Source organism: Lactiplantibacillus plantarum, assembly GCF_014131735.1.
GTDB classification, from domain to species: Bacteria; Bacillota; Bacilli; order Lactobacillales; family Lactobacillaceae; genus Lactiplantibacillus; species Lactiplantibacillus plantarum.
In genome coordinates this window covers 3,171,928-3,229,598 of the sequence record NZ_CP039121.1, presented here as the reverse complement: position 1 = coordinate 3,229,598, position 57,671 = coordinate 3,171,928, and the positions used below count along the sequence as shown (strand labels likewise).

The following is a 57,671-nucleotide window of genomic DNA, read 5'->3' as shown; positions in this document are numbered from 1 at the left end:
AGATGCTGACATCGTTGCCTTCCTATACCGGGAAGATTATTATGATCGCGAAGGCGGCGACGATGATGATGGCGGTAATTTTGGTGGCGGTGGTGACTTTAATGGCGGCGATCCGCGGGACGAAGATGCTTCTGAGGATGTTGGTGAAGTTGAAGTGATTATCGAAAAGAACCGTGCTGGGGCGCGGGGAACGGTCAAACTATTATTTGTGAAACCATTTAATAAGTTCTCCTCAGTCTCTTATGCGCAGGATCCCCAAGCTTAATTGCAGTCGATCAATAAATTTGTTATCAAATTCCTCTTAAACTAATTAAGAGGAATTTTTTGTTTATCACGTGCCGAGGCCACTTGTTTTCCGCCAATTGGTTGGGCTGATGCACCAATTTGGCCGTGATAATAATGAGTTAGTGAGATAAATGTCCCTGTTATTTTAAATAAACTTTGCTATGATGAAAAGTAGACAGATTTAATAATGGTGGTGATGGCGTGGCACAAAAGCAACTCATTAAAACGCCGTGGCTAATTGCCGGGCAGTTTATGAATAACATTGGTATGAGTTTCATTTGGCCGTTAACGACGATCTACATGCACAATGTGTTAGGTAAGTCGTTGACGGAGACTGGAATTGTCCTGATGCTCAATTCAGTTGCCAACGTTTTGGCAAGTACGATTGGTGGGCGTATATTTGATCGAGGTAATCCTTATCACCTGTTACTGATGGGAATCACGTTGAATGGCCTCGCGAACTTTGCTCTGATCTTTTTTCATGGATGGCCGTGGTATCCGATGTTGTTAGTCGTGACCGGGTTTGCTAGTGGCTGGCTAAATACGATGTTTAATGCTTTGGCTGCCAGTGTCCCCCGCGATAAAGTGCGGCGAACGTTTACGTTGATGTATCTCGCTGCCAATCTCGGAGTTGTCTTCGGCACGATGCTGGTTGGTATCGTGTATAGCATGGGGATGGCCTTGCTATTCTCGATGACCACGAGCCTCTTCGTGATTTTCTTGATTATTGCATTATTTGAATACAATGTGGATTCGTCGAACGTGACCGGGGTTGATCCGCGCCAAGGACAAGATGTGCACTTGCCACGGGCCAATTTTCACATTGTCTGGACCTTCTTTATTAGTTTATTTATTATCTGGTTGCTATACGAACAGTGGGTCAGCAATTTATCCGTCTACATGACGAATTTGGGGATGCCGCTGCGGAATTACAGTTTTCTATGGACAATCAACGCGGGCTTACTGGTCCTTATTCAGAGTATTTTAAGTTTGCTGGGGAATCGGATTAAAAATTTATATAATCAATTTTTCTTCGGCATGCTATTCGTGGGCTTATCATTTCTATCACTTGTGATTGCGCATGATTACCCACACTTTATCTTTGCCATGATTTTATTGACGATTGGTGAAGCAACTTGGTCACCAGCCATGCCAACACTAGTGAGTCAGTTATCACCAGTTAGTGCTAAGGGGCGTTACCAAGGACTAGTACAAGCCTTTTGTGCGTTAGGGCGCTCGCTAGGGCCGTTATTTGGTGGTGTGATTATCGATAATTGGTCTTATAAGGTGCTGTTTTTGTTGGCATTTGTGGTTTTATTGATCGTGTTGGCAGTTAATATCGGTGTCGTTCACTTTAATTTACGCAAGGCCGTTAATTATATGAAGACGGACGTTCAGACCGATGTTTCACGTGAAACAAAATAATTAGAGAAGTTGGTGGCAGTAGTGAAAGTGATACGAAAACTAAAGGCTAAACGAGTCGTGATTAAAGTCGGGACAAGCACGCTAGTTTATCCAGATGGATCGATCAACTTACGGGCAATCGATCAATTAGCCTTTGTCATTAGCGCAATGCGACACCGTGGGCGTGAAGTTGTCTTGGTTTCGTCAGGGGCTATTGGTGTTGGCTTGAATTATATGGGACTCAAGCAACGTCCAAAAGCAATTCCTGAACAACAGGCGATTGCGGCGATTGGGCAAACTGAATTGATTTCGATTTACAAAGAACGTTTCGCCATTTATGAACAAAAAATTGGCCAGTTGTTATTAACACGTGATATCTTTGTTTATCCTAAGAGTCACCATAATGTGTTGAATACATTTGAGGCGCTATTAAAACAAAACGTGGTCCCAATTGTTAATGAAAATGATACGGTCGCGGTCGATGAATTGGATCATGAAACAAAGTTCGGTGATAACGATCAACTATCCGCAATCGTGGCCACGAATATCGGGGCGGATTTGTTAATCATGCTATCCGACATCGATGGCTTTTATGATGGTAATCCCAATGCGGATGCCCGAGCCCAGTTATTAGGGCACATTGAGAAGGTTGATCAACATACTTATAAGCTAGCTGGCGGTAGTGGCAGTCGGTTTGGTACTGGTGGGATGGTCACTAAGCTAAAAGCGGCAGAACGGATGATCGATGCGAATGGTCAAATGATTTTAGCCAATGGTGCGGATCCCACAATTATTTTTCAAATTTTAGCAGGCGAACCAGTCGGAACGCTATTCGGTTAAGTTGGGGAGGTTATCAAAATGGTAGATTTAGAACAGTTGGGTCAGCAGGCTCAACAAGCTAGCTATACGCTGGGGTTACTTTCAACGGCGCAAAAAAATCAAGTGTTGACCGCAATGGCAACGGCGTTAACGAGCCATCAAGATGAGATATTGGCAGCTAATGCGCAGGATTTAGAGAACCCGCAAGTACCAGTTAAGTTTGTTGACCGGCTCCGGCTAACAGCAGACCGCATCCAGGATATGGCGATCGGGCTCAAACAGGTCGTGAGTTTGCCAGATCCAATTGGAAATGTGGACCGCGCGTGGCGCAACGAGGCCGGGTTGATGATTGCCAAGGAACGGGTACCATTAGGTGTTATCGGCATGATTTTTGAAGCGCGCCCCAATGTGACGGTGGATGCATCAGCACTGTGTTTTAAAACCGGAAACGCTGTAATCTTACGCGGTGGTAAGGAAGCCCTTCACTCTAATCAAGCACTTGTCCAAGTCTTACGTGGTGCATTACGGGCCGAAGCGGTCGATGAGAATGCGATTCAACTGATTACGGATACGTCGCATGCGACTGCGGCTAAGTTCATGCAGCTCACTGATTACGTGGACGTCTTAATTCCACGCGGGAGCGCCCGTTTGATTCAAACGGTGTTGGCTAAAGCAACGGTACCCGTTATTGAAACGGGAGCCGGTAATTGTCACGTATACGTGGACAAAGACGCGCAATTGCAAATGGCAACCGATATCGTGATCAATGGGAAAGTTCAGCGGCCATCAGTTTGCAACGCCACTGAAAAGCTTCTAATTCATCGTGAGGTTGCGGCCGATTATTTACCTAGCATGATTCAGGCACTTCGTGAACAAGGCGTAGAAGTACGCGGGGATGCCGCAACTCAAGCCATTGTTCCTGATGTGGTTCCAGCAACGGATGCGGACTGGGGAACGGAATATAATGATTTAATTATTGCAGTGAAAGTTGTTGATTCAGAAGCAGCGGCCATTACGCACATCAATCGTTACAATACCCAACATTCCGAAGCTATTGTGACGGATAATTATCAAGCTGGGAAGCTCTTCCAGCAACGGGTCAACGCAGCGTGTGTTTATATCAATGCTTCCACCCGGTTTACGGATGGCTTTGAATTTGGATTTGGCGCTGAAATCGGGATCTCAACGCAGAAGTTACATGCTCGCGGTCCGATGGGATTAGCGGAATTAACATCTTATAAATACGTCATTGATGGCAATGGTCAGATTCGCCATTGATGGGCAAGTATCGTTATTAGTCAGTATATCGGCTAATAGCGATTTTTTTATTGCCGATTGGGGGGACAAGTGTTTATCCGATTTTTGACTTCTTGATTTAATAACCCACCATAGCCGGTCTAGTTTTAAGCTCGCGTACCATACGTTTGGTTCAAAAGCGCAAGCTAGTTTCGGCCTGAATAGTGAAGGCATAATACCATGGTGACTTAGAATGCTGAGCGAAACTTTTAGTTGACAGATGTAAACTTAAAAGCTAATCTTATCTTAATTAGTTTTTAATCTAAGGGGAGGAATCATGATGATGAACGCAGGATTGCAAAACGTTATTGTAGTCGTGAAAACCAGTAATTACCGGTTTACCACGGATAACGGAGGCTTACCGTTGATGTGTTGTTGTCGGCGCCAATCGAAGTATCGTTGCCAGTAACCGACATCATCGTTAAGTTAGGAGTCATCATTCATGAAAAAAAGAATATGGATCAGCAGTATTGCTATTGTAGCCCTAGGATTAGTGTTAACTGGCTGCGGTAGCCAGCAGAGTAGTCAGCAGAAGACGTTGAACGTAACGGCGACCCAGTCGATTGCGACCGCTGATCCTAATAAGGCCGACGATATCGCTAGTCAGGCCGCTATTGCTCAGTTTATGGAAGGCTTGTACACAACTAATCAAAAGGGGAAAGTCGTGCCGGCAATTGCCAAGAAAGTCGTCAAACCGACTAATAATGGGAAGACTTATACCTTTAATTTGCGGCACAATGCCAAGTGGTCGAATGGAAAAAAGGTCACGGCCGCTGACTTTGTTTATTCCGTGCAACGCCAGGTCGATCCGAATACCAAGTCACAGGAAGTCGGACACGTTGCTGAAATCAAGAATGCAACGGCAATCACGGCTGGTAAGAAGGCGGTGAAGACCTTAGGCGTTAAAGCGTTGGGTAAGTATAAGTTACAAATTACATTGCAACAGCGCGTGCCGTATTTTAATTATCGGCTAGCCACAGAGATCTATCCGTTAAACAAACAATTTACTGAGAAATACGGGAATAAGTATGGGACATCGGCACAGCGAACGCTCTCTAATGGTCCCTATGTCTTGAAGAGTTGGAATGGGACGAATGACACGTGGAAATATGTGAAGAACCCGTATTATTATGACCGTAAACAGGTCCGAATCAAGAATATTAAGGTGCAGACGGTCAAAAATAACAGTACGGCCGAGAACCTCTTCCAAAGCAATGAGGTCCAAGTCACCCAGATTACGGGCACCCAAGTATCGGCAGCTGAGCAAGGGTCACTAAAAAGTCAGATGAAGGTTACGAAGTTAAATCAACTCTACTTCATGTTGTGGAACCAGAAGCGCTCAGCATTGCAGAATACTGACTTGCGGCGTGCTGTGAGTTACGCTTTGAATCGCCAGTCATTGGTTAAGAACGTTCTCAAAGACGGCTCAGTAGCGGCGACGTCATTAGTTCCTGCTGGCAATACCAAGAACCCGACAACAGGGAAAGATTTTAATACGGATACCGGAAATTTGTATCCATACAGTCCAGCAAAGGCTAAACAGTATTGGCAGAAGGCTCAGGCGAGCTTAGGAAAGCAAAAGTTAACACTGCAATTATTGACGAACGATAATGATATTAATAAGTCGGTGGCAGAATATATTCAAGCTGCAATTGAGAAAAATCTTAGTGGTGTCACGGTCAATGTCAAGTCAGTACCACTGACAAATGAGATTTCAACTTTAAGCAAGGGTGATTTTGACTTTGCCACGTTGTCGTGGTCGAGTGATTTCCAAGATCCAGTTGATTTCTTGAATAAGGCTTCGATAACTAATTCTGTCAACTTTGGGAAGTTTAACAATGCGAAATATGAGCAATTAATCTCAACGATTACGGCCGATAAGCAGTCAACTAAGGCCCGATATCAGACGATGCAGCAAGCGGCTAAGCTAGTCGCTCAGCAACAGGGGGTCACACCGATTTATCAAACTGCTGCTGCTCACTTGATCAGTAACAAGGTTGGTGGGGTTCACTTCACATTGTTGCGAGACGCCCTTTATCGCTATGCCTACTGGAAGTAATCAGTCAGATAAATATTATTAATTTGATAGAAATGTAATTGAATAAATCAACTAGCCCGAAAAAACGCGTTTTTTCGGGCTTTTTTTGATGTTTTGGCAAACGGCGCAATAAAACGGATAACCACGGGCTTAACTGTGAATAGTTGTCCTGAATCAGTTTGCAGTGTTCTGGGTGACCAGTCATAATAATCGTTATCTTTTAGGGGTTTGTGCCCTGTTTGACCACTAAGTAAGGCGACCTTATCAAGGATAGGCAAACACCCTGTCACCTTCTTATAATAAGATTAATTTTATAAACTGCTCAGTTAATCACATAGGGGGTGTGATGCTTTGGTTAAACAAACTACGGAAATGAATGATGCAAGTTACTTATTTAATACCGGCGCAGGATTTAATAGTCAGGATTACTTAGGCTGTCATTTGGCCGCATCTGGTCGGGCGGTATTTCGCGTCTGGGCGCCGCATGCTAAGGCGGTCGGGGTTGTTGGCGATTTTAATGACTGGCAACCAAGCGCACTAAAGTTATTAGGGGCGACTGGGATTTGGCAAGGACAAGTTCCGAACGTTCATGCGGGTCAGTTATACAAGTTTCAGATCACAACACCAACTGGCCAAGTGCAACTAAAGATTGACCCGTTTGCACAACAGTTCGAACGAAAACCGGGGGATGCGGCCGTAGTTGTTGAGCCGATGACGATGCGTTGGCACGATAGTTTGTGGCTAGCTCGCCGGAAGAAGTCGCGCGCTGCCAATCGGCCAATTAACATTTATGAGGTGCACTTAGGTTCGTGGCGCCGTCATCTTGATGGTAGCTACTACACTTATGCGGAATTAGCCGCTGAACTGATTCCCTATGTAAAACAACGGGGCTATACCCACATTGAATTAATGCCCGTGATGGAACATTTATTAGATGCGTCTTGGGGTTATCAGCAATTAGGGTATTTTGCGCCAACCAGTCGTTTTGGCAAGCGTGACAGTTTTCTCAGCTTTGTTGACCAGTGTCACCAAGCGAATATCGGGGTATTCGTTGATTGGGTACCGGGTCACTTTATTCGCAATTATGATGCGTTGTACCAGTATGATGGTACGCCGACATTTGAATACGCTGATCCTGAGCGCGCGAATAACCGTCGTTGGGGGGCGTGGAATTTTGATCTCGGTAAAACACAGGTTCAGAGTTTTCTGATTTCAAGCGCCGAATATTGGCTCGACCAGTGTCATCTAGATGGCTTGCGAGTGGATGCTGTCTCTAACATGTTGTATTGCGACTATGATGAAGGGCGCGAAGGGCAGGTTAATCAGTATGGGGATAATCGTAATTTAGAAGGCATCGCCTTTTTACAAAAGTTGAACACCACGGTCTTAACCCACCATCCCGATATCTTGATGATTGCGGAAGAGTCGTCCGCCTATCCGCAGGTTACGGGTTCGGTGGCCAATGGCGGATTGGGATTTAACTATAAGTGGAACATGGGGTGGATGCACGATACCCTGGATTTCTTTATGATGGATCCGTTATATCGGCACGATCACTTTAATCTACTGACATTTGCATTCGTGTACATGTTCGATGAACGGTTTATTCTACCGTTTTCACATGATGAAGTCGTGCACGGCAAGAAATCATTAATGCATAAAATGCCGGGGGACCGCTATAATCAGTTTGCAAATTTGCGGACGATGCTAACTTATATGGCTGCCTTTCCAGGAAAACAACTGAATTTTATGGGTTCAGAGTGGGGGCAGTTTCTAGAGTGGCGGGACTGGAGTGCGTTGGAATGGGTCGACTTAAAGGATGATCTCAACCATCGGATGCAACAGTTCACAACGCAACTGAACGCGGTCTATCGGCACAATCGGCCGTTGTGGGAACAAGACCATGATCCTGCGGGGATTATTTATACACATACCGATGATCCTGACAGTTCGACCATGGGGTTTATCCGGCAGGCCAAACGAAAATACAGTTTTGTGGTCGCTGCTTTCAATTTTGTTCCTGTTGAACGTCAAGATTACCGGATTGGCGTACCGTATCGTGGCCGTTATGAGTTGTTACTCAATACTGAAGCGCAGGCTTTTGGCGGCACGTGGACAAAGCTAGAAACAACGTTTACGGCGGTCGATAAGCCGTATCGGGGGCAACCAGCTAGTTTTACCGTGACCTTGCCGGCGATGGGTGCATTGTTGATTCGACCAGTTAAAGTGATAGGGGGAGTTAAGCATGCAAGATGAAATGTTAGGGATTATTTTAGCGGGCGGTCAGGGCACCCGGCTTGGTAAGTTGACAAAGGATACGGCTAAGCCCGCCGTGCCATTCGGCGGTCGTTACCGAATTATTGATTTTACACTCAGCAACTGTGCTAACTCGGGTGTGAATACTGTTGGGGTTATCACGCAATATCAACCCCTAGAACTGAATGCACATATTGGTAGCGGTGCGAGCTGGGGCTTTGATAGCTTAAATGGTGGGGTGACGGTTTTACAACCATACTCGTCTAGTGAAGGTGAGAAGTTCTTTCAAGGGACGGCGCACGCCATTTATCAAAATATCGAATATATTGATCAACAAGACCCCAAGTACCTGCTCGTCTTATCTGGCGATCATATTTATAAGATGGATTATGACGCTATGCTGAAATATCATCAGGAGAAGAAGGCTTCGTTGACCGTTGGGGTGATCCACGTGACTAACGAAGAAGCCAAACGCTTTGGCATGATGAATACGGATGCGACGGATCGAATCATTGAGTTTGAGGAAAAACCGGAACATCCTAAGAGTGATAAAGCCTCGATGGGTATTTATATCTTCAATTGGCCGACTTTGCGGGATTACTTAGTTAAGAGTTATGCTACCGATAAGTCACTTGAAGACTTTGGTAAAAATGTCATTCCATCATACTTAGCCAATAATGAATCCGTTTACGCTTATGCTTTTAAGGGTTACTGGCGAGATGTTGGAACGATTAAGAGTCTGTGGCAAGCCAATATGGAATTCCTATCGCCCCATAACCGGTTAAATATCGGCGATCGTTACTGGCGGATTTACTCTAAAGCAGAGGTGCTACCACCGATGTTTTTGACGGAAACGAGCCAGGTCAATAATGCCATGGTCGTTGATAGTTGTTACGTTGCGGGCGAAATTGATCATTCAATCTTATCGCAACGCGTGTCAGTTGGGATGGGTAGTCGCGTGGTTGACAGTATGATTATGCCCGGTGCAACGATTGGAAAAAATGTGGTGATTGACCACGCATTGATTGGCGAAGATGCAGTGATTGGTGATGATGCCCAGATTATTGGTACGACTGATAAGATTGCAGTTGTTGGGTATCACGAAACGATGGGGGTGGAACAACCATGAGACGTGAACAAGTGAGTGCCATTATTAATTTACTGGAACCAAGTGACGCGTTACAACCATTGACTGCAGTTCGGCCAGTTGGAATGTTACCCTTTGGTGGTCGTTATCGGTTGGTTGATTTTCAATTATCGAGTGTCATCAATGCGGGGATTCAAAATGTGATGGTGACGGTCCCGCGGTCAGGGCGTTCCGTGGCTGACCATTTGCGTAGCGGGCGTGACTGGAGCCTGAACACAATTCGCGGCGGCCTATTCTTGTCCCCATACAATGACTTGAAATTAGTGGCGCCAGAAAAGAAGGCCGCATTACTGCACCATTACTATGATAATTCGATTCAGTTTCTGAAATGCAGCCAGAGTGAGTACTCGGTAGTGATGAGTACTCGCAATGTTGGTAATATTGATTTAAAGGCGCTACTACGGTATCACGAGGAACGTAACAGTCCCGTGACGGCGGTTTATAAGCGCGTTGATCCAGCTAGTTTGATTCCCGAAAATACAATCTTACAATTGACTGCTAAGGGAGAAGCAACGGCGGTCGTTCCGATGAGCAAGGCCAAGATTAGCCCGAAGACGAAACAAGTTGCCAAGAGCATGGCTATTTACTTGATGAGTACGGTCGATTTAATCGAATTATTGCAGTCGGCCAATCAACGGGGTGACATGATCAGCCTAGAGGAATTGATGCGGCAAGCAGTCATCCAACATAACGCTAATGCTTTTGAATATACGGGCTTTCAGGCGAATATTCATGATATCAACAGCTACTTTGCGGCCAATATGGCCGTTTTGGATGAAGCTAATTTCCGAGCGTTATTCTACAGTTCGCGCCGTATTTACACCAAGGTCAAAAATGAAATCCCGACGTTCTTTGCGACTGGTTCACAGTGTCGTGATAGTTTATGTGGTACTGGGGGCTATATTGAAGGGCAACTTGACCACTCCGTCATCTTTCGGGATGTACTGATTAATCGTGATAGCCAAGTTAAAAATGCCATCATTATGCAGGGGGCCCGGATCGGTGCCGGTTGTAAGTTAGAAAACGTCATTATCGATAAAGACGCCGTAATCGGGCCCAACCTAGTGCTTAAAGGAACTTCAACGACACCGTTAGTCATCAGCAAAGGGCAGCACGTCTTTCAACAAGCGGAGGTGGCTGTGCATGACTAGGGTATTATTCGCGGCGGCAGAAGCGGCCCCTTTTTATAAGACTGGTGGCTTAGGCGATGTTAGTATGGCGTTACCGCGCGCCTTGCAAGCGGAAGGAATCGAGACGCGTGTAGTGATTCCGTATTACCCTCACCAGATGCCGACCGAATATCAGCAGCAGTTAGTGCCAGTGACGCATTTTACTGTTCAAGTGGGTGAACATGCGATGTATTGCGGTATTAAAACTCTGACAGTCGCGCACGTTCAGTATTATCTAATTGATAATTTAGATTATTTTGGTCGTGAAGGATTATATGGTTATTGGGATGATGGTGCACGCTTTGCCTTCTTTCAGATGGCGGTTTGTGAAATGATGGAGCAGATCGATTATATCCCTGATATTTTACAACTCAATGATTGGCATACGGCGTTTATTCCTGTCTTGCTAGCTGAAAAGTACTATTGGATCGAAGCGTATCGTGATATTAAAACGGTGCTGACGATTCATAACTTACAGTTTCAAGGTGTCTACGATCCGATTATTTTGGATAGTCTCTTTCGAATCGGAACTGAGACTTACACCGAAGCCGGCGTGGCGTTTTACGATCAAGTGAACTGGCTGAAGGGCGGTATTAACTTTGCAGATGCCGTTAATACGGTGTCACCGACCTACGCACAAGAGATTCAAACACCAGCTTTTGGGGAACGTCTCGACGGGGTACTGCGGGCCAATCGGTACAAACTGAGTGGGATTCTTAATGGCATTGATATGCAATTATACGATCCCGCAACCGACCTGGCACTAACGGCGAATTATTCGGCTAAGAATTTGAAACCTAAACGTCAGAATAAACGTGCTTTACAGCGCCGATTAGGGTTGCCTGTCAAAAACGTGCCGGTATTGGCAGTCGTTTCTCGGTTAACGAAGCAAAAGGGTATCGACCTCTTGCTGGATGCATTGAATCCATTCTTGCAGCAACAAGATGTGCAACTCATTGTTTTGGGAACGGGTGACCCAGCATTGGAACGCGCGTTACGCACCTATCAGTCGGCGTATCCGCAAAAGGTGGTCGCCGCGATTCAATTTGATACGCAGCTAGCTCAGCAAATCTATGCGGCCAGTGATATCTTTCTTATGCCTTCTGCCTTTGAACCGTGTGGCTTGTCGCAGATGATGGCGATGCATTACGGGACGTTACCGATCGTGCACGCGGTCGGTGGGTTGCGGGACACGGTCATTCCGTACAATCGCTATACCGATCAGGGAACCGGCTTTAGCTTTGACGACTACCAGCCAGCGGTTCTACGTAAAATTATGGTTCTAGCCGTGACCTTATATCGGCAGCATCCACTGGTTTGGCGGCAGCTGCAGCACCAAGCAATGACTTGTGATTTTGGCTGGGAACATTCTGCACAGCAGTACCGTGCGACTTATCAGAAGCTAATGCGTTAGGTTTGATGGGGGTGTGAATTTGAAATTAACGTGTGCGCAATTTAAAAAGGACTTTCTAAGTGAAATTGAGACCTTGTATTCAACATCGCTGAGTGACACCTCGACGATTGGGCAATTTATTGCACTGGGACAGCTAGTTCGGCGCTATAACAGTCAGAGTTGGACACGAACAGCTAAATTTTACCGCGATCATCATCAGAAACAAGTCTATTATTTTTCCATCGAGTTCTTGCCGGGACGCTTACTCGCTTCTAATTTGTTGAATCTCAACTTATTGACGACGGTAAAAAAAGGGCTAACGGAATTAGGCTTAGACTTTGAGACAATCAGTCAGGCTGAACCTGATCCGGCGCTTGGTAACGGAGGATTAGGTCGGTTGGCAGCCTGTTATATGGACGCGATGGCTAGTTTGAAAATTGCCGGCAACGGTAACGGCATCCGCTATCGTTACGGCTTGTTCAAACAAGTTTTCATGGATGGCTATCAAGTAGAATTACCCGATGATTGGCTCCATCATGGCAACGTGTGGGAGACCCGGCGCGATAACAAGAGCTGCATTGTCCAGTTCGGCGGCAATGTGTGGTTACAACCGCAAGCGGATGGTAGTTTACAACCGCAATCTGAAAATACGGAAGACGTGCTAGCGGTTCCTTACGACGTTGGTATCGTCGGGTATCACAACGATATTACGAACACCTTGCGTTTGTGGTCCGCGGAGTTACCACCCAGTGCGACCTATTCTTCGCAGGATCAGCGTGATCGAATCAGTGAGATTACCAAGGTCTTGTATCCTGACGATTCTAACTCGGCCGGGCAACAACTGCGTTTACGCCAAGAATACTTTTTCTCTTCTGCGGGTGTTCAAAGTATCGTGCGTGATTTTTGTGCGACGCACCATGGCATCAAATTGTTAGGCAAAAAGGTCGCGATTCACATTAACGATACGCACCCGACGCTGGTGATCCCTGAGATGATGCGGCTATTAATGGATGAACATCACTGTTCATGGGAAGTTGCGTGGACGTTAACGACGCAAGTCATGAGTTACACGAACCATACGATTTTACAAGAGGCCCTCGAGACTTGGCCAATCGATATGTTTAAAAACCTGCTACCTCGGATTTATCAGATTATTGCGGAAATCGACCGGCGCTACCGGGAACAACAAACGCCGATTTTTGGCAAAGCGCTCGTTGATCAGACGGCGCCTTTAGGCAACGGACAAGTACGGATGGCCTACCTAGCTGTGATTGGGAGTCACAGTGTGAACGGTGTCGCGCCACTGCATACGGAATTACTGAAAACGGATGTGTTACGGGGCCTGTATCAAGTTTATCCGGAGCGGTTTAATAATAAGACGAATGGCATTGCAACCCGGCGGTGGGTTCAATTGGCGAACCAACCACTAGCGCAATTGATTGATCAGACGATTGGTTCGGACTGGCGGCGGCAACCAGATTTATTACAGACGCTACTGCCGTATCAACAAGATGACCACTTTTTGTACCAGTTAGGTCAAGTTAAACTGACTAACAAGCAAGCTTTAGCCGCGTACGTTCAGCGTACTATGGGGATCAAGATTCGCACCGACGCGATTTACGATGTTCAAATCAAACGGTTGCATGCTTATAAGCGGCAACTCCTACACGTCTTTGAAATCTTGCGCGAGTATTTTGCCATTAAGGATCATCCGCAACAGCCAGTCGTGCCGCGAGTACACATTTTCGGTGCCAAGGCGGCTCCTAGTTATCACTATGCCAAGGCGATTATCAAACTCATTAATGTCGTCGCTGACATGGTGAATCAGGACCCGGCGATTGGTGATCGGTTAAAGATCGTCTTTATTCCGAACTACGGGGTCTCCATTGCCGAACTGATCATTCCCGCCGCCGACGTTAGCGAGCAGATTTCAACGGCCTCCAAAGAAGCGTCGGGGACTAGTAACATGAAACTGATGGCCAACGGTGCATTATCATTGGCAACGTATGACGGCGCGAATATCGACATTATGCAAGCGGCGGGTGCTGAAAATGAATATCCGTTTGGGCTTAAGGTCAATGAAGTGTACGACTATTACCATCGCGGCAACTATCACGCCGCTGACTTTTACGATGCTGATCCTGAATTAAAACGGCTCTTAGATAGTTTGATTGATGGCACGATTCCGGGAATTCCAACGGTTGGTCGGGAAATCTATGATTCATTACTGCGGTATAATGATGAATTCTTTGTCTTAGCCGATTACCGGGCTTATGTCACCCAACAACAGCAGATCAGTCGTGATTTTCAAAATCAACCCACTTGGCAACAACGCTCGTTAGCCAATATTGCCGCTTCGGGACACTTTGCCGCGGACTTAGCAGTGGCGCGGTATGCTGACGATATTTGGCAAGTGCCCCACGAACGACTGAATTAAGAAAGGAAGGGTGACGGATGCAGGTAACGTATAACTCATTTTTACCCACGTATAAGACGCCCTTTGGTGCCGTGACCCGCCAGACACCCGTTCAATTCACAATCAGTGTTCAGACAGTAACGCCGGTTAAGCAGATTGATTTATGCGTGGCTCATGATGGTCAGTGGGATGATGAACAGGCCTTACCGTTACATCCAATCAGTCCCACAATGTATACGGCCACGTTTATACCGACCCAGGTTGGCCTGTACTTCTACTATTTTCGGATTGAAACGGCGACCATGACCGCTTATTATGGTTGCGTTGATGGTGGTTATGGTGGCCCGGGCGTTCAATACGTCTTGCGCGAGCATGTTCAAATGTATCAATTGACAATCTTGAAAGCAGTAGAAACATTGCCACAATGGTATCGTGAAGGGGTTGCTTATCAGATCTTTGTTGACCGCTTCAATAATGGCAACGCGGATGGCCACGTTAATGCGCCCAAGCCAAATAGCTTTATTTATGGTCAACTAACGGATCGCCCACTATACGTGCGTGATGAACACCGGGCGATTTTACGCTGGGATTTTTACGGTGGTAATTTGCGCGGTATTAGTGCTAAGATTCCATATTTACAGCGACTCGGTGTGACAATTATTTATCTGACGCCGATCTTTGAGGCCAGCAGTAATCATCGGTATGATACGGGTGACTATCTGAAGATTGATCCGGTCGTCGGCGATTTGACGGACTTTGATAACCTGGTCGCGGCCGTACACCGGGCCGGTATGCGACTGATCTTAGACGGTGTTTTTAACCATGTTGGTGTGGATTCTAAGTATTTCAATCAGGCGGGCCATTACCCGACGGTTGGGGCAACTCAGTCGACCACGAGTCCGTACTACCCGTGGTTCACATTCATTCATTATCCCCACGATTACGATAGCTGGTGGGGCATCCGTGATCTGCCGACAGTTGATAAAGACGATCCAACATACCGCGATTTTATCTTTGGTAAACCCGATTCGGTCATTGATTATTGGACGCAACGCGGTGTGGATGGCTGGCGCCTAGATGTCGCGGATGAGTTGCCAGACGATTTCATTGCTGAAATTCGACGGACCCTTGACCGTTATCCGGATAAGGTTTTGATCGGTGAAGTTTGGGAGGATGCCTCTCATAAATTAGCGTATGGGATGCGCCGGCACTACTTAGAGGGCGGCGGCTTACAGGCTGTCATGAATTATCCGCTCCGCCGCTTGATTATTCACGTTTTAAACGGCACGCTAACACCGGCCGAATGGTGGCGTGAACTAATGACCCTCAAGGAAAATTATCCCGCTACGACGTTTCGCTTTAACTTCAATAACATCGGTAGCCATGATACGCCCAGAATCCTGACTATGTTAGCCGAAGATCGCCAACGCCTACGTTTGGCCGTCCAACTACTCTTGACGCTTCCAGGTGTACCGTGCCTGTATTACGGTGATGAGGCGTTGATGATGGGGGGGAAAGACCCTGATAACCGTGCGTTTTATCCGTGGCAGGACGCAGATCAGGCGCAAGTTCAGTTTGTCGCTGACTGGGCGAATTGGCGTCAACGGCACCCGTGGTTAAACACAGCCCACTTTGTGCCGTTTTACTTGGCAGATTATGGCATTGGCTACCTTTATTGGCAGGCTGATCAGACCGTGATGGTGATTGTCAATGTGACTACTGAGCCGCGAACCATGACGAGTCACGATTTAAAGTTGAGTGGTGTGCCCATAAAATTAGCACAAGCGATTCAACGCTGCCTTGTGACGCAGACGCTGGGTGGTGAACAGTTGCGCCTTATTGAAAACTTTACCTAAATTTTACAGGAACTTGATGATTGTTAGTACGGTTCAGCCGTATAGTATAATTGTACTTTTTAATAGCACCCCGCTATTGATTATGTATTACGAAGTACTCATCGATCCTTAATGAGACGTAGGCACATTAGTGCGTGGCTTTCCTTGATTGGCCACGCATTTTTGTGCGCTTATAAGCAGAATGTCTGCGTTGTTCAGACGAGGTGCTTATAATAAAGGTAAACACTAAAGCACCTTTTCGGATGGTTTTAAATAGACGTCATCACGAAGGTAATTAGTGTATTGGTGGCGCTGGTTATTGGCCAGTGACTGATTAATTAGGGGGTAATTGGTTGTATCAAGCAGTAGTGTTTTTTGATTTGGATGGAACGTTAATGCAGGACGATAAGACGGTTGCGGCCAGCAGTGTGCGGGCAATCCAGCAATTACGAGCTAACCACGTCCTACCCGTCATTGCCACGGGTCGCAATGTATTCGAAGTTCAAGATGTGATGACAACGACGGGGATCGATTCAATCGTCAGTGCGAATGGGAGTTACGTCGCGTATCAAGGGCAGTTTTTGAGTGCGCACGAACTGGATAAGGAGCTTTTGACCGATATTACTCATTTTGCCAATCGCCAACAGAATGCGCTAGCTTATTATAATAACGCCGGTTTTGCGTTAAGCCATCGTGATGCATTGACAACCAGTAATTATCGGGCACTCAGACAGACGGCCCGGGTCGCACCGCACTTTTATGAACATCAACATATTAATTTCTTACTGACGTTTGATCCGTTGAATGCGGCGCAATATCGGCAGCGATATCGAGGCCGACTACATTTTGTTCGTAATAATCCGCGTGCGCTGGACACTATGCAATGGGGCGTCTCCAAGGCGGTTGGAATTCAGGATATCTTAACCAAGGCGCATTTAACTAAGGTACCGACCTATGCGTTTGGTGATCAATTAAATGATATTGAGATGTTCCGAATGATCCAGACACCGATTGCAATGGGCAATGGTCATCCGCAGGTCAAACAACTCGCGCGGTACGTGACCGCTGACAACATGCACGGCGGGATTGCCCAAGGATTGCAACATTTTGATTTGATTTGAGAATTGACAGCTAGTCTGATAATTATAAGCTTCCAGTGAGCAGTCCAACTGGTGAGATTAGCGACTGGCTTAAACAAAACAAACCGGATTTGGTAACCATGACGTGGTCGCCAAATCCGGTTTGTTTTGTGATGAGTTTAATGGAAATACGTTAGTTTAGTTGTGCCTTAATATTGGCGAGTGTGAGCTGAGTCGTATCGGTAAAATTGATATCTGCCGCCGCTAAAACGGTCGGGTCACCAATACCGATGGCAGTTTCGCCAGCGCCTTTGATCGATTGTACGCCAGCCGCCGCGTCCTCGACACCAATACAGTCAGCTGGATTAAGGCCTAAAATCTCAGCACCGCGCCGAAAAATCTCGGGATCAGGTTTACCGTGTTTGAGACTAGCGGGGTCGACGGCCTTCGTAAAGTAGTCACTAAGACCGAGTTTACGTAGCACAAGCGGAGCATTTTTTGATGCTGAAGCGAGTGACAATGCGTAGCCAGCCGTTGTTAATTCAGTCAAAAAGGCGGTGATGCCTGGTAGAATGTTGGCTGGGGTCATTTGGTTAACGAGCTGCAAATAATTGGTGTTCTTTTCCGTAGCTAGCGCTTGTTTTTGGGCCGGTGTGAAGTCATTTTCTCGGTGCCCTTGAGCTAGAATGAGGTTGAGTGAATCCATCCGACTGATACCTTTGAGCGCGTCAGCTAATTGATCATTCCAACTGACCCCGACTTTATCGGCGATCTGGTGCCAAGCTTGGCTATGAAAAGTAGATGTGTCCGTGATAACGCCATCGAGGTCAAAGACAAACCCCTTGATTGCTGCAAATTTAACCATGTTGATTGCCTCCTAGATTAATCGGTATAAGTGACGGAAAGTGGTTTCTTAGCTTGTAATTGGCAATGCTGTTTTCCAATCATAATCGTGCTGGGTTGGTCCGCAGTGACGGTTACCCGTTGATGATCGATAACGAAAACATAGTGAACACCCCGAAAGAGATGCTTGAATTTCAATGTTTGCCAGTGTTCAGGTAGCCGTGGGCTCACCTGTAAGTGGGCACCTAGTGGATTGACCCCGCCAAAGTTCCGTGTCGTCAGGTTTAAGGTCGCACACATGACGCCGAGGTGAATCCCTTCAGCGGTCGTCCCACCTTGAATGTCGTAATAGTCGGATGCGAGGGCCTCTGAGAAAAGCTTCCAGGCGTCATCGTCATTATCGTCAAGCTGATTCAAAACGGCGTAAACGATCCGCGAGAGAGTGGAACCATGCGTTGTGCGCGCTAAATAGTATTGAATGTTATGGGTCAGATACTCTTTAGGAAGTTGATATCCCATTTTTTCAATAATCTTCTGAACAGTTGTGACATCGAAGTTATAAAAGGCCATCAAGGCGTCTGCTTGTTTGGCCACTTGGTAAGCATCGGGTGTCTTAGACTCTGCTTTCAAGATCCGGTCCATCCGGGCGATGTCACCGTACTTTTGCCGGTAAGCTTGAAAGTCAAGCGTCGGTAGGTTGAAGTACCCCTCAAATTGAGCAATGATTCCCCGACGGTTGATTTCAAGTGTTAATTGATGACTGATCGTCGTTAACGCTTGCTCAGCCGTTGAGTCAAATTGTGCGGCCTGAGCTGCCGCTTGAAAAGCAGCTTGGGGCATCTGCGCCCGAAGCGTGGTAATCGTGTCAAAGAGCCACGCAACCATGATATTGGTATAGGCGTTATTCTTCAATCCAGCGGTCGTGCTGTTTGGATAGTTTTCATGGAATTCATCTGGTCCCATGACCCCACTAATGTTATAACGGCCATTAGCTTGGTCATAATCTGCTTTACTGATCCAAAAGGCTGCGATCGATAGCAACATTTCCATACCATAATGAGTTAAGAAATCACGGTCCTGAGTAACGTGGTAGTAAAACCAGACGTTGTAGGCAATATCTAACGAGACGTGTCGCTGGAGCCGGCTATTATCTGGATCCCAGGTTTTAGTAATGGGATTTAAGTGAGTGAATTGAGATTGTTCATCACCCTTGGATGCTGATTGCCAGGGGTACATGGCTCCCGCATAGCCTTCTGCTTCGGCATTTTTACGCGCCATTGGTAGTCGCCGGTAACGATAAGCTAAGAGTTGTTTGGCTAGTTCCGGTCGGTGCAACGTGTAGAATGGTAAAATGAACATTTCGTCCCAAAAGACGTGTCCCCGGTAAGCTTCTCCGTGGAGCCCCCGAGCACCAACGGAAGCGTCTAATTGGCCGCTTTCAATTGCGGCAGCGGAAACGAAACTGTGGTAAATATTGACGCGCAGTAAGCGTTGGCTTGTAATATCGCCACGGATCTTAATATCTGTGGCGCGCCAAGTCGCTTCCCAATAGTCCTTGCTAGTGGTTACCGTATTGTCAAAACTGGACTGGTCGAGCTCGGCTTGGACGTGGGTCAACTGGGGATCACTATGGTCATTACTAGTTGCAATGACGACGTTCTTATCGAAGGTATACGTTTTACCAGCTTCTACCGCCAGTGAAACGGTTTGCTGAACGCCCTGAGGTTGTTGCGTGCTATTAAAGTTCTCAATTGCAGGAACGTCTGGGCTAGTTAGTTTGGCCCCAATCGTGTAATTGATATGTGATGATTTGGTCTGACCAGAAAGGTAGACGGTATTAGCAGCCGTTTCGATGCCCATAGTCTTCAGATGATGCTGATCGAAGACGTTATAGCGGCTAACGTTGCTATTCACGACGCTACCGTCGATTTCGGTATAGATTTGTAGACTACCCGCAAAGTTGAGTGGGGTGACTTGGTAACGAATGCTGTAACGGTGCCAATCACGCATGTTGGCGACTTTCTGCGACCGGATTCTGAGTTGATGTCCGGAAGCGAGCTGAATCAATTTAGTGGTCGTCAAGAGTCCCGTTTTCAAATCAAGGCTCCGATAAGCATCTTGTAAATCATGTTCGTTGAGTGTAAAGGGAGTCTGATGATCAATACCGAAAGTCATGAACTGAGCGTTCGGTAAATTGACTAAATCTTCATTCTTCACTTGGTGGTCATGAACAGTCGTGGTGGTTTGATCATAGACCCCGGCAACGTATGTCCCAGGATAATTGTCCTTGTCGGCGTGACTTTCCAAAAAGGCGCCCCGTAGACCAAAATAACCGTTACCAATGGTCAACATGGCTTCTTGACCATTATTACGGACACCGTGGTATTGGCCGTAGTAATCCAAATGCCATTTTAAATAGGCACTTTTAGCTTTAACTGCGGCTACTAGTCCAAGTTGATCAACGGCAGCTTGGCTAACGACTGGGATATTAAGCAAATTAGTCAAAGCTAGCCCGACATCAATGCGATCATAGTTGACACCGACGATTGTGTCTGAGAATGGATAGGACAGTCCGTTTTCAAGAATAGCAGCATCGAATTGAAGTCCGGCTAAGCGAACCTTGATGTTCTCTAGATTTTCACCAATTGTTTGGTCAGAATTATAGGCAATCAGGTAATGGGCCGTTGCGGCTTGCCCCGATACTGGATGATAAGCGATATCCATCGCGTCATTTTCAATTCGCAATCTAATAAGTTTCATAAGTCCACACTCCTTAGTTCGGTCATTAAAAATTGCAATAAGTAATCCTAAATATAAAAATATTAACCATAACTACAGCCTAGTCTCTTTTTACAAGACTCGCAAATATTGGTGATGAAAGTAGGGGCTGACGAGGTTGAAAGTGGCGTTGTTTTCGAAGGTGAATGAACAAAGTGTTCTGGCTTGTGCTGATGATACTTGGTCTTTGAAGCACGTCCGGAATAGTCGGACGTGCTTGCATTAATAACTGGTTTGAAAGTGATATCACGCTTCGAGCCATGCTAGTTGTTGGGTGACCAAAGCACGAAGCGCCACAACTAGAATTTGCGTAGAATCTAGTCGTGGCGCTTCGGTTGTGTCTTTCTGAGAAGGCCTAATTTGTAACGGCTAATCTAAGTGAGCGGGGCCGTCAGTGGGCTGATCAACGAGTTCGAGATGGTCGATCGTCATCATCTGGCGAATCTTGATTGAACTTGTCTGAAACCTGAGAATGACGGGGTCTTTGTAATTTAGTTGCTGCTGAAAGTCCGTTAGTTCAGCCCGCCAATCTTGTTCAAAAACGTTGGTACCGACTAATGAGAGTTTTCCCCGAAGCATAATTGACGCATAGTCTGACAGTTGGTAATAGAATAAACTCGCTTGACGCCAGTTTTGAATGTTCTGCGTTGTTGAAGTTTGACGACTAGTATAGAAGTAAAGTTCTTCTAGGCTCCGTTTGATAGGTAAGGGACTGAGCGCTACCATGGTCGGAAAGCCGTCCGCATCAACAGTTGCTAACGTGAAGACGGGGGCGGTTTGGATCATATGTAGGGCTGCCTGACGAGTCGTGTGTTGCATACTTAGTCACCCCTTTACACCTCAGTATGCAGGAATCATGGGGGAAAGTCATACGTTATGCACACCGTTTTCAGCGATTAAAAACTAGGGATGTGATATACTTAAGCCACTTAACGCGTGGAACGTTATGATTGATTGGCGCTCCCAAGGTTAACGATGTTGTTACTGCAGTCAGTTCTGAGAGGACTTATCTAATAATGAAGAATGGTACAGTAAAATGGTTCAATGCGGATAAAGGGTTTGGTTTTATTACGGGTGAAGACGGTACCGATGTCTTTGTTCATTTTTCAGCGATTCAAACTGATGGCTTTAAAACCTTAGATGAAGGTCAAAAAGTAACTTATGATGAAGAACAGGGCGATCGTGGCCCCCAAGCAACGAACGTTCAACCACAATAGTAACTGTTGGGCCGAACCATTATCATTAACTGGTTCGGTTTTTATTTGAAGTGACGGGTTGTCAGCTAAACAAGAAAGCTAAGTGGTCGGAATGGATTTTGTAGATGTTTACGGCATTAAGCATGAGAATTGTACGTTAGTTGCACCTGCGCGTGAATATCAGCGGGTCGTTATTTTTATGGACGCATTGGGCCGGCGCTTTGTTGCAATGGGACCGGATCCACAACCAACTAAATATGGAAGTAGTAGCCAACATTGGCATCAAGCACAGCCGAGTGCAGCTCCTGAAGGTTATTTCCATATTGATCAAGAATAACCCTAGCAATTGAGTTACTTAGCTACGCTGATGGTAAACATTAGATCGTTAGAAAAAGCCTCAGGGACGTCACACGCACTTTGCGTTGTGCTTCCTGAGGCTTTTTTGTAGGAATAAAAAAATCAGCTTTCACGGTGGATTATCACGGCGTGAAAACTGATTAGTGTGGTTATATGATGGGCAGTCAGGGGATCGAACCCTGGACCCACGGATTAAGAGTCCGTTGCTCTGCCAGCTGAGCTAACTGCCCATAACTCAACAAAAAATATAATATCATGAATTTTGAGTTCTGACAACACTATTTCGAAAGTTTTTTCAAAAAAAGTGATTTTTTGAGTAATTAATTGGTGAAAACGATTGCTTGAACTGGCAAATGATTTCCCGGGAAATACTACGGCCACGCGGATTAGCAATCAAAGAAAGCCAACTACATTTGTGATATACTAAAACCAGTGTTGAATTTAGTTTCAACCAACCCTGACACGAGAAAGGACCTGTTTTCTCGTAATATATCGCGAATCACCCTAAAAATTGAAATGTAAACCTGTTTTCCCCTAAGGAGGAAGAATCGTTATGAAAAAAATCTTAGTAGTTGATGATGAAAAGCCCATCTCTGATATCATGAAATTTAATCTGACCAAAGAAGGCTATGAAGTTCACGTTGCAGCTGACGGAGAGGAAGCCTTACAAAAAGTGGATGAAGTCCACCCTGATTTGATTTTGTTAGATTTGATGTTGCCTAAGATGGATGGCTTGGAAGTTGCTCGACAAGTACGGAAGAACTATGATATGCCAATTATCATGGTAACGGCAAAGGACTCTGAATTAGACAAGGTGTTGGGCTTGGAACTGGGCGCGGACGACTATGTGACCAAACCGTTCTCAAACCGGGAACTCGTGGCTCGAGTCAAAGCAAATCTACGGCGGCAAGGTGCACCAAGTGCTCAACCAGCTGAAGTTGAAGAAAATTCAGACATTGAAATTGGCGATCTGGTGATTCATCCAGAAGCTTATATGGTTTCCAAACGCGGTGAAAACATCGAATTAACGCACCGTGAATTTGAACTGTTACATTACTTAGCCCAACATATCGGCCAAGTCATGACGCGGGAACACTTGTTGCAGACGGTCTGGGGCTATGATTACTTTGGTGATGTCCGGACAGTTGATGTGACCGTGCGGCGGTTACGTGAAAAAGTTGAAGATAACCCGAGTCATCCAAAATGGCTGGTGACGCGGCGGGGCGTGGGTTACTATCTCCGCAATCCTGAAAATGAGTAGAGGTTGCTAAACCGTGTTGAGATTTAAACGGAAAAATTTTTTTAAAACAATTAATTTCAAAATTGCGCTCGTGTTTGCCCTTCTATTATTGATTACGTTGGAAATCGTGGGTGCAATCTTTGTGAAACAGTTGGAATCAAAGAACATCCAGGATTTTAAACAGTCGGTGCAAATTCCAACTTATATTGATAATTCGTTGTCCGAACAATTGACCGTCAGCAGTACGCGCAAGGCCAACGGCCAAATCAAGACGATTTTGTCGAACTACAACAATACGAATGTTGATGAAATCCAAGTTGTTGACAGCAAAGGAACAATTCGTGGGACGAGTGATGTTAATGATCAGTCAGTAGTTGGACAAAAAACGACCGATCGAAACGTCAAGAATGCAATCTATAATAATCGAACTTACACTAAAAGTACCTATGACACTCAGAATAATGGACGCTACTACGTTTCAATCGTGCCGCTATATAGCTCCAATTCAGCGGGTAATAGCAGTCAGTTAGTTGGGGTACTGTATGTACGGGCAAATATGAAGTCTGTCTACAGTACGATTAACAACATTATGGGAATCTTTGTGATTGCGTCACTTGCTGCGATGGTCTTGGGACTGGGAATTGCAATCATTATTGCCCGGGCAATAACTCGTCCAATCGAAGAAATGAAGCAGCAGACGCAACGAATTGCCCGTGGTGATTATGCGGGGCAAGTCCGAGTTTATAGCGATGATGAGTTGGGCCAGTTGGCTAAAGCCATTAATAACTTGTCGATTCGAGTGGAAGAATCGCAAGAGTCGACAGAAGCTGAGCGACGCCGGTTGGATAGTGTGCTCTCACACATGAGTGATGGCGTGATTGCCACGGATCGCCGGGGTAATATTACCATCATCAATGAAACAGCCTCGGACTTTATGGACGTTACGGCCGAAAAGGCAATCGGTAACTCGATTTTAGATATTTTAAAAATCCGTGATGATTATTCATTGCGTGATTTGATTGAAAATCAAGATGAATTGATGCTTGATTTTTCTTCGAACGAGCGTGACCTAATCTTGAATGCCTACTTCTCGTTAATTCAACGGGAGTCTGGGTTTATTAGTGGGTTAGTCTGTGTGCTCCACGATGTCACGGAACAACAAAAGATTGATAATGACCGGAAACAATTTGTTTCGAACGTGTCTCATGAATTACGGACACCACTGACTAGTTTGCGGAGTTATATTGAAGCACTGAGTGATGGTGCGTGGAAGGATCCTGAAGTGGCCCCAGGATTTTTGAAGGTCACTCAAGAAGAAACCGATCGTATGATTCGAATGATCAATGAACTCTTAAGTCTATCACGGATGGACTCAGGGACCACCCGGGTCGATATGGAATTGGTCAATATTAATGAGATGTTCAATTACGTGCTTGATCGGTTTGATATGATCTTAAAGAAGGATGATAATCCAGCTAAGTATTACACTATTAAGCGCGAGTTTACCAAGCGTGATCTGTGGGTTGAAATTGATACCGATAAATTCACTCAAGTATTGGATAACATTATGAATAATGCGATCAAGTATTCACCTGATGGCGGTGTCGTGACTTGTCGGCTGTTAGAGACGCATAACCAAGTGATCATTAGTATTAGTGATCAGGGCTTGGGTATCCCACGGGCCGACTTAGGACACGTCTTTGACCGATTCTTCCGAGTCGACAAGGCGCGGTCACGGGCCCAAGGTGGGACGGGCCTCGGTTTGGCAATTTCAAAAGAAGTTGTTCAGATGCTCGGCGGTCGTATTTGGGTTGATAGTGTTGAAGGTAAGGGGTCTACGTTCTATATCTCCTTGCCATACGAACCTTATGAGGAGGAGGACCTTTGGGATGACGACTCACAAGCTTAGACGCTTTATCTTACCCATTTTATTGACGATTCTGATCTTATTGAGCGTGGTTTTATCCATGTATATCTGGTTGAATCCGTCACGCTATGAGCATGAAAGCAAGGTTAGTACGACGTCATCGAACTCTTCGTTGACAACTCGGACAATCGATGATATTTATTTACCGACACAATTAATTCACACTAACAGTCAGGGTGGCCAATCCCTGCTGATTAATAAAAATGTCAGCTTAGTCAGTCAATTTAGTGAGCAGTTACGCAAATGGGATGCGCGGAGTATCTCTAAAGTTCGCATTACGTCGGCAAAAAGCTACCGTGCGCTCTTAAATGGAACTGATTCGTACGTATTGAACTTTCCTGACAGTATTACTGTCAGTATGTTTAATACGGTCTTCAAGCAACATCTCAGTAATTTTCGCTCCTCGGAATTTAGTCGGATCGTGATTCCAATCAATGATACGAATCACATCTACTTTTTGAATGATGACCATCATGAGATTTATAGTGTTCGGTTGAAGAAAAAATCTCTGTCGTCGTTGAAAAAAGTTTTGGCAGTCGACAAGGTCAAACGGATTGCTGTCAAGATGACCTATGAGGATAATACAACGTATATTGATTATCCAAAGCAAGTTACGATGCAACATTATAGCTACTTGATGAGTAAAGCGGCTGCGAGTGAGATTGCCAACCGATTACTAGATGCGGATGGTAATTCGACCGTTTCAGTGCATAATCGCAGTGGTAAGCAGGAGTATACAACGGGTAGTTACAAGCGCATGACGGTGGATTCTAAGCTAGGAACAGTGTATTTCGAAGATTATAGTGATTCAGGAACCACGCGGAACCTATCACTGACTAATCAGCTAAAGAAGAGCTTCAATTTGTTAACTAGTCTCGGTGTCCCAATGGATAATATCCGCTACTACGGTTTTGATGCAACGAGTAATAGTGTCATTTACCGGAGCTATGTTGAAGGGTTCCCGATCTTTAATCAGACCGAAAATGGCGATGTCCGGATTCAGCTCACTTCTAACGGGTTAGACCGTTACTACTTCTCACTGTACAGTTTGCAGGTGCCAGTACCAACTACTGGTCAGAAGCAAGCGGTGACCTTACCGAGTTCGACAAGTGTGTTAAAACGTCTGAAGGCCGCTGGTTATAAAGACAGTAAAATTGGCAGTATTGAACTTGGCTACGAATGGTCACAGAACAAGTCGTCCAAACTCGTGATCGACCTGACGCCGACGTATTATGTCTACTATAATGGCACTTGGCGGACATATACGTCGATGTTAAGTGGATCTTAGGAGGTGGCCGCATGAATTTTCGGAGAATTGAGTGGATTTTCCTACTAGCATTTGTTGTTCTAGATATCTTCTTGGGTTTTATGTTCGTGCAAACGAGCTCTAAGTCGACACAAACGACTGGTGATACGGCGACCACGATAATTCGTGAAATGCGCGCAGATAATATTAGCTTTAAAAACCCGGACACGAGCGAAGGGACGGGTTACTATATTGCGGGCAGTAACGAGAGTGGTCTCAAACAATTGTTGAGTCAGTTAACTGAACAGACAGCCCGGGTGCAAAGTGGCGGTAAGCTCGTGAGCACACTACGGGCAACCACCACTATCGATACCCGCAATCCTAAAGCGGACTTGACGACGTTTATGAGTCAGCGGACCAATGTAATCCATGGAACCGAGTACGTCTATGATGCGGATTTGTCGTCTAACGGCGATTACGTTTTTGTTCAAAAGGTTGCGGATGGCGAGATCATGACTGGCGCTGGGCAAGTCCACCTATTTGTTAATAAAAACAAGCAGCTGACAAGTTATACTCAGACGTACGTCAATCACGTCAAAACTTTACGCGAAAAGGCTGTTACGATCAGTGAAAAAAAGGCCCTGGTTGCGTTGTATCAATATAATCAGGTGGCAAGTAGCTCCCGGGTCGTTTGGGCAAAGCTTGGGTATTCTCGGTTATTGAAATTGAAGGATAGTAGTGTTTACGTCCCAACGTGGATCTTTGCGGTCCGGGGTAAGAATAGTTCTAACGTTACACTGCACCGTATCAATGCCTTTACTGGTTCTTCAATGAAGAACGGTAGTACGGCTAGTGATACGAGTAGTTTAGATGCGACGGTCGGAATGATGTGGAATGCAATTGATTAGTGAAAACCAATTTAACGACTAGGTGTCGTTGTCGAATAACGGGTGCTGTGAAGAAGGGTGTTTTTCTTAACAGGCCCGTTTTTTGGTGACTAGATTTTTGACTAGTTTTGATACGCCAATGTTGAGGTGCCATGGACGTAGCGTGGATTGCTCAGCGTTGATGTTCGCGGTTTCGTGTGAGTTTATAATGGTCGGTAAACTAGTGCGCGCATACACGACAGTAAACTAGACTAACCGCGTGATGGCGATAGTCGTGGACGTTAAGTTTGAGCACTTGCAGGTGGCTTGCTTTTCAACCCCGCTAAAAGCGTGTATCATATGAAGATAGTAATGGATTTCAGAGATAGGAAGAGCCTAAATAATGGTATTAAAATTAGCAACGGATGATATGAAAGTAAGCATTCTGGCATCGGGTAGTACGGGTAACGTGACGTACATCGAAACGCCAGAGCACAAAGTATTGGTTGATGCGGGGCTAAGTGGCAAAAAAATTGCTAATTTAATGGCGTCGATCGATCGTGATATTAATGAAGTCGATAGTTTATTTATTAGCCATGAACACACTGATCACTGCCATTCTGCGGGGATTTTAGCGCGGAAGTATGGTATGGATGTTTATGCTAATCAGGGGACCTGGGACGCAATGGCGCATAAAATCGGCAACGTTCCTGCCGAATTATGTCATGTCTTTGACCCGAACACGACGCTTGGACTAGGTGATCTCGACGTGGAATCATTTAGTGTGTCACATGATGCGGCCGAGCCACAATTTTATGAGCTACATCATGCCGGAAAATCGTTTGTCATCATTACGGATACGGGCTACGTTTCAGAGCACGTTGAAGGTGTAATCAAAGACGCTGACGGCTATTTATTTGAATGTAATCATGACTTAGAAATGTTGCGGATGGGTCGGTATCCATGGCCATTAAAGCAGCGAATTATTGGTGATGAGGGCCATTTATCGAATGAAGATGGTGCGAACGCCTTGATGGATGTGATTGGCCGGCATACCAAGCGGATTTACTTAGGGCATCGTAGTCAGGATAATAACTTGAAGTCCTTGGCGCATTTAACGGTTGCTTCCATGATGACGGAACGAGATTTTGGTGTTGAGCATGATTTTCAATTGTACGATACGGAGCCAGAACAAGCGACTAAGTTAATCACGTTATAGGTTAGCTTTAATGTTTCACAACGCTTCAGTCATAAAAAAATCACACTTTTTCGCTAAAATAAACTTAAAATAAGCATTAGTAGGGAGGGATCGCGTTTCGACGCGCAATTATGGCTAATAAATCATTAATCAAAGTCGCAGTAACCGCACTAGTAGCTGGTTTAATCGGTGGTGGTGTTGCTTACGGCGGTATTAATTATTTCCAAAACAATAACATCGCAACGTCATCGACCAGTGTACCAACTGGTTCTAATAAATCGGGGTCAACGTCAACGACGAACGTTAAGGTCAATGTCAGTTCACAGGCGACCAAGGTGTTTGAAAATAACAAGGCGGCCGTTGTATCGGTCATTAATCTCCAAAAGAAGAGCTCTTCAAGCAGTTGGAGTGGTATTTTGGGTGGCGATGACTCGTCTGGCAGTGATAGTTCATCCAGTTCAGATTCTAGCTCTAGTAAGCTGGAAGAGTACAGTGAAGGTTCTGGGTTGATCTATAAGAAGAGCGGTGACGCGGCTTATATTGTAACGAATAATCACGTGGTGAGTGGTTCAAGTGCCATTCGAGTGATTATGAGTGATGGGACTAAGTTGTCAGCTAAAATTGTCGGAACCGATTCTGTGACTGACTTGGCCGTTCTGAAAATCAATTCTTCTAAAGTAACGAAGACGGCTAGCTTTGGTAACTCAGATAATATCAAGGTTGGTGAAACGGCCTTAGCCATTGGGTCACCGATGGGCTCTAATTACGCAACGACCTTGACGCAAGGAATCATTTCAGCGAAGAAGCGGACCGTGGCGACGACGAATACATCTGGTCAAACGACGGGGTACGCGACGGTTATCCAAACAGATACGGCAATTAACTCTGGAAACTCTGGTGGTCCGTTGTTCAACATTGCTGGACAAGTTATCGGGATCAACTCGATGAAGTTGGCCTCAGATAATTCTGGGACTAGTGTCGAAGGGATGGGCTTTGCAATTCCAAGTAATGAAGTTGTGAAGATCATCAATGAATTGGTTCAAAAGGGTGAAGTCGTTCGGCCGGCTTTAGGGGTTGCAACCTATGACCTATCCAATATTTCTTCTAGTGATCAGAAGTCTGTTCTTAAGTTACCAACCAGTGTGACGAAGGGTGTCGTCATCATGAAGACGTACTCAGGTTCACCGGCTAAAGCTGCTGGGTTAACGAAGTACGATGTGATTACGGAGCTAGGTGGCAAGAAAGTGACCAGCTTAGCCACGTTACGGAGTGCCCTGTATGCCCATTCGGTTAATGATACCGTGACGGTGAAATACTACCATAACGGAAAACTCAAGACAGCCAACATGAAGTTGACGGAAACTACCAAAACGTTAACTAAACAAAGTAACTAATAAATGAGAATTTCATAAACGTCCCTGACTGGATAAAGCAGTCGGGGGCGTTTTTTTAGGTTAGTAGCCGAAATTATGAAAAAACGAAGAATCGATTTTCAATAATCGACTAAATTTGCGAAAGCTGGCAATGGTTGCGACAAAAGCCGAACAAACTGGTTGAAATAGCAGAAAGCATTTATTGTCGAATTTGATGGTGTGCAAAAGTGTGGACAACTTTGGTGATAAATTTTAGTCGCGTTAGTCGAAATTTATGAACAGCCGGAACCACGGGGTTGAAGCTTGTTTAAAAGTTATCCACAGGCGCCGGACTGGCCTGTGGATTTAATTTTAAAAAGTTATTTTAATAGGCCTCGGTTCTTGATATAATAGGATTTGTAACCGGAATCCACGAACAAGTGTTGCTGTGCAAAACTGTGGATAAGTCGGAAAGGTCTTGACAAAACGAGGCTAAATAAATATTGTGGCGAACTGGTGTTCAACACAATATATTGATTATTGAGTTATGCACCTGTGGATAACTATGTTAATAACTTGTGTAAAGGCGGTCAATTATGAACATCAAAATTATCTGTGTCGGGAAATTAAAAGAGAAATACTTCAAACAGGGGATTGCGGAATATGCGAAAAGAATGAGTAAATTTGCAAAATTCCAGATTGTTGAAGTGCCAGATGAAAAGGCTCCAGAGTCATTAAGTAACGCAGAGATGGAAAATGTGAAGGCCAAAGAGGGCCAACGGATCCTAGAAAAGATCAAGGATCGCGATTACGTATACGCGCTAGCAATTTTGGGCAAAGAACGCTCGAGTGAAGAATTTGCGGCGGAAATTGATAAACTAACGACGTATGGTCACAGTGATATTGATTTCGTAATCGGTGGTTCGCTGGGATTATCACCGGAAGTGCTGAAGCGCGCGGATACTCAGATTTCGTTTGGGCGTTTCACGTTACCTCACCAATTAATGCGGTTAGTGCTGTCGGAGCAGGTTTATCGGGCGTTTATGATTAATGTGGGAAGTCCGTACCATAAGTGATGCTAAAATTTGTTTTTCAATAGTTACGGATTTATTAGGTGAATAGGAATTCTAATCTGTTTTTGATGGTCGTATTTATAACAGTTTAGATAAGGCTGCAAAGAATTACAGTTACCTTACTAAAGTGTAAGCAGTATATAGATATGCAATTACCATTAAATAATGGCGAAATAAAAAAGGACGGTAGCAATGATTTTTCAGATGCTGATATTAAGGCTAGATTGAAATAGCCTGGTTATCACTATACTCAATTGATTGATAATAGCAAAGTAAGCGGCAGGTGCTCCTCAAAAAGGCTTGCCGTTTTTGAGTATACCCAATCCTCAAGATGCTGATTGTAGATTCTCAGGTATATATAGCTAGTGATTTTTTGCGTACAGGTGCCACATCCATAAAATTTCTAATAATTTTAATTGACATTTATTAGGGATAGTTTTATATTATTAATCGAACGTTCAATCGATTAAAAGAGGGTGCCAAATATGCGGGAAAAAGATTTAGACAAAGAGAAGAGTATTATCGATGAAGTAAGTCGTATTATTCTAAAAGAGGGAATTGCGGATGTTTCGATGTCCAAAATTGCCAAAGCGAGTGGTATTTCTTCGTCAACTATTTACGTTTATTTTTCAGATAAAGAGGATCTTCTAAAGCAGGTCTACCTTGCTAAAAAGCGACAGTTAGCAGCATTTTTAAGTCAAAATATCAATACCAAACCCAATAACTCAGTTAAGTTTGTCCAACAGTTTATGTATGCGTTATACGATTTCGGCATGCAATATTACGAAGCATTAATGATTATTGAACAATTCAATAATTCGCCCATTCTTGATAGCTTAAAAATCAAAAAGGAGGAATCCTATCAAGGTTTCGAGCAACTTTTTGAAGCAGTCAAACATACACCTGAATTTGTCATTTCTTCACCGGCAGTTATTTTAGGTTTTGTTTACGCACCAATTGTTTTGTTTGTTAAAGCCTTAAAAACACGTCAAATTGATAATAAGACAATTATGATCGATCAAGTGGTTGTGATGTGTATGAATGCACTATTGAAAAAATAAAATATCAGAACATGATATTTTTTTGTCTATAATTAAACGATTGTTCGATTAAAAAGGAGAGCTATGATGACTACAATTAATGAGATGCACCAAATTTTTAACTTGCAAAAGACACAGTATGACCGTGCGCAACCAATGACCTATGAAGAGCGTGTGACTGTTTTAAATCAGATTGAGGCATTGATTCGGGATAATATTTCAGAATTAATCACGGCACTTCAAGCAGATTTTGGGCAGCGTGATCCGCTACAAATTGTAAGTGCTGATTTAACCGGACCACTAGCGACGATTGCATATATTAAGAAGCATCTTCGTAAATGGATACTACCAGCTAAGCAACGGTCGGGTTTGATGGCATTAACTGGAACTAAACAGTATGTTTATAATGAACCATTAGGTGTAGTTGGTATCATGTCGCCGTTTAATGCACCAATCGATCTTGCGCTAGATCCAGCGGTAGAAGCGATTGCAGCGGGGAATCGAGTGATGGTAAAGATCTCTGAGTATACCCCTAAGACAGCGGCACTGGTCCAGAAATTGTCACAACAGTATTTAAATGAAAAGAACTTTGCAGTAGTGACAGGAGAAGCTGATATTGCGGCTCAGTTTTCAGCACTGGATTGGGACAAACTAGTTTTTACAGGTGGCTCTGAAACTGGTAAGAAGGTATTATCGGCGGCGGCTCCTAATTTAACACCGGTTGTTTTAGAACTGGGTGGTAAAAATCCAGCCGTTGTTTTACCAGATGCTAACAAGCAAATGACAGCTGCCAAGATTGCGCGTAGTCGTTCTGGTAATAGTGGTCAGATTTGTTTGGACACCGATTATGTGTTACTTCCCACTGACCAGTTGGATGAATACGTGCGCTTAATCACTGCACAACTTGCGCAAGCATTTCCAACTTACATTAATAATTCTGAATATTCTGCCATTATCAACGATCGTTCTTACGATCGGATTTTGGGAATGCTTACTGAAGCTCGGCAACGGGGAACTAGGCTGATAACGATTAATCCAAATAATGAATTGGTTCCGGACGTGAAAAGACGGCTAATTCCATTAACGTTGGCGATTAATCCTGATCGAGATTTACAGATTGCCAGAAATGAAATTTTTGGACCTATTTTATCGATCTTTACGTATGATTCACTTGATGAAGCCATCGCTTTTATTAACTCTCATGAAAAGCCGTTAGCCATGTACTTATTTGGTAGGAGTTCAAGGCATTTGAATCAAATTATTTCGCAGACATCATCTGGCGGAGTAGATATTAATGAGTTATCCTTGCATGCGGGTTCGCATTCAATGGGTTTCGGTGGTGTGGGTTATTCTGGAATGGGACGCTATAAAGGCGGTAAGACAGGCTTTGAGACGTTTAGTAATCAAAAATCTGTGTATAAGCAAGGTGTTTTGGCAAAATATACCACGCGCTTAATGGTACCGATCCATAATAAACGTAATGAAAAGCTGCTGAAGCGAATGTTGGGACTATGAAGTCGTGTTTAATCTAGGGCAATAACATGGTTAGGACTTTTCTTCGTGTCTATGACTAATTGATGTAAAATACTAGTATAAGTATGAACATTAATATGGATTTTTATAAATTGAATAAGACAAAGTAGCACTGGTCATTGGAGATTATGAAGTAATTATAAAAGATGATACTCAGATTGAATATATTCTGAGCTTAATCAAACAGGCATGGGAAAAGTATCGTCACTAAAACTAAAAACGAATCGCAGGTGCATCTATATCACAACAATCAAAGAAATTACTGAAGCTATCAAGGCTGATCCCGATAACGCTGAATATACGGCGAAGGGGTGGGACCCATTATTTCATGTGTTACCGACAGCCACTATTTTAGTGATTAGTCAGGCACCGGGACGTATTGCCCAAAATACCAAGACGTATTTCAATGATGCGAGCGGGGACCGACTTCGGGATTGGATGGGCGTGACGCGGGAGCAATTCTATCAAAGTGACCGCATTGCAGTTATGCCACTAGATTTCTACTATCCTGGTAAGGGCAAAAGCGGTGACTTGCCACCGCGCAAGGGCTTCATGGATAAATGGCATGAACCGCTGCTAGCAATGATGCCTAACGTTCAACTGACGTTACTTGTGGGCCAATATGCAATTAAGGCTTATTTAGGACGTTCACGGCAAAAGACGTTGACTGCAACGGTTCAAAATTATCAGGATTACTTGCCTGATTATTTCCCATTAGTGCATCCATCGCCCCTAAATTATGGCTGGCAAAAGAAGAATCCATGGTTCCAAGCGACCGTGGTGCCAGAGCTTCAACGAAGGGTACAGATTGCATTAAAATAAGGTCTACGACAGCCTTGTTAAGGCCAGTGTTCATAGCTTGTTGACTGTAACTTTTAAGGGCCTGATTTGGTTAAAAACGTGGTAATACTGAGCATGAATGGCTCGGTATTACCACGTTTTTAGTTTACTGGTTTATGACGATGCGCTTAGCTAGCCAAGCTTTCTCACTTGAAAAAGATAGTTCTATCTTTTATAATGATATTTATTCTCTTTGTTCATCACTATTTAAAATATAGGAGCTAAAAATTCATGGAAACAATTAAAGCGATTCACACCCGGCATTCAGTCCGGGCTTTTAAAGACGACCCTATTGAGCCACAGTTATTAACAACGATTGTTACAGATGCTCAGCAAACCCCCTCGTGGGGTAATTCACAACCATGGCAAGTCTATATTGCAACGGGGCACGCACTAACTAATATTAAGCAACACTATGCTACTGCCGCTGAGCAAGGGATTACGGAAGACGCTGATCTCGCCAAAGTACACCGGGGTGATTTTTCGGCGTTTTCTAGCCAAAATATGGGGCACTGGGTCGGAACTTTTCGGCCCGTGATCGACTCAGACCCGACCACTTATTGGGATAGTCGTGCTAATCTTTATCGCGCACCGGCGATTGCCTATCTCGTGCTCGACGCTAACCCTAATAGTTGGTCAATCTATGATTTAGGCGCTTTTTCGCAGACGTTAATGTTAGCCGCAACTGCTCGCGGAGTACAGTCAGTACCATCTTATGAACTGGTTAAATATCCGGCCATTGTACGAAACGCACTCGGGATGCCTGCAGATAAAGTAGTGGCGATGGGGATTGCTTTAGGCTATGAGAAACCTGAAAAACCGTTAAATCAATTTCGAACTGACCGAGTTGCTACGCCGCAAGTCTTGCACATCATCAACTAATTTAGACTCACTTTTGCAGCAGAAACCAGCTGTTTACCAGCAGACACTATTGCCAACTGACACCGTTTCATCTAAGATGGAGGGTAACTTGAACCTGATAGGGGAGGCTGGGCAATGACGACTAAACAACGAACGTACAAAATTAAGTCCTATGTCAACGCTAGCCATGCGGTGCGGTGGGCAACTGGCTCCGGAAAAAAGCACACGCACACGTGGGAAATTGTTTGTGAATTGCACACGGTTGATGCGATGGTTGCTTTTTATGATATTGAAAAAAATTTGCATCAAGCGTTGGATGAATTGTCAGGTAAATTTTTGAACGACTTACCTGAATTTAAAACCGTTAATCCAACTGTGGAAAATGTCACGGAGTATTTGTTTACCAAGATTGATAAGACATTGCGAGACAACGGGGCGCAACTGTTGCGAATTGAAGTTAGTGATTCGCCAACACGCGCTTATTGTATTAGTGTCACCGAATAAGATTAATGAAGGGGCCACCAAGAACGACAGTTGCAGCTGTTCTTGGTGGCCCTGATTTTTATTTAATTATCGTTTTGGACGGACAACTGCTAAAAAGTCAGCTAAAGCCTGCGGGTCGGTCAATTGTCGATTACACTGATTACTGTCACGACAAATGTAATTGCCGTTACGCGTGTAAGGTCCGAGACCAGATGACTTGGTTGTCGACATAAAGAGTGCGACGTTGCCAATTGTTTGGCAAATGGCACAGACGCCCTTGACTGTTTGTGGTGCTAGATCTCCCTGGATACCAATGAGACGATCATGATCCGGGATTACTAAATACTTTTTCTGGTTACCACCATCATTCCAACCTAGGTAAGTCAATTCGTGTAATGCTAATTGTGACCATACAGGCTGCTTCAACTTTTTGACCTTGCGAAACAACTTGCTTAGTTGCTTTGTCGTCAAGGATGGAAACGGAATAATTAGCGGAATTAGCGTTTCTAGTAGTTGAGGGGCCTTGGCACGGGTTAGCCGGTCCGTTTGCAAATGGGACAAGAAATTAGCGGTGATTGGATCGTCACTAGGAAGCAGTGGTGTAATCCGCTCGATAGCTTGTGCCCGTACGACGGCTCTAATTTGAAGATCGTTTACGGCGAGCTCGGCGCTAATTAACTGATTGACTTGCTGAGTAATATAACTGTATTGATAGGTGGTAATTGTCGGTTGCATAATATAATTCCTTTCAGATTCAAACCAGACACTTCTCTGAAAGGTTCTGTCGAAAAGTGTCGCTAACGAGCAGCACTTTTGCGTACAGATAATGATGCCATCATCATTAATCATCTCCTTATTTGTGGCCGATTATAGCCACAGCGATAAACAGTATAACGGATGTTGTTGATTTTGGCAATAGATGGTGTCTGTTTTGATAGGCACCTTGCATAACTTATATTTGGAAATCAAATACCGTAAGTCCTAAAATGTTTCACGTGAAACTTTCGCCACGGGACACTAAAACATCACGCAACTCGTGAGTTACGTGATGTTCTCAAATACATATTCGCTTTGAATTGTGCTTAATTCGTGACTGAATCTTTGACTTGTTTCAGCGCATTTTGGACCGCTTCTTTAATAGCTCGGCTAGATGCAGAGGCACCTGAAACGGCGTCAACGCTAGTGGAGTTGGCTGCCACAATTTCTTGTGGAATTTGATCGATAGCGGTTAAACCAACATCTTCACTTTCATGGTGTTGAATAACATCGACTGCTTGAATTTTATGGTCGTTGTAAGTCACACGCACAATAACTTTGCCACCTAGCCCGGCATTAGAACTGCCGAGATATTGATCAGCGGCCAGTTTAACATTAGATGCTGTTTCGCCATCAACAAGGTCATTAATTCCGTTGGCTTCGTTGGCGGTGACAGATTCACTATCTACCTTTGGACGAGCAGCGTTTTCACCGGCTAACTTACCAAAGATCAAACATTCGGCTAAATTACCACCACCTTGATAGCAGTTTGCAACGATACCGCCTAATTCACCAGCGCCGAACAAGTGTGGAATAGGTTCGTCATTGACGTTGAGAATTTGGGCATTTTCATTGCGTTGTGGCCCCCCTTGCGTGTTGAGGACGTCATTGGTCGTAGCAATGGCATAGTAAGGGCCATCGTCCAGTTGACGCATCGTTTGCGGATCACGATCAAATTCAAAATCACGTCCCACTTCTGTGTAGTGATTAAAGTCAGTTACCGTCTGTTGTAGATTATTAGCAGGAACTCCCAATTTGGCGGCCAATTGTGCAATCGTTGGCGCGGAAACGAGTTTGGTCATGAATTTCGGATACGGTAACTGACCAGCCTGACTTTCTTCTTGTTTGAAGGCATCGTACTGGGTTTGATCAAAAATTAAGTAGGGGTGCTGATTATTCATTGGGATTAGCCAAGAGCCATGTGTGTAAACGTGTCCGTGACGGTGCTTAGCGTCTTCTTGGAAGTAGCGTGTCCCATCATCAGCGATAACGAAAATACTACCGTTCTTTAATAAAGGCCAGTGTTCAATTTGACGGCCCCGTTCATTGGCGTCTTCTTTGAAGGTGATTCCAGGTAAGATACCGTGAGATTCATAATTGGTCATGTGCCACATTTTGGCATCAACTTCTTGAGCCATTTTGATACCATCACCGCGGTTATAGAGCGTCCCAAGTGGTGTCAGATTATCACTGTGCAAGTAGGTTTGCTTTAACTCAGGATTGTTTTCAAAACCACCCATAGCTAAAACGACGCCATTATTGGCATGGATATTAAGCAGTCGTTCGCCCCGTTTGATTTGGACCCCTTGGATCACTTTAGTATTAGGATCTTGGATCAAATGTTGTGCCCGTGAGTCCAACCAAACGTCAATATTGTCAGCTCGTTCAAGGACTTTTTGCCGGAGTAGTTTCCATAATGCAGCGTCTTTATCACGTTTGTGAACGAGGGCAAAGTCAATCGTATCACTTCCGGCTAGTTCTGGGTATTCCGCCATGGTTTTCTTGATGGCAACGGCATCACCGGGTTTAATATCATGTTTCCAACTAACGGCTTTAATCCCCAGATATTTTTCAAAATATGCTGGAATTTTACTCATACCGCTTAAATAGGCGTTGAGTGTCTTAGTAGGGGTACTGAATGGCGCGCCCAGTGCTTGATAATAAGCGGTTAGTTTATCTAAGCTTTCACCCGTAACGACGTGTTGGGCGGAGTAGCGGGTGTTGCCACCTTCACGGCCAAATGGTGCCGCATCAACTACTAGTACGTGGGCACCATTATCAGCAGCAAAACGAGCCGCTGAAGCACCGGCACCACCAAAGCCTAAAACGATAACGTCGTAGTTACCGTGCCAGTTCACATTGAGCGCGGGCGTGCCGTTGAGTGCCTTAACGTATTTTTCAAAGTTATCGAAGCACCGTTCCAAGAACTTGATAGAAGGGGCATCGGTCATTTGACCATTCTGATCAAAGGCTTTAGCAGCGTAGCTTAACATGTATTCATTGCCAGGGAGTACCTGAGCATCAACTCCGGGCGCATTGAGAATATTGCGTAAGTCACCTTGAGCACGGCACGTCCCCTGTACGCCAAGGGAAGTACCAACTAACATGACCGGTTTATTAGCAAAGGGGTGGAGCTGGTAAGAAAGCCATTCAATAACGTTCTTGAGTGCGGCCGGAATGGCATGATCGTATTCGGGTACCCCGATGATCACCCCATCGGCCTGGCTAATTTTATCATTTAAGGCTTGAACGGTCGCCGGGATATGATTTTGAGTTGGTTCATTAAAAAGGGGAATCCCTGTAATTTCATTAACGTCAATGGTAGCCCGTTGACTAAAATGATGCTTCATAAATTGTAATAATTCACGGTTGTAAGACTGTTGTGCCGCCGTACCAATCAAGGCAATATATTTCATAATTAACATTCCTTTATTAGTTTTTTAGTTGGATAAGTACACGGATTGTTTACGCTTTCAATATAAATAGTTACCTAGAAAAAACAACCGTTAATTTTAACGAAGCCAACAGAATGCTATTGTGACAAGGATAACAAGCTGTGATTAATTTGACGGGTTGTCGAAACTTTAGTGAGAATTAAGCAAGTGGCAAACTTTATTTTAGCTTTTTATAAATTCTATTTATAAAAGTGTCCGATAAAAGGCACTAGTCGCTATGATAATTTCAGGTATTTTTAATCGCAAACAGGTCCCTGTAGGCTGTATATAACGGGTTTTATTGCGACACCTCAAGCAACTACAACTAAATTTAAATTGACAGACTTATAAATTAAGTTATGGTGATATTGAAAAACGGCAAACAACCGTTAATGGCAAGATATGTGAAAATCTTAACAATTATATGAAGATTAGGAGGAAGTGCAGATGTTGAGTGAAATAAAATGGAAGGGCTTTCTGTTACCGCTAATTTTTGGAATTGGGTTATGGCTAGTTACGCCACTACGACCAGTAGCAATTAGTATTATGGCGTGGCACTTATTTGCAATTTTTGTGGCAACGATTATTGCTTGTATTACCAAGCCATTACCGATGATGGCCGTCACGCTGATTGGGATTGTTGTTGCGACGTTAACGGGTGTTTTTACGATGGACGAAGTCGCTACTGGTTTTGGTAATTCGACGGCGTGGATGGTTGCCATGTGCATGTTCATGGCTGCTGGTTTTATTAAATCAGGACTTGGCAAGCGGATCGCCTATCTGTTTGTCAGTTTATTTGGCAAGCGCACGCTGAGCTTAGCATACGCCTTATCCTTTGTTGATGCCGTATTGGCGATTGGTATTCCTAGCAATAATGCGCGGGTCAACGGGATTATGTATCCCATTATTGATAATCTTTCTCGTGAAATGGGATCTGATCCGAAACAGGGCACACAGCGAAAATTAGGCTCATTTCTAGTTTTTAATGAATATGAAGTTAATAATATTACATCAGGCTTGTTTTTGACCGGTTTAGCTGGCAACATGGTGGCTATTGGTTTAGCTAAGATGCAGGGAATCACGGTAACTTGGATGCAATGGTTTATGGCTGCTTGTGTCCCAGGTATTTTATCGCTACTAATTATTCCATGGGTACTATATAAAGTCTATCCCCCTGAGGTGAAACAAACGCCAGACGCGCACCGCTGGGCAACGACGCGTTTGGCCGCACTTGGAAAAATGACAGCTAGTGAAAAAATTATGTCAATTACCTTTATTTTAGCGATTGTTTTATGGTTGATCGGGACTAAAATTGGCATCGATGCGACCGAAGTAAGTTTTATTGCAGTTGTTATTTTGCTGATTACGGGCGTGTTAACGACTAACGATTTGCTCAATGAACATTTTGCTTGGAATATTTTAGTCTGGTTATCGATCATCATGATGATGTCTAAGAAGCTAATGACACTAGGCTTTTTCCCATGGTTTTCCAAAACGTTAGGTCATTTACTGAATGGTATGAACTGGATTAGCGTGCTCATTATCCTGTTTTTAGCTTATTTTTACTTACATTACATGTTTCCGAGTGTTTCAACACAGATTTCGGCGTTATATGCTGGCTTTTTATCCATCGCCATTGGTGCCGGTGTTCCCCATGTTTTAGCGGCGTTACTATTGGCATTTGCTGGTTCAATCAACTTGTCAACGACGCCGTACTCGGCCGGGCCCGCGGCATTATTGTCAAGTACAGGCTATGTGACTAGTGCGGAGTGGTGGCGATTGAGTGCAATTATTGGGGTTATTTTTAACGTCATCTGGTTAGGTGGGGGCTTGCTGTGGACCAAGTTATTAGGCTTTTGGTAAGACTAACTGAGCAATATAGATGCGGTAAGTCGTGATTGATCCTGACCACGATTTGCCGCATCTTTCGTGTTAAAATTAGGTATTAAATAGATTGAATGGGGGCGTTGACGTGAATGAACGCGATTTAAAGTACTTCTGTTCATTAGTTGAAACGGGAAATTACACGGCCACGGCGACCAAGTTTCACGTCACACAACCGGCTATTTCTGCAGCTTTACGACGATTGGAAGAAGAATACCAAGCAGTATTACTAACGCAGGCCAACCATCGGGCCCAACTAGTAACGACGGCAGCGGGGCGGACCTTGTATATTAAGTCTAAGCAACTCTTAAAAGACGTTGCGCAGATGGCACTGGAAGTTCATCACGCTAATGAGCAGCAAGTTCGGCTCGGATTTTCCAATGTTGCGGGTGGTATTTGGCTTCCCCGGGTGATAAAAAAATTTATCTCAGTTGATTTATTAGACCAGGTCACAACGACCGTTGCTGATTCAGAACAATTGTTAGTTGACTTGCGGCAAGGCAAGTTAGACGCAGCGGTTTTTTCAACTTTGGTCCCAGAACGTGCCACGGATTTACGGGTGAGCATCTTAGAGGAACATCAGATGCAGGTCTTGGCCAATGTCAATAGTCCATTAAGTCACTTAAAAACGATTCGAGCAACTGACTTACAAGGAGTGCCTATCATCGCTCGTCCTAAACACGCATTACCACGGTTAGCATTAGAACAATATTGTCAGCGCGGCCACATACAGCCTAAAATCGTCTACGAGGCAGCTACCAACGCGTTAGTCGAAGGTCTAGTTGCTCAAAACGTTGGTGTTGGGGTGGTCATTGCAGATTCCGTAGTGCTAAGTGATCAGGTTGTAGGGATTCCACTAGCTGCCCAAGAGCAATTACACTGTTACATGCAACTGGCGGTGCGGAAGTCCTTTTTGCCTAACGCTAATCAGCAGCGGTGCATTGACGTCCTACGTCAAATTAGACGGGCTAATTAGGTCTTCAGCACTAATCCAAAAATAGCGCTCGCATTGACTTTTTCAGTCAACGCGAGCGCCGTCAAATCATTATTGAGCTAACATTTTTTGAGCGAATTCCTTAACGAGTTCAATCTGCTCATCTTTGAGCTTGCCGCCAGTACTGCCGATGATTTTCATTCCTTTGCCACCCATGACTTGGTGGAAGTGGCCGATGACGGGAATGCCCTTTTCGGTGGCAATCTTTGTCAGGGCTTTGTCTGAAACCATTTCTGGTCCGCCAGAAGTTGTGAATAGGGCGATTTGTTTGATCTTAGTCGGATCAAGGTTCTTCATAAAAGCAGATGCGGTTTTGTCGGGTTTCATAAAATAAGTACCGCCGCCAAAAAAGAGTGTGTCAGCTTGTTCGACAGGTGTATCGATGGATTGTGCTGGAACACCTGCCACGCTAGCGATTTGTTCGGCAAATGCTTGTGTATTGCCATTGCGAGTTTGATAACGAATTGCTACTGTCATGGAAAAGACCTCCGATAAATTAGTTGAAATAAGACCGTTCTCGCGATGAGTAACTGCTCAGGGGGACTGGTTATAAGTTTAGAATAATATTGTAATATCAATTCTAGTATAAATCGTTTTGAAATCGATTACAAAAATATAGTGAGCGCATTCTTGAGGGTTAAGGCTAGCTTATTCGATTGCTGGAATAGTCACAGCAATCTATCGCGGTTACGCGCATGACGATGTTGTATCTTAATGGTTATTAGCGGAGCAAGCGGGATTCTTGCGGGCATAATATTGGTGATGATACGCGATTAGTGTCGTTATCGTCAGTAATTTAGGAGGACGGCGAAATGCCAAAAATATATTTTTTATGTACGGGCAATGCCTGTCGCAGTCAGATGGCAGAAGGCTTTGCACAGCAATTATTGGGACCAAACTGGCAAGTTGCTAGTGCTGGGGTGGAGACACATGGCCTGAACCCACTAGCTGTTCAAGTAATGAGCGAGGTGGGTATTGATATCAGTGACCAGGTTTCTAAATTAATCGACCTGACCTATCTTAATCAGTGTGCAGTCGTGGTGACGTTGTGTGGTGATGCACGGGATCGCTGCCCCGTCACTCCGGCAACGGTGACCAGGCTACACTGGCCATTGCCTGATCCGGCTCGCACGACTGGCAGTGTTAGTGACCAATTGCTAGTATTTCGACAGGTCCGAGATCAGATCAAAGCACGAGTGATTGATCTGGCACGGACCTTGAATGTTTCGGCAACGTAGCCGTGCACAATGAACGGTTGCAGTATTAAGAAAATAAATCCAATTATAATGATGCGCATGTAAGCTAAGAAGGGCTGGCATGCGTTTTTATTAGCTAATTAAAGTTGGAACCACACTTTAGTTAGTTATAATTGTGAACCAACACACATGTATAAAAGCTACAGTTTAATCGTCGTAAGACTAGTACTTTTATCCATTACTCAAACAAATTTAGTGGGTTAATATGAAAGCGTAGTCAAGATAAATGACCGGTCATCAGGTTAATGTTTACTGATAAGTTAATAAAATCACAATTTCATCGAGGAGGACGCAAAACATCATGAAAGATTTTAAAGATAAAGTTATGTTTATCACGGGTGCGGCCCACGGATTTGGTCAAGTTATTGCTGAAGGCGCCGCGGATCGGGGTATGAAGCTCACGATTGTTGATATCGACGAACCAGCTTTGAAGAAAACGTACCAACATATTCTCGACAAGGGTGCCGAGGTGTTGATGGTTACCGCTGACGTTACAAAGGAAGCTAGTGTCGACGATGCGGTTGAGCAGGCCATGGAAAAGTTTGGGCGGATCGACCTACTGATTAATAATGCCGGGATCGCGCTACCTGGCCGAATTTGGGAATTGCCGACTCGTGATTGGGAATGGATCATGCATATCAACTTAATGAGTCAAGTTTATGCGATGAAGCGCGTTATCCCAATTATGATTCAACAGAAGACCCATGCGGATATTCTTAACGTGGCTTCGATTGCCGGCTTAGTTGATACGCCCGGAATGCCTTCTTATCATGCTAGCAAGTTCGCTTCTGTTGGGATGACTGAAGCGACCGCCTATGACTTACAACGGGCTAATATTGATATCGACATGCACGTGATGTGCCCTGGCTTTGTTCAGACGGATCTCTATCACACTGAAAATCACCGGCCAGCGCAATACAGCGACCCAACGGACCCGTATTATCAAAGTGAAGCGTACTTAAAGGGACAACAATTTGCGAAGTATGTCATTACCAACGGGAAACCAATTGATACGATTGCCGATACCGTCTTTAAAGCCTTAGAGGATAACCGTTTCTACATTTTGACCCATCCAGAATATAATCCACTGATTGAAGACCGAGTTAAACGGATCGTGACGGATGGCGCACCAGACGTGCACATCATGGACGGTATCATGTAAGCTAATCACGCAAACAAAGGAGTGTTTTACCATGGCAAGTTTTATTGCAAGTGATCAGGATGTTAAGAACTTTTTGACAGCACCAAGCATGAATGACCAGGAAGGTATTGGGTTTGCTTATGCCACTGACGAAGCGGTGCTTAAGGCTTTAATTCCAGCACCATTAAAATTAATGGCACCGGTGGTTTGCGGTTATGTCGTTCATATGGGAAAACCGACTTTTAGTGCCCCATACCTTGAAGAAAGCCTATTTGCGTTAGTTAGCTACAAGGATAAAATGATGGGCGCTTACCCGATTAACCTCTTACTCCACGGTCCCGGGGCGGAGAGTGGTGTGATTGCAGGTCGGGAAGGTGCTGGGATTCCTAAGAAATTAGCGGATGACATCGAATTGCGCCGGAATGACAACAGTGCGACAGCCACGGTCGAACGCCATGGCAAGACATTACTGAACGTTTCGTGGACGGCCGGTGAACTGAATGATCCGTCAATTATGAAACAATTTGCGGGGCAGCTCGCGTTAGGTAAGGAAGCCGAAATGAATAGTTTCTTCTATAAATATGACATTGATCAACATGAAGATGGGACGAACCATTTCAGTAATGTCCAATTAGTTGCGACTCAATTACGGTCCTTAGCTGATCAAGTTGAACCTGGGAACCTAAGTATTCAGTTGGAGTCAACCGATGATGATCCATTTGGCGAATTGAAGGTCTTGAAGCCACTCGGTGCCGCTTGGTTCCACTTCGACACGTCAGTTATGTTCAACACACTGAAGTTGGACGAAGTTGATGCTGCGACAACAATGCCAAAGCTCTTAACGGGTCGGTATGACCGGAGTTTCTTCAATCCCAAGGCAGCGACTTACATTATTTAGGCCGATTACGAAAGCGAGGAATAGCTGATGTCAGAAGCAGTGAAAAATTTGGTGAACAATGATTTAGCAGACGTGATGTTTAACCGCCATTCAGTTCGGCAGTTTGACCCGAACGTTAAAATTGGACGTGATGAGTTACAAAAGATGATTGCGGAAGCAGCCACCGCGCCATCGGCATGTAATTTACAGTCATGGCACTTTGTCGTCGTGGATACCCCCGAGGCAAAGGCTAAGTTCAAACAAGCCGTGATGAAATTCAACTACCCACAGGTCGACAGTGCATCGGCCATCGTCTTTATTGCCGGTGACACCCAGTCGCATTATGTTTATCGCGATGTCTGGAACAAAGTTTATGAGGATGGGAATATTACGAAGGAACGCTTGGATCAGATTCTGGGAACCTTCTTACCATTATATGAAAATGCCACACCAGATTTCTTGAAATTCGATGCGACGATTGATTGTTCCGTTGTCGGGATGCAGTTGCTGCTAGTGGCACGGGCTCATGGGTATGATGCCAATGCGTTCTCCGGAATTGACTTTGAAAAGATGATTCCGACGCTGGGTCTTGATCCTAAACGATACGTGCCAGTAATGGGGATCGCAATCGGGAAAGCAGCGCAAGAACCGCTCCATACGACTCGGTACGATGCCAAAACACAGACTGATTTCTTAGCCTAATAGGTTTATGAAAAGAGCGGGATTCCCGCTCTTTTTTGTCCGAATACGGGCCTAAGAAAGCTGAGGGCCTTTCGAGTGGGGTGGTGGGTTGTCAGTAGGCCTCTTTACAAAAGCGCTTACATTATTTATGATGAAGGCGACAAGCGTGAATAAGGAGGTTACTTGAGTATGCAATTAAAGCCGTTATTGCGGCAGTTAGCCACAACGTTTGAGGTGACTGTCGATCCAACATTTACACATAATCCCGAAGTTACTCACGTCCAATTTGTTGATCCGACGGAAGTGTTAGCAAGCCACCGGTTATATTTGTCCCCCGACTCGGGTCAGCTAGTTCAACTTGCTTATAGTTGGCACGGCCATCGTCAGTCGGTCGGACTAGTAAATCTGGGAACCGGTCTGACTACGATCATTGCGGCACAAAATCAGTTATTGAAATTATTAATGACGCTTGGTCAGTGCTTACACCACGATGTTCAAATTCAAGCAGCCATCAATCAGCTCGCTATCCAAGCAATCACGGCGGATTTTGATACCACACTGGCCCAAGCAGTACACTTATTAGAGAATCCGCTGGCGATTATTGATCTGAACGGGGAGATTCTGACACGGTCGCATACGACGCAACTCAATGGGACTAGTATTCACGCTGCAGTTGAGACGAATCGAGTCGGACGCTGGCTGTTAGACCACGGATTTGCACCGGATACGCCGGATTTTTTAACGCAAGTCTATGTGGCGGAAGATCAGTTGTCGGCGGGGCCCATGCTAATTACGCCGTTAGCAAATGGCACCGAGCCGATCGGTTATTTGGTGATGCCAGCACTCAATAAACCACTGAATGATCGACAAGCACTACTGATCAATTCGATTGGTCAGGTTATCGCTGGCTCGTTAGTTAAAAATCAGATTATGCCAACAGCTGAATCGCAACGGGACCGGTTATTAAACTTATTATTGACGGAACATCAAGGGGGAACGTTTGCTGATCAGTTTGCTGAACAACACGTGCAATTACCGACAGCCATGGTGTTAATCCGCTGCGAACCACTAGCTGATCAAGCACCGATGATTTTACAGCAGCGACTACAGTACTTGATGATGCCACGATTCAAACAAGTGTTGGTTTCGACTTATCAGCAACAATGTGTGGCACTGATCCCAATTAGTCTGGTCGCATATAATCAGAATCAATTTAAACTAACGTTGCAGCAAATTACGAAGCAAGCGGATTGCCGCTTGATCGTGTCTCAGCACTACGTTAATCCGGAAGATACCTTTGCCGCGTATACAGTTTGTGAACGAACGGCGCAACTGAAGACTGGCCGTGGTCGGGTGATTTTTTGTGAAGACCAATTCTATAATCTTGCGTTGGCACGAGTTAATCATCTTGAGATCTTACCGTTCTTTATTAATCCAGCCCTACGTTTGTTGTTAGCCTATGATCAGCAAAACCATACAGAACTGGTACCAACATTAGATGTCTACTTACGGGCGACTTGTAATTTGACCCGCACGGCTAAGCAATTATACGTTCATCCAAATACACTGCGTAATCGACTGCACCATATCACAACACTGACCGGATGCGATTTACGGGATGCGGAAACGTGCTTTAAATTGGCTGCTAGTTTTAAATTACGGCAATTTTTAACCCAGCATCAGTACCAGTATCGACCGGATATTCCAATTCCGACCCAAGATTAAGTGGGCATAAAAGCGTGCAACCGTTTGTGGAAAAATGGTTGGATCAGTCATTATTAGTAAATCCGTAAATTCAGGATGGACGGCAATAATGGGGCCGCCATTGCGATTTGATCGGCGGGCAGGCATGTGATTAGCAACAGTCGTCATTAAAATTGTTATGCAACCGGTTGCATTGAAACTGAAAGCGTTTTATAATGTTAAGTGAACATTAACGGTGTGCTTCAAAACAAGACGGGTAGCCGTCACTCTTGGCGCATCTATTGATGATTGCGCAGTTGTCCGGTACCCAGCAATCAATTGTGCTGGTAATTAACGAGGAGGAACCATTAATGAGTAAATTTGCAGATATTAAAGGGTTTGTATTTGATTTAGATGGCGTGATTGCGGATACGTCCGTTTATCACTCACAAGCTTGGCATCAATTAGCTGACGAGTTGGGCGTTGCCTGGAGTGAAGAACTTGCCGATAATTTAAAGGGTGTTAGTCGAATGGACTCGTTGAACTTAATCTTAAAAACGGGTGGTAAGGAAAACGACTATACGGAAGCTGAAAAAGTGGCTTACGCAGCCAAGAAAAATACTAATTATCTGAACCTGTTGAAGGGAATGGATAAAACTGCAATTTTACCTGGTATCGAAGACTTCTTAGCCGATCTCGCCAAGCATGGGTATCGTTTATCCTTGGCCTCAGCTTCTAAGAATTCACCATTGGTTCTGGAACAGTTAGGCTTGGCGCATTACTTTGAAGCCCGGGTGGATCCCGCAACCTTGAAACACGGTAAGCCAGATCCAGAGATCTTCGCACGTGGCGCGGAAGTGCTTGGCTTGAAGCCTGAAGAATGTGCGGGCGTTGAAGATGCTAAGGTCGGTATTCAGTCAATTAATGGTGCTGGTGAAACGTCGATTGGGATTGGTGATCCTGCCATTTTGACGGGTGCGGATGTTAACTTCACTTCAACGAGCGAATTAACCTTAGCTAATCTAAAAGCCGCGTTAGCCTAAGTTTAAATAATACGAAAAGCTTACTTCACAAAGTCAACTAGATTTGTGATGCAAGCTTTTTTGAGTTACTGCTTTTCTGAAAGTCTTAATGGGCCGCTGGCAAGGTGGCAACATCGGGAGTTAGTAACTGGACGTGTGGGGTGCGACTAAGGACGTATTCTAACGGAACGGTCTGTTTTTCTAATAAATGATCCGTTAAGTTAACTTGCTGAATCACTCCCGGATTTTCGTACAGATCTAGTGCGTACGTTTGATGATTCAAGTCCATGTAGCTACGGTACTCAGTATAGGTTGCTTGGCCGTTGGCGGCTACTTTGGCGCCCTTGGGAATAGTCACAGCATTCAAGATGTGTTGAAGTAAGTTGACTGTATCTGTTGTTGTCGCTGGCACTAGCGCATAGTGTTTCAAGAAGACGGTCCGTGCAAAGCGAGACATCGAAGTATAGTCACCAGGTAGACCTAATGCGCCCGTACCAGGTCCCTGTGAACCAGGTTGGTAGTTAATGAATTTATTTAGTGGCCGCTCGGTGTTAGTCAGGGTGCCATACTTACTTAAGTTTTGTAGCTGCCATTTGAGGTTCGGTGAATTGGTCAGGACGCCGACTGGGTTATTAATCAGGCGAAGCTCGCCACTAGTTGGTTCCAAGACGGCGGTTTCACCGGTTTGGTCACTAATGATAAAGTGAAGTGGTGGAATTTCGTTAATTAATTCTGCCGTGCTACTAATCAATTGAACGTCTTTGACGCGCTCACGTAGGTCAGCAACACTAGTGATTTTTCCGAGTACCCAGGCGACGAAATCGTGGGGTGCGAGATCGATTTTGTCTTGGTTACTGTGAGGCTGGTAAATTGCATGATTCGGAAAGTAGAGTGCTGCGATGCTGACACCACATTCGTTAACGCCGTCCGTGAAAATTTCATGGTTCAGTTGGCGACCCGCGCCAATAAAGCCATAAGTCGTGGTGAAATCACCAAGGTCACCCGTCACGCGGTAATGTCGAGGCATGAACATAATACGGGTCTCAAAGTCAACGTTAAAATCCATTGTACGAGCTAAGAAGTGGCCTCCATGACTATTTGTATAAGTTAGACTAGTGCACATACAAATCGCTCCTTTATTAGATGATATCGGTAACTTATCATATGATTGCGGATAGCGGCGAAAATTGTGACGCTTAAATTAACGAATGGTAATCAAGTTTACTTTTGAGGGGGTAGTTCAATTAACAAGCTGGGGAAACTCATCATGAGGCTAATGTTTCACGTGAAACATTATGCTTTTAAAATGACAAAATCGCTATCATAAATGATGTTAGTAGCCTAAAATAAGGGGGAAAGCTACTAACATAATGAACGATCTAAGACGGAGGAAGAAATGAATAAAGAGCGTAAGTCGGTGATGCCGCTATCACAACGACATCATATGACAATTCCATGGAAGGACTTTATCCGTAATGAAGATGTTCCCGCTAAGCATGCTAGCTTACAAGAGCGAACATCAATTGTTGGTCGAGTTGGCATTTTAATGTTGTCGTGTGGGACGGGAGCGTGGCGGGTTCGTGATGCGATGAATAAGATTGCTCGCAGCCTGAATTTAACGTGCTCGGCAGATATCGGGTTGATTTCGATTCAGTACACGTGTTTTCATCATGAACGTAGTTATACGCAAGTATTATCGATACCAAATACTGGTGTAAATACGGATAAACTAAATATTCTTGAACAGTTTGTCAAAGACTTTGATGCGAAATATGCACGGTTAACGGTGGCACAAGTGCATGCAGCAATTGATGAAGTTCAGACGCGTCCTAAACAGTATTCGCCACTGGTTCTTGGGTTGGCAGCTGGCTTAGCCTGTAGTGGATTTATCTTCTTACTTGGTGGGGGTATTCCCGAGATGATTTGTTCCTTTTTGGGCGCGGGTCTTGGTAACTATGTTCGGGCGCTGATGGGTAAACGGTCGATGACGACGGTTGCCGGGATTGCGGTCAGCGTTGCGGTAGCGTGTTTGGCTTATATGGTTAGTTTTAAGATTTTTGAATATAATTTCCAAATTCTTGCCCAGCATGAGGCGGGGTATATTGGTGCCATGTTATTCGTGATTCCGGGTTTTCCGTTCATTACGAGTATGTTGGATATCTCTAAGTTGGATATGCGCTCAGGACTGGAGCGCTTAGCTTACGCGATTATGGTTACCCTGATTGCAACTCTCGTCGGCTGGCTAGTCGCGACACTGGTGAGCTTCAAGCCAGCTGATTTCTTACCGCTAGGACTTTCACCGTTAGCGGTACTTTTATTACGATTACCAGCTAGTTTTTGCGGTGTTTACGGGTTCTCAATAATGTTTAATAGCTCGCAAAAAATGGCCATTACCGCGGGATTTATTGGGGCCATTGCGAATACATTGCGCCTTGAACTAGTTGACTTGACAGCAATGCCACCGGCCGCGGCCGCCTTTTGTGGGGCGCTCGTTGCCGGCTTGATCGCATCGGTGGTTAATCGTTATAACGGCTATCCCCGGATTTCATTGACGGTACCTTCAATCGTAATTATGGTTCCGGGATTATATATTTATCGTGCAATTTATAGTATTGGCAATAATCAAATTGGTGTCGGTTCACTATGGCTGACGAAGGCCGTGTTAATCATCATGTTTTTACCGCTCGGGCTATTTGTAGCGCGTGCGTTGTTGGATCACGAATGGCGACACTTTGATTAATTGAGTCTATCAAGTTAGCGGTTAAAAAGTCATTTAGTCACCAGATCAGTTAGGTCTGGTGACTAAATGACTTTTTAAATGGCCTTTGACTGAAAATTTAACGGTGACAGTTTACAATTAAGTTATCAATCTAGCTGGGGGCTTGGTCATGGAAGGGATTACTAATTTACGGTCACTAGGTGGTTATCGCAATAAAAATCAGCAAGTAATCAAAGATGGTTTAATTTACCGGTCAGGACAATTGGATCAATTAACACCGGCACAGACGCAGTATCTAGCAACCACGCTTGGCATTACGCGAATCGTGGACATGCGTAGTGCTGATGAGCGTCATCAATTTCCAGATGCGACATGGCCACACGTCCAGTATCACGTGCTGGATGTGCTAGCACAAGTCATGACGAACGACGCAAGTTTACAATCGATGATTAGTAGTACGGGGGCGGTCCATGACCGCATGGTTCAGTTATATGAACAGCTAGTGTTAGATCCTACTGCCCGTCAAAGTTATTGTCAATTTATACAGCTACTACTGGTTCCAGATCAGCCACTACTGTTCCATTGTTTTGCCGGTAAGGATCGCACCGGCGTCGGGGCCGCCTTATTTCTAAAAATTTTGGGTATTAGTGACGAGCAAATCATGGCTGACTATCTGCTCACAAATCAAGCACGTGCGGCTGCTAATCAACAAATCTTGGCGACGATGGCGTCGCAATTATCTGATGAGCAACAACGGGCCGTGAACCAGGCATTATTAGTAGACGCTGATTACCTGAGCCATTACTTTGAAGTCATCAAAGCCCGGTACGACACATTTTCAAATTACTTGCAGACGGGTCTAGGGCTGACCTCAGCGGAATGTCAACAGTTACGCGAATTATATTTGACTAAATAGTCAATAATATAAAGGCGCAAAAAATCACACCAATACTCACTTAAGGACTAACCTGGGTATTGGTGTGATTACTTATTCATGGGTGTTTGCGTTGTCCGCTGACAATAGTCGGTCAATCATCTGATTGCCAGCCTGTAAATCGGCGCGTTGATAATGTTGGGCACGAATACGCATTGGATCACCACCATGATAGTATTCGTACATCAATTGGCGCTGACCAAAGCCAGAACTTGTTAAATCGAAGGCTAAGTTCAACAAGCGCGTGCGGGTTTTAGCGGTGGCTCGGTCCGTCGTGAGTGCCTGGTTGAGGATTGTCGCATTATCGCCGTCAAATTCCGCAAAACTTGGCACGCCAACCATGGAACCGGCCGCTAAGTGTTGAGTCACGCGCAAGGCCTCGTCATAGTATTCGGGAAGGGTCGAGCGAACCGCTTGCAAAGCTTGGAGACTGGGCGTATAGATACCGAATTCGTCCAGATGACCGTTGTCTTCTGAACGGGTGATGGTACCCTTGATGAGTTCCAGATTAGCGGTTAACCGACCGAGTTTTTCTTGGACACCTAAGAAACCATCTAATCCTAAGATATGAGCAATCCGAAGCGCTAAACTGGTTGCTAACTCAAGCTTAGTAATACCTCGAACCTCATCTTGATGGGAAGTGTGGCTAAACATGCCTGAATCGATGAAGAAACGATTACTCATTTCAACATTATTTTCAACAAATACTTTTGACCACGGAATAAAGGCGTGATCAAAGACAATGTAGGCGTCAATCTCATCAAGGGCGTTGCTGAGTGGGTAATCCGTAATGGAAGCGGTGGGATGATCTAATAATTTGCGACAAATGATCTTGACGCCCGGATTATTGAGTGGCGTAGCAAAGGCGACAGCATAACTACTATCGCCGTTTTCTAACAACAGTTCCGGCGGATTAAAAATCAGGAGGTCATCAGCAATTGGGGCCATCGTATTGACCATTTTGGCACCAGAAACGAAGATTCCATCTTGATTACGTTCAATGGTATGAACACCCGCGTATCCAGACGGAATGGCATTGATGGCTTTTTGACGGTTGAGTTGTGGGTTTTGAAGCGCATGGCTAATGAAGATATCGTTAGCTTTGACCTCCTTAGCGTAATTGCGGGCATTAGCTGCAAAATCAGTATATTGATTTTGCCCGAGGAAGGCAGCGCGTTCTGCTAAGACGGCCATCCCAGTATTAAGAAAATCCGGTGTGCGGCCTAACATGCCGCTGTTACTTTGCGCAATTTCTTGATAAGCACGGTGCTTTTGTTGTAAATCAGCGACGGTGCGTGGCACTTTGAAAGCAATATCGTAGCGGTGACCATTTTCCTGATAAGTATGTACTTCGGGATGGTTGTGTTGCAGGTCATAGTACTGATTATTGAGTGCTAAAGTTTTACGAAAAATGGGCACATCGGCGACATTGACGCGGTGACCATTTAGATAGACCGCGCGCCCGTCATTGAGTTGTTCGATAGTATGCATGTGTCGTTCCCCCTAATGAAAGTTCTATTCCAATATACCACTAATGGAAGCGAATTCACCAGTGCTGATTGGAACGCTATTTTTAGTGAACGGGATAAACGACGTGGAAGCGTTCCAGAACCATTTGTGCAGTATGGGGATCAAAGCGCTGATGCTCGCTTTGGTACTCCTGCTTGAAGAAGGCATCATGAACACGGCGCCAATAGGCATAAGTACGATCGCCTTCACCTTCTAAGTAAGCGTGGGTTGCATCGATGTCCAAGTAAGGCGTAATCATGACTTGATCGGTCCGGGTCACACAGACAGGCTGATTATGAGCATCTAAGATGACGTCATAAGCGCCCACTTTTGGCAGTGGTTCATCAGTTTCGTATAGGTCATAAGCGCTGGTGGTAGCCGTTTTTGTGCCAGTTAGTACGAGCTGTGCAAGTTTATCAGGATCGCTGCCAAACTGATAAGCACTTTGTAATGGGGTACTTTGTGTCAATTTGAGCGTCGTTTTAGCTTGTTCGAAAAAAGATTGGACGTCCATTATTATCACCTCTAAATTATGATCGGTTTTAAGTTTAACATAAGCGCCCATGGCTCAAGTAATTAGCGTGGTATAATGACTCTATCTTGGGTAATTGCAGGCGATACCCAGACCAAACATTGCCGTTGTGGAAAGGACTAATCATGCGAATTAATGTGTTGCAACATACCCCCAATGAGGGCCCTGGAATGATTGCTGATTGGGCGCATGCCCATGGTCATACCATGTATGTCTATCACCCGTATCAATTCGGTGTTCTCCCAACGGCGGATGAGACGGAGATGCTTGTTATCCTCGGCGGACCGATGAGTCCCAACGATACGCTGCCATGGATCAAGCAGGAACGAGACTTGATTCAACAATTATTGGACCGCGATATCCCAATGTTTGGTGCGTGTTACGGCGCGCAACAAATTGCGAAGACCTTAGGATACCCAGTCACTAAGGCGCCAGCTAAGGAAGTAGGTTGGGCACCGATTTACCGACAGAGTCCCGTGATTCCGGGGATTCCAGCAAAACTGTCGGTCTTGCATTGGCACGAGGAGATGTTCACCGTTCCAGCCGAAGCAACGCTGTTGTTCTCTAGTGATCGTGTGACCAATCAGGGTTTCGTATGGAAGCATCGGGTAGTGGGGTTACAATTTCACTTTGAGCCGGCTGCGGACAATGTTCGTGAGATGGTCGTCAATGATTATCGGTATATTGCGGGGTCGGTCCTAAACCAAACAGCAGCAGAAATTTTACAAACGCCGGTACCACGAGAGAATCAACAAGTTCTGAATGCAATTTTGAATTATATTACGGCTGAATAAAGCAGTTAAGAAGAGAATAATCAGGTTAGTAAAAATGTCGGTAGTCCTTGACGGGGCTACCGACATTTTTGTTCAGAAAACCAAACGTTAATAGAAATCTTGAATTTGCTGCAGTTCTTGCAGATAGGCAGTTTTTAACGCTTCCGGATAAATAATTCTAACGTTGCGGCCAAGTCCCAGTAAATAGTCGACCATATAGGCTAATTCATCTTGATTATAACCACCAATGAGATAATCTTGGTCGTTCTGATGTGTTAAGTGCATATTAGGATAATTATTCTTTTGTACATGTTCACGGCCTAGAGGTGTTAGTGCACATTTATAACGTATATTGTGATGATGGTGATCGTAGGACCGTTGCCGTTGCGCGAGCTGTTTCCAAGTATACCGAGCTGGTTGCTCACTGGTTTGAAATGCTTTGATCGTATCACAGCGATAGATGCCCCAAGCATTGTTATCGAGATTGACGCCACTGAAAAACCAAATGCCATGCCGATATAATAAATCAAAAATCTGAAACCCAGCTGTCACAGTAGTCATCGTTAACTGGACAACATTTTCATCAAGGATAGCCGTTAATAAATCACTTAAATGGGTTGGGGCATCCAAGTTAGGAATTGAGTAGTAGTTAACCACACGTTGCAATTTGGCGACCTGGCGCTGGTTGCTTAAAGATAGTGTTGCCATGAGTTTTTTGTAAATTGTATGGTAGGACTTTTCAAAGGGGGTCGCCGACAATAAACTGAGTGCTTTGAGCGCAAAAAAGAGCGCATTAATTTCCTGGCTGTTTAATAAGATGGGTACCCATAGTTGTTGTTGCATGATTTGGTAGCCACCGTAACGTCCCGGTTCAACGTAAATGGACAAACCAAGTTGTTCTAACGAGTTAACGTCGCGCAAGGCGGTCCGTTTGGAGATATTGAATTCTTGCATGAGTTCTTTGATGTGGAATTCTTGTCGGTAACTGAGAAAGATCAATTCTTGATTAAGACGTTCAGAGCGGTTCATATAAATAACTCCTAAAAATGATTTTAATGGTGACATGGATTGGCACCTTTCGACTGTAGTATATAACTGTTGTCAAAAACAACCAATAAATAGATTATTAATTAAGGAGATATTTAAATGACTAAGACTTTGATTGTTAATGCACATCCCGATTTTCGTAATGCGGCGCACTACTCAGTTCAACTAGAACAAGCTTTTTTGCAACTTTTTCAGACTCGCTTTCCTAATGATACTGTGGATGTGATCAATTTGTATGATACGGTGATTCCCCAAGCAACGGTACCTGAATTGCTGGGAATCTGGGAAAAGCAAGCGCAACATGTAAATTTATCGATTGAGGAACAACGCCTGTTTGCAATCAAGCAGCAACTCCTACAACAGTTTAAAGCTCATCATCGGATTGTGATTGCGATGCCGTTGCATAATTTCAACGTGCCGGCACGGTTAAAGGACTATATCGATAATATCTTAGTTGCCAGGGAGACTTTTCGTTATACCGAAAATGGATCAGTGGGTTTGATGACCGATAATTATCGTGTCATGTTACTGCAGGCCAGTGGGTCAATCTATACTCGTAATGACCGTTATACACCCATGGAATTTTCTCGGCTGTATCTTGACAAGATGTTTACTGAAATTATGGGGTTTGATCGGTTTGAGATTGTCCGTGCACAAGGACTGCAAACGAACGGGGTGGCGGTATCACAGGCATTAAAGCAAGCTAAAATGGACCTGAAGGCAGCTTTTGAGCGTTTTTATGATTAAGTCTGAAAATGATTTTAAGGTATCGGTAGTTGTAGGCTACGGATACCTTTTTTGCGATACTGCACGGGAAATGGGTCACCACTACTTTAAAGTGATCGCAACTATGGAAAGTAACTAGCCTGATTTTGGTGATTAACATTGGACTAAAACACGCCAAAATTCATGCATATTTAACGTTAGTGGCAGACCTTTACTAGCCGTTCAGTGCTGAGAACCGGTATACTGGAAGCAGTGATTCACTAATCGTGAAGGGAGCCCAATATGAAACGGATTGTAGCGGGAATTATTGCCCACGTCGATGCCGGTAAAACGACGCTGTCAGAAGCATTACTATACCGGTCTGGCGCGCTACGGCAATTAGGGCGCGTCGATAATGGCGATGCTTTTTTAGATACGGATGTGCTTGAAAAACAGCGTGGTATTACGATTTTT

General features: G+C 44.6%; 49 protein-coding genes and 1 tRNA gene (2 of these 50 only partly in view). 39 read left to right on the top strand and 11 right to left on the bottom strand.

What is annotated here, in order from left to right; all coding sequences use genetic code 11:
- The 12 genes from dnaB to E5260_RS15160 form a co-directional block, all read left to right on the top strand.
- Positions 1-265: the final stretch of a replicative DNA helicase gene (gene dnaB / locus E5260_RS15215; protein WP_003641638.1), read on the top strand. It extends 1,160 nt beyond the left edge of the window; 265 of the gene's 1,425 nt are visible here — the last part of the coding sequence; the start codon falls outside the window, past its left edge; it ends in the stop codon at positions 263-265.
- 221 nt (positions 266-486) lie between these two features.
- Positions 487-1,710: an MDR family MFS transporter gene (locus E5260_RS15210; RefSeq protein WP_003641639.1), complete on the top strand. Its 1,224-nt coding sequence runs from the start codon at positions 487-489 to the stop codon at positions 1,708-1,710.
- A 21-nt stretch (positions 1,711-1,731) separates the two neighbouring features.
- The gene (gene proB / locus E5260_RS15205) at positions 1,732-2,529 is read left to right on the top strand and encodes a glutamate 5-kinase (RefSeq protein WP_003643611.1); all 798 of its coding nucleotides are present in this window, start codon (positions 1,732-1,734) and stop codon (positions 2,527-2,529) included.
- Positions 2,530-2,547: 18 nt separating this feature from the next.
- Positions 2,548-3,786, top strand: coding sequence for a glutamate-5-semialdehyde dehydrogenase (locus E5260_RS15200; RefSeq protein WP_003641641.1), 1,239 nt, complete (start codon positions 2,548-2,550; stop codon positions 3,784-3,786).
- 460 nt (positions 3,787-4,246) lie between these two features.
- Positions 4,247-5,863: a peptide ABC transporter substrate-binding protein gene (locus E5260_RS15195; protein WP_003641642.1), complete on the top strand. Its 1,617-nt coding sequence runs from the start codon at positions 4,247-4,249 to the stop codon at positions 5,861-5,863.
- A gap of 351 nt (positions 5,864-6,214) precedes the next feature.
- A complete protein-coding gene (gene glgB / locus E5260_RS15190; RefSeq protein WP_031275296.1) occupies positions 6,215-8,098 on the top strand; it encodes a 1,4-alpha-glucan branching protein GlgB in 1,884 nt (627 codons plus the stop codon).
- Positions 8,088-9,227 (top strand): glucose-1-phosphate adenylyltransferase, encoded by a 1,140-nt coding sequence (locus tag E5260_RS15185; RefSeq protein WP_003641645.1) that lies wholly within the window; start codon positions 8,088-8,090, stop codon positions 9,225-9,227. The genes glgB and E5260_RS15185 overlap by 11 nt, the downstream gene beginning before the upstream one ends.
- A complete protein-coding gene (gene glgD, locus E5260_RS15180) occupies positions 9,224-10,396 on the top strand; it encodes a glucose-1-phosphate adenylyltransferase subunit GlgD (protein ID WP_003641646.1) in 1,173 nt (390 codons plus the stop codon). The genes E5260_RS15185 and glgD overlap by 4 nt, the downstream gene beginning before the upstream one ends.
- The gene (gene glgA, locus E5260_RS15175) at positions 10,389-11,828 is read left to right on the top strand and encodes a glycogen synthase GlgA (protein ID WP_003641647.1); all 1,440 of its coding nucleotides are present in this window, start codon (positions 10,389-10,391) and stop codon (positions 11,826-11,828) included. Before glgD ends, glgA begins: the two co-directional genes overlap by 8 nt.
- 19 nt (positions 11,829-11,847) lie before the next feature.
- Entirely contained in the window at positions 11,848-14,244 is a 2,397-nt protein-coding gene (locus E5260_RS15170; protein ID WP_003643612.1) for a glycogen/starch/alpha-glucan phosphorylase, read from the top strand.
- A 17-nt stretch (positions 14,245-14,261) separates the two neighbouring features.
- Positions 14,262-16,079: a glycoside hydrolase family 13 protein gene (locus E5260_RS15165; protein WP_003641649.1), complete on the top strand. Its 1,818-nt coding sequence runs from the start codon at positions 14,262-14,264 to the stop codon at positions 16,077-16,079.
- A 332-nt stretch (positions 16,080-16,411) separates the two neighbouring features.
- Entirely contained in the window at positions 16,412-17,179 is a 768-nt protein-coding gene (locus E5260_RS15160) for a Cof-type HAD-IIB family hydrolase (RefSeq protein WP_003641650.1), read from the top strand.
- A 151-nt stretch (positions 17,180-17,330) separates the two neighbouring features.
- On the opposite strand, the gene pgmB (E5260_RS15155) is transcribed toward E5260_RS15160, so the two are convergent.
- The 3 genes from pgmB (E5260_RS15155) to E5260_RS15145 form a co-directional block, all read right to left on the bottom strand.
- Positions 17,331-18,002, bottom strand: coding sequence for a beta-phosphoglucomutase (gene pgmB / locus E5260_RS15155; RefSeq protein ID WP_003641651.1), 672 nt, complete (start codon positions 18,000-18,002; stop codon positions 17,331-17,333).
- Between the two features lie 17 nt (positions 18,003-18,019).
- A complete protein-coding gene (locus E5260_RS15150; protein WP_003641652.1) occupies positions 18,020-20,740 on the bottom strand; it encodes a glycoside hydrolase family 65 protein in 2,721 nt (906 codons plus the stop codon).
- Between the two features lie 387 nt (positions 20,741-21,127).
- Positions 21,128-21,577, bottom strand: a complete 450-nt coding sequence (locus E5260_RS15145) for a pyridoxamine 5'-phosphate oxidase family protein (protein WP_003641653.1) — start codon at positions 21,575-21,577, stop codon at positions 21,128-21,130.
- A gap of 197 nt (positions 21,578-21,774) precedes the next feature.
- Between E5260_RS15145 and E5260_RS15140 the strand changes: the two genes are divergently transcribed.
- Positions 21,775-21,975: a cold-shock protein gene (locus E5260_RS15140; protein ID WP_003643615.1), complete on the top strand. Its 201-nt coding sequence runs from the start codon at positions 21,775-21,777 to the stop codon at positions 21,973-21,975.
- A gap of 91 nt (positions 21,976-22,066) precedes the next feature.
- A complete protein-coding gene (locus E5260_RS15135; protein WP_003641655.1) occupies positions 22,067-22,291 on the top strand; it encodes a hypothetical protein in 225 nt (74 codons plus the stop codon).
- Between the two features lie 177 nt (positions 22,292-22,468).
- Here E5260_RS15135 and E5260_RS15130 read toward each other — a convergent pair.
- Positions 22,469-22,541, bottom strand: a tRNA-Lys gene (locus tag E5260_RS15130).
- Between the two features lie 323 nt (positions 22,542-22,864).
- On the opposite strand from E5260_RS15130, the gene yycF reads away from it, so the two are divergent.
- The 12 genes from yycF to E5260_RS15070 all read left to right on the top strand — a co-directional run bounded on the left by yycF (position 22,865) and on the right by E5260_RS15070 (position 35,991).
- Complete coding sequence (gene yycF / locus E5260_RS15125; protein ID WP_003637294.1) at positions 22,865-23,572, top strand: response regulator YycF; 708 nt, start codon at positions 22,865-22,867, stop codon at positions 23,570-23,572.
- A 13-nt stretch (positions 23,573-23,585) separates the two neighbouring features.
- Positions 23,586-25,460, top strand: coding sequence for a cell wall metabolism sensor histidine kinase WalK (gene walK / locus E5260_RS15120; RefSeq protein WP_003641656.1), 1,875 nt, complete (start codon positions 23,586-23,588; stop codon positions 25,458-25,460).
- Positions 25,441-26,766 (top strand): YycH family regulatory protein, encoded by a 1,326-nt coding sequence (locus E5260_RS15115; protein ID WP_003641657.1) that lies wholly within the window; start codon positions 25,441-25,443, stop codon positions 26,764-26,766. Before walK ends, E5260_RS15115 begins: the two co-directional genes overlap by 20 nt.
- Positions 26,767-26,777: 11 nt before the next feature.
- Positions 26,778-27,632 (top strand): two-component system regulatory protein YycI, encoded by an 855-nt coding sequence (locus E5260_RS15110; protein ID WP_003641658.1) that lies wholly within the window; start codon positions 26,778-26,780, stop codon positions 27,630-27,632.
- A 361-nt stretch (positions 27,633-27,993) separates the two neighbouring features.
- Positions 27,994-28,809, top strand: a complete 816-nt coding sequence (locus E5260_RS15105) for an MBL fold metallo-hydrolase (protein WP_003641659.1) — start codon at positions 27,994-27,996, stop codon at positions 28,807-28,809.
- 110 nt (positions 28,810-28,919) lie between these two features.
- Positions 28,920-30,182 carry a S1C family serine protease gene (locus E5260_RS15100; RefSeq protein ID WP_003641660.1) on the top strand — a complete coding sequence of 421 codons (1,263 nt, stop codon included), beginning with the start codon at positions 28,920-28,922 and terminating at the stop codon, positions 30,180-30,182.
- Positions 30,183-30,736: 554 nt separating this feature from the next.
- Positions 30,737-31,216 carry a 23S rRNA (pseudouridine(1915)-N(3))-methyltransferase RlmH gene (gene rlmH, locus E5260_RS15095; protein ID WP_003643636.1) on the top strand — a complete coding sequence of 160 codons (480 nt, stop codon included), beginning with the start codon at positions 30,737-30,739 and terminating at the stop codon, positions 31,214-31,216.
- A 482-nt stretch (positions 31,217-31,698) separates the two neighbouring features.
- The gene (locus tag E5260_RS15090) at positions 31,699-32,274 is read left to right on the top strand and encodes a TetR/AcrR family transcriptional regulator (protein ID WP_003641662.1); all 576 of its coding nucleotides are present in this window, start codon (positions 31,699-31,701) and stop codon (positions 32,272-32,274) included.
- Between the two features lie 66 nt (positions 32,275-32,340).
- Positions 32,341-33,768 carry a coniferyl aldehyde dehydrogenase gene (locus E5260_RS15085; protein ID WP_224271899.1) on the top strand — a complete coding sequence of 476 codons (1,428 nt, stop codon included), beginning with the start codon at positions 32,341-32,343 and terminating at the stop codon, positions 33,766-33,768.
- Between the two features lie 207 nt (positions 33,769-33,975).
- A complete protein-coding gene (locus E5260_RS15080; protein WP_003641664.1) occupies positions 33,976-34,608 on the top strand; it encodes a uracil-DNA glycosylase family protein in 633 nt (210 codons plus the stop codon).
- A 249-nt stretch (positions 34,609-34,857) separates the two neighbouring features.
- Positions 34,858-35,508, top strand: a complete 651-nt coding sequence (locus E5260_RS15075; protein ID WP_003641665.1) for a nitroreductase — start codon at positions 34,858-34,860, stop codon at positions 35,506-35,508.
- A 114-nt stretch (positions 35,509-35,622) separates the two neighbouring features.
- Positions 35,623-35,991 carry a 6-carboxytetrahydropterin synthase gene (locus E5260_RS15070; RefSeq protein WP_003641666.1) on the top strand — a complete coding sequence of 123 codons (369 nt, stop codon included), beginning with the start codon at positions 35,623-35,625 and terminating at the stop codon, positions 35,989-35,991.
- Positions 35,992-36,057: 66 nt separating this feature from the next.
- Here the strand turns inward: E5260_RS15070 and E5260_RS15065 are convergent, their stop codons facing one another.
- Positions 36,058-36,705, bottom strand: coding sequence for a FusB/FusC family EF-G-binding protein (locus tag E5260_RS15065; protein WP_003643639.1), 648 nt, complete (start codon positions 36,703-36,705; stop codon positions 36,058-36,060).
- Between the two features lie 347 nt (positions 36,706-37,052).
- Positions 37,053-39,422, bottom strand: coding sequence for an FAD-binding protein (locus E5260_RS15060; RefSeq protein ID WP_003643640.1), 2,370 nt, complete (start codon positions 39,420-39,422; stop codon positions 37,053-37,055).
- 465 nt (positions 39,423-39,887) lie between these two features.
- On the opposite strand from E5260_RS15060, the gene E5260_RS15055 reads away from it, so the two are divergent.
- Together E5260_RS15055 and E5260_RS15050 are read left to right on the top strand one after the other, a co-directional pair.
- Positions 39,888-41,303 (top strand): DASS family sodium-coupled anion symporter, encoded by a 1,416-nt coding sequence (locus tag E5260_RS15055; RefSeq protein ID WP_003641669.1) that lies wholly within the window; start codon positions 39,888-39,890, stop codon positions 41,301-41,303.
- A gap of 109 nt (positions 41,304-41,412) precedes the next feature.
- Complete coding sequence (locus E5260_RS15050; protein ID WP_003643641.1) at positions 41,413-42,300, top strand: LysR family transcriptional regulator; 888 nt, start codon at positions 41,413-41,415, stop codon at positions 42,298-42,300.
- A 69-nt stretch (positions 42,301-42,369) separates the two neighbouring features.
- Here the strand turns inward: E5260_RS15050 and E5260_RS15045 are convergent, their stop codons facing one another.
- A complete protein-coding gene (locus E5260_RS15045; RefSeq protein ID WP_003641671.1) occupies positions 42,370-42,795 on the bottom strand; it encodes a flavodoxin family protein in 426 nt (141 codons plus the stop codon).
- 335 nt (positions 42,796-43,130) lie between these two features.
- Between E5260_RS15045 and arsC the strand changes: the two genes are divergently transcribed.
- From arsC to pgmB (E5260_RS15015), 6 genes are all read left to right on the top strand, one after another.
- A complete protein-coding gene (arsC, locus tag E5260_RS15040) occupies positions 43,131-43,556 on the top strand; it encodes an arsenate reductase (thioredoxin) (RefSeq protein ID WP_003641672.1) in 426 nt (141 codons plus the stop codon).
- 319 nt (positions 43,557-43,875) lie between these two features.
- Positions 43,876-44,736: an SDR family NAD(P)-dependent oxidoreductase gene (locus E5260_RS15035; protein ID WP_003641673.1), complete on the top strand. Its 861-nt coding sequence runs from the start codon at positions 43,876-43,878 to the stop codon at positions 44,734-44,736.
- 31 nt (positions 44,737-44,767) lie between these two features.
- The gene (locus E5260_RS15030; protein WP_003641674.1) at positions 44,768-45,613 is read left to right on the top strand and encodes an acetoacetate decarboxylase family protein; all 846 of its coding nucleotides are present in this window, start codon (positions 44,768-44,770) and stop codon (positions 45,611-45,613) included.
- A 27-nt stretch (positions 45,614-45,640) separates the two neighbouring features.
- Positions 45,641-46,294 carry a nitroreductase family protein gene (locus E5260_RS15025; RefSeq protein ID WP_003641675.1) on the top strand — a complete coding sequence of 218 codons (654 nt, stop codon included), beginning with the start codon at positions 45,641-45,643 and terminating at the stop codon, positions 46,292-46,294.
- 168 nt (positions 46,295-46,462) lie between these two features.
- Positions 46,463-47,998 (top strand): PucR family transcriptional regulator, encoded by a 1,536-nt coding sequence (locus E5260_RS15020; RefSeq protein WP_003641676.1) that lies wholly within the window; start codon positions 46,463-46,465, stop codon positions 47,996-47,998.
- A 329-nt stretch (positions 47,999-48,327) separates the two neighbouring features.
- Positions 48,328-48,999 carry a beta-phosphoglucomutase gene (pgmB, locus tag E5260_RS15015; protein ID WP_003643642.1) on the top strand — a complete coding sequence of 224 codons (672 nt, stop codon included), beginning with the start codon at positions 48,328-48,330 and terminating at the stop codon, positions 48,997-48,999.
- Positions 49,000-49,084: 85 nt separating this feature from the next.
- Here pgmB (E5260_RS15015) and E5260_RS15010 read toward each other — a convergent pair whose 3' ends face one another.
- The gene (locus E5260_RS15010) at positions 49,085-50,101 is read right to left on the bottom strand and encodes a choloylglycine hydrolase family protein (protein ID WP_003641679.1); all 1,017 of its coding nucleotides are present in this window, start codon (positions 50,099-50,101) and stop codon (positions 49,085-49,087) included.
- Positions 50,102-50,374: 273 nt separating this feature from the next.
- Here E5260_RS15010 and E5260_RS15005 point away from each other — a divergent pair, with 273 nt between their 5' ends.
- Positions 50,375-51,718 (top strand): threonine/serine exporter family protein, encoded by a 1,344-nt coding sequence (locus E5260_RS15005; protein WP_003641680.1) that lies wholly within the window; start codon positions 50,375-50,377, stop codon positions 51,716-51,718.
- A gap of 148 nt (positions 51,719-51,866) precedes the next feature.
- A complete protein-coding gene (locus tag E5260_RS15000; RefSeq protein WP_003641681.1) occupies positions 51,867-52,613 on the top strand; it encodes a tyrosine-protein phosphatase in 747 nt (248 codons plus the stop codon).
- A gap of 72 nt (positions 52,614-52,685) precedes the next feature.
- Here the strand turns inward: E5260_RS15000 and E5260_RS14995 are convergent, their stop codons facing one another.
- Together E5260_RS14995 and E5260_RS14990 are read right to left on the bottom strand one after the other, a co-directional pair.
- Positions 52,686-54,122 (bottom strand): 4-hydroxyphenylacetate 3-hydroxylase N-terminal domain-containing protein, encoded by a 1,437-nt coding sequence (locus tag E5260_RS14995; RefSeq protein ID WP_003641682.1) that lies wholly within the window; start codon positions 54,120-54,122, stop codon positions 52,686-52,688.
- An 82-nt stretch (positions 54,123-54,204) separates the two neighbouring features.
- Entirely contained in the window at positions 54,205-54,654 is a 450-nt protein-coding gene (locus tag E5260_RS14990; protein WP_003646159.1) for an ASCH domain-containing protein, read from the bottom strand.
- A gap of 143 nt (positions 54,655-54,797) precedes the next feature.
- Here E5260_RS14990 and E5260_RS14985 point away from each other — a divergent pair, with 143 nt between their 5' ends.
- The gene (locus E5260_RS14985) at positions 54,798-55,466 is read left to right on the top strand and encodes a type 1 glutamine amidotransferase (RefSeq protein ID WP_003641684.1); all 669 of its coding nucleotides are present in this window, start codon (positions 54,798-54,800) and stop codon (positions 55,464-55,466) included.
- An 87-nt stretch (positions 55,467-55,553) separates the two neighbouring features.
- On the opposite strand, the gene E5260_RS14980 is transcribed toward E5260_RS14985, so the two are convergent.
- On the bottom strand, positions 55,554-56,474 hold the full coding sequence (locus E5260_RS14980) for a helix-turn-helix transcriptional regulator (RefSeq protein ID WP_003641685.1): 921 nt from the start codon (positions 56,472-56,474) through the stop codon (positions 55,554-55,556).
- A 117-nt stretch (positions 56,475-56,591) separates the two neighbouring features.
- Between E5260_RS14980 and E5260_RS14975 the strand changes: the two genes are divergently transcribed.
- A complete protein-coding gene (locus E5260_RS14975; protein ID WP_003641686.1) occupies positions 56,592-57,239 on the top strand; it encodes an FMN-dependent NADH-azoreductase in 648 nt (215 codons plus the stop codon).
- A 261-nt stretch (positions 57,240-57,500) separates the two neighbouring features.
- Positions 57,501-57,671: the beginning of an elongation factor G gene (locus E5260_RS14970; protein ID WP_003641688.1), read on the top strand. 1,848 nt of this gene lie beyond the right edge of the window; the window shows 171 of its 2,019 coding nt (coding positions 1-171); it begins with the start codon at positions 57,501-57,503; its stop codon lies off the right edge, out of view.

Coding starts and splice junctions, on each gene's coding strand:
- E5260_RS15005 (WP_003641680.1), top strand. CDS start 50,375: ATGAATAAAGAGCGTAAGTCGGTGATGCCGCTATCACAACGACATCAT.
- E5260_RS15030 (WP_003641674.1), top strand. CDS start 44,768: ATGGCAAGTTTTATTGCAAGTGATCAGGATGTTAAGAACTTTTTGACA.
- E5260_RS15080 (WP_003641664.1), top strand. CDS start 33,976: ATGGGAAAAGTATCGTCACTAAAACTAAAAACGAATCGCAGGTGCATC.
- E5260_RS15150 (WP_003641652.1), bottom strand. CDS start 20,740: ATGAAACTTATTAGATTGCGAATTGAAAATGACGCGATGGATATCGCT.
- E5260_RS14980 (WP_003641685.1), bottom strand. CDS start 56,474: ATGAACCGCTCTGAACGTCTTAATCAAGAATTGATCTTTCTCAGTTAC.
- glgA (WP_003641647.1), top strand. CDS start 10,389: ATGACTAGGGTATTATTCGCGGCGGCAGAAGCGGCCCCTTTTTATAAG.
- E5260_RS15135 (WP_003641655.1), top strand. CDS start 22,067: ATGGATTTTGTAGATGTTTACGGCATTAAGCATGAGAATTGTACGTTA.
- E5260_RS14990 (WP_003646159.1), bottom strand. CDS start 54,654: ATGGACGTCCAATCTTTTTTCGAACAAGCTAAAACGACGCTCAAATTG.
- E5260_RS15085 (WP_224271899.1), top strand. CDS start 32,341: ATGACTACAATTAATGAGATGCACCAAATTTTTAACTTGCAAAAGACA.
- pgmB (WP_003641651.1), bottom strand. CDS start 18,002: ATGGTTAAATTTGCAGCAATCAAGGGGTTTGTCTTTGACCTCGATGGC.
- E5260_RS15100 (WP_003641660.1), top strand. CDS start 28,920: ATGGCTAATAAATCATTAATCAAAGTCGCAGTAACCGCACTAGTAGCT.
- E5260_RS15105 (WP_003641659.1), top strand. CDS start 27,994: ATGGTATTAAAATTAGCAACGGATGATATGAAAGTAAGCATTCTGGCA.
- E5260_RS15200 (WP_003641641.1), top strand. CDS start 2,548: ATGGTAGATTTAGAACAGTTGGGTCAGCAGGCTCAACAAGCTAGCTAT.
- E5260_RS15035 (WP_003641673.1), top strand. CDS start 43,876: ATGAAAGATTTTAAAGATAAAGTTATGTTTATCACGGGTGCGGCCCAC.
- E5260_RS15045 (WP_003641671.1), bottom strand. CDS start 42,795: ATGACAGTAGCAATTCGTTATCAAACTCGCAATGGCAATACACAAGCA.
- yycF (WP_003637294.1), top strand. CDS start 22,865: ATGAAAAAAATCTTAGTAGTTGATGATGAAAAGCCCATCTCTGATATC.
- E5260_RS15140 (WP_003643615.1), top strand. CDS start 21,775: ATGAAGAATGGTACAGTAAAATGGTTCAATGCGGATAAAGGGTTTGGT.
- E5260_RS15145 (WP_003641653.1), bottom strand. CDS start 21,577: ATGCAACACACGACTCGTCAGGCAGCCCTACATATGATCCAAACCGCC.
- E5260_RS15195 (WP_003641642.1), top strand. CDS start 4,247: ATGAAAAAAAGAATATGGATCAGCAGTATTGCTATTGTAGCCCTAGGA.
- E5260_RS15020 (WP_003641676.1), top strand. CDS start 46,463: ATGCAATTAAAGCCGTTATTGCGGCAGTTAGCCACAACGTTTGAGGTG.
- E5260_RS15090 (WP_003641662.1), top strand. CDS start 31,699: ATGCGGGAAAAAGATTTAGACAAAGAGAAGAGTATTATCGATGAAGTA.
- E5260_RS15060 (WP_003643640.1), bottom strand. CDS start 39,422: ATGAAATATATTGCCTTGATTGGTACGGCGGCACAACAGTCTTACAAC.
- pgmB (WP_003643642.1), top strand. CDS start 48,328: ATGAGTAAATTTGCAGATATTAAAGGGTTTGTATTTGATTTAGATGGC.
- E5260_RS15070 (WP_003641666.1), top strand. CDS start 35,623: ATGACGACTAAACAACGAACGTACAAAATTAAGTCCTATGTCAACGCT.
- E5260_RS15000 (WP_003641681.1), top strand. CDS start 51,867: ATGGAAGGGATTACTAATTTACGGTCACTAGGTGGTTATCGCAATAAA.
- E5260_RS15025 (WP_003641675.1), top strand. CDS start 45,641: ATGTCAGAAGCAGTGAAAAATTTGGTGAACAATGATTTAGCAGACGTG.
- rlmH (WP_003643636.1), top strand. CDS start 30,737: ATGAACATCAAAATTATCTGTGTCGGGAAATTAAAAGAGAAATACTTC.
- E5260_RS15110 (WP_003641658.1), top strand. CDS start 26,778: ATGAATTTTCGGAGAATTGAGTGGATTTTCCTACTAGCATTTGTTGTT.
- E5260_RS15165 (WP_003641649.1), top strand. CDS start 14,262: ATGCAGGTAACGTATAACTCATTTTTACCCACGTATAAGACGCCCTTT.
- E5260_RS15065 (WP_003643639.1), bottom strand. CDS start 36,705: ATGCAACCGACAATTACCACCTATCAATACAGTTATATTACTCAGCAA.
- E5260_RS14985 (WP_003641684.1), top strand. CDS start 54,798: ATGCGAATTAATGTGTTGCAACATACCCCCAATGAGGGCCCTGGAATG.
- E5260_RS14995 (WP_003641682.1), bottom strand. CDS start 54,122: ATGCATACTATCGAACAACTCAATGACGGGCGCGCGGTCTATCTAAAT.
- glgD (WP_003641646.1), top strand. CDS start 9,224: ATGAGACGTGAACAAGTGAGTGCCATTATTAATTTACTGGAACCAAGT.
- E5260_RS15055 (WP_003641669.1), top strand. CDS start 39,888: ATGTTGAGTGAAATAAAATGGAAGGGCTTTCTGTTACCGCTAATTTTT.
- E5260_RS14975 (WP_003641686.1), top strand. CDS start 56,592: ATGACTAAGACTTTGATTGTTAATGCACATCCCGATTTTCGTAATGCG.
- E5260_RS15115 (WP_003641657.1), top strand. CDS start 25,441: ATGACGACTCACAAGCTTAGACGCTTTATCTTACCCATTTTATTGACG.
- E5260_RS15185 (WP_003641645.1), top strand. CDS start 8,088: ATGCAAGATGAAATGTTAGGGATTATTTTAGCGGGCGGTCAGGGCACC.
- glgB (WP_031275296.1), top strand. CDS start 6,215: ATGAATGATGCAAGTTACTTATTTAATACCGGCGCAGGATTTAATAGT.
- E5260_RS15010 (WP_003641679.1), bottom strand. CDS start 50,101: ATGTGCACTAGTCTAACTTATACAAATAGTCATGGAGGCCACTTCTTA.
- E5260_RS15075 (WP_003641665.1), top strand. CDS start 34,858: ATGGAAACAATTAAAGCGATTCACACCCGGCATTCAGTCCGGGCTTTT.
- arsC (WP_003641672.1), top strand. CDS start 43,131: ATGCCAAAAATATATTTTTTATGTACGGGCAATGCCTGTCGCAGTCAG.